Raw genomic sequence first — 57,671 nt, forward strand, 5'->3', positions numbered from 1 at the left:
AGCTGGTGATCGCGTACGAGCTGGAGCTGCGCGGCAGCCACGGCATGGCCGCGCACGCCTATCCCGAGCTGCTCCGGCTGGTCACCGCCGGGGTGCTGCGCCCCGGCGAGCTGATCACCCGCACGATCGGTCTCGACGAGGTGCCCGACGCGCTGACCACGATGGACCGGCCCGCTCCCGGCGGGATGTGCCTCATCGCCCCGCGCTGAGCCGGCCGCGGACCGGCCCGGCGTCCGGGTGGCGGTGCCACCCCGACGCGGACCGGTCCGCGGGCGTTTCGGCTCAGCTGACGGTCACCGAGACCGTCCGCGGCGGCTGCTGGAGCTGACCGTAGTTGTCGACGCCGCGGATCGAGACCGTGTAGGTGCCCGCCGGGATCACCGGCGAGGTGTACGCGAAGTTCGACCCCGGGGAGCCCGGGCTGGTCAGGAAGGACGCGATCCACGGGAAGTTGCCGGGGGTGCTGGGCGTGCTGAAGGTGCCGGCAGCGTTCATCCCCTGGCCCGCGCTGTTGGAGATCTGGATGTCCACGCGGAGCATCCCGATGTCGTCGACGGCCCGTCCGGTGACGACGATCCGGCCGCCGGTGTAGGCCTGGCCCTCCACCGGGGTGATGCTCGGCTCCAGCCGCGGATCGAGGTCACCCGGGTAGACGAGGTACCGCGCCGTGGCACCGGAGGTCGAGCCGTCCTGCTGGCCCGCCGTGTCGACGGCCCACGCCTCGACGCTGTACTCGCCCTTGGTCGGCAGGTCGATCGAGAGGGTGAACGCGGTGCTCGTCGCGCCCGGCGCGGCCAGCGTGGCGTTGACCGTGGCGAAGGCGGCGGCCATGGTGCCGTTCGGCTGCACGTACCGGCCGGTGTCCAGGTCGCGCAGCGCCACCCGGACGCTCTGCACGCCCTTGTCGTCGGTCGCCGTGCCGGCCAGGTTGAGGTGCAGCTGGTCCACGTTCTGGTCGACCCCGGTGAAGCTGAGCAGGCCGTTCGGGAACGCGTCGCCGGGCACCTGGGCGGTGACGCTGAGCCGGCCCATGTTCGTGCCCGAGGTCGTCAGTCCCAGGCTGTCGGTGGCCCGTACCCGGAAGTCGTACACGCCCGGGGTGAGCGGCACGGTGGTGAACGACCAGGCGTACGACGCGGCGTTGAGGTTGGTCGGCGAGATCCGGTAGTAGGCCGCGACCGAGTCGGCCCCCCAGGTGCCGTCGGCGGCCAGCGCCTCCCGGGTGGTGTTGTTGCGCAGGTAGATCTCGACCGACCTGACGGCGTCGTCGTCCTGGGCGGTGCCGGCGAAGGTGATGGTGCCGCCGGGCCCGACGGTGACCGGGGCGGCCGCGGTCGGCGGGGTCATCGGCACGGGCGCGCTGATGGCCACCGTCGGCGGGACACCGGTCGACGAGACGGTCCAGTCCCGGGTGTCGCCGCGCAGGTCGCTCTGGCCGGCGGTGTCGACCGAGGTGGCGGTCATCTTCCACTGGCCCTCGATCGGCAGGGCCACCTCGAACTGCCAGGTGGTGGACAGCGCGCCGATCACGTCCGGCTCGCCACGGAAGGTGTTGTAGACCGCGGCCACCGTCCCGTCGTCCTGGAGATACCGGTTGTCGGGGGTGCGGAACGAGTAGATCAGCGAGCTGACGCCCTTGTCGTCGGTGGCGGTGCCGGTGGCGACGAAGCTCTTCGTGGCGAGCAGGCCGCCGGGCGGCGAGTCGATCCGCGTCGACGGCGGCAGGTCGTCGAAGCGGAAGGCCTCGATCTTCTTGACGGCCTTGGTGGCGTCACCGACGCCGTCGCGGCCGAACGTCTTCGCCTGGATCTGGTAGACGCCGGAGGGCAGCGACACCGGCAGCGTCCACGTGGTCGAGGCGGTGTTCACCGCGGCGACCGTGGCGTTGATGCTGTTGGCGGCGCCCCAGGTCTTCAGGTCGTCCTGGAGGAACTGGCTGGTGTTCCGGTTCTGGATCTCGATCTGGACCCGGCTGACCCCGGCCGGGGCGAGCGCCTGGCCGCCGAGCGCGAAGGACTCGTTGGCCGGCTTCACCGCGCCCTCGATGGGCGTGACGATGGTGGTGTCCAGCGCCGCCGGCGCCGGCGCCCTGGACAGGTCGAAGAAGCCGACCCGGCCGACCGTCTTGCCGCCCTTGACGTTGCCGTCGCCGCCCACGATCAGACCGCGCGCGGTGGCCAGCATGGCCTTCTCACCCTCGTACGAGTTGGAGCCGGGGTTCCATTCGAGCGCGGTGCCGGTCTTCGGGTCGAGCGCGCCGAGATGGTCGCGGCGGACCACCTGGTCGCCGAGACCGTAGCCGCTCAGGCCCTGGCCGGTGCCGTAGCCGACGTTGTCCAGGCCGGGCCAGGGGACGTTGGAGGTCGGCGACTCCTGCCAGCTGAAGTGGCCGCCGACGTACACGGCGGTGGCCGTGATGGCCACCGAGTAGACGCTGTCGAAGTGCCGCGACACCCAGAGCGGCTGGACGTTGTCGGCGCCGGTGAGCGGGTACGCGATGGCGGTGTCGTTGATCGGCGGGCGGTCGCCGCCCGAGCCGCTGGTGACGACGAAGTAGGAGTCGTCCGGCGCGATGTCACCGGCGAACACCCGCTGGATGCCGCCGACGAAGGAGAGGTTGTCCTCCCAGAGCCGGGTACGCCACGGCAGCAGCGCCTTGGTGGCGGTGTTGACCAGGGCGACGCCGTAGCGGTCCTGGCCGGCGATCTGCCGTCCGGTGTGGACGACGAGCAGCTTGCTCCGGTCGTGGGTCAGCTTGAGCTGCTGCACGGTGAGCATGCCGCCGACGCCGATGCCGCCGGTGAGCGGCAGGTTGAAGCCGGTGTCCACGGCGCCCGTGGTCGGGTTGAGCGCGACCAGGCCGCTGCGGCTCACCCCGTTGACCGTGCTGAACTGGCCGCCCACGTAGACCGCCGTGCTGCTCACGGCCAGCGCGGTGGCGCGGGCGTTCGCGGTGGCGGTGAACGCGGCGATCGGCGCGCCGGTGGTCGGGTTGAGCCGCACGATCTTCCGCTTCGTGACGCCGCCGACCGTGTTGAAGGACCCCGCGACGTAGAGCGACGTCCCGTCGGGCGACGCCTCGACGGCCTCGACGGACCCGTCGAACGTCGGCTTGAAGCCGGTGTCGACCTTCCCGGTGTCCAGGTTGTACGAGGCCAGCGACTTCTGTGCGATGGTCGCCCCGCCGACGTTGGCGATCGAGGTGAAGGTGCCGGCGATGAAGACCCGGTTGCCGATCACCTCCAGGTCCTTGATCTCGCCGTTGGTGATCCGCGGCGTGTCGGTACGCGGGACGCTCGGCACCAGCCGGGTGTCCCCCGGCACCACCGCCGCCGCGGTGGCGACCGTGCGCGCCGCGCCGAGCGCCGTGCTGCTGCTCATCGCTTCCGCGCCGGTCCGTGCGGTGGCGCCGGCGTCCGTGGCGGTGAGCGTGGTCGCCACGGTGCCCGCGACCGCCGGCACGCCCAGCACCACGACGGCACCGGCGACCAGACCCGCGACGGTGCGACTCCAGACCTTCATCCATGACTCCCTGTGAACGCCCGAGACGGCACCACCGGGTCGGTTCCCGGCAACGTCCACCCGCCCGCGTGCCGGACGTCACCGTAGAAGGGAAGGTCTTCTCGCGGTACCGCGCCGCACCGGGTTTCCACCGCACGGCACCAATTCCGGCCGCACCGGCGGGCCGCACCACCGTCGGATCCAGACCCGCTCCTCCGATCGGATGGCGCGGCCCTGCTCACCGGGGCCTCGCACCTCTGATCGGCGGATCAGCCGGTGGGCCCGACGTGGTCGCGCCAGGAGTGCCGGGGCTCGTAGCCCAGCACCCGGCGGGCCTTGTCGATGCTGAGCAGGGTCTCGTGTTCGCCGAGGTCCCGGCGGACCTCGACGTCCGGGTAGACCTCGGCCATCAGGCTGGCGCTGGACCTGGTCATCACGGTGTCGGCGTTGGCGATGATGAAGACGTCGGCGCCGGGTCGGTCGTGGGCGAGCGCCCGCTCGACCGCCTGGGCGCCGTCCCGGGCGTCGATGTAGCCCCAGAGGTTCCAGCGGCGCAGCCGCGGGTCGGCGTCGAAGGCGGGGAAGGCCGCGTAGTCCTCGACGTCCATCACGTTGGAGAAGCGCAGGCCGACCATGACCAGCTCCGGGTCCCAGCGGCAGAAGTGCCGCGCCATCTCCTCCTCGAGGGCCTTGTTCAGCGAGTAGGTCGACTCCGGGCGCGGCGGATACTCCTCGTCGAGCGGCGCGTACGGCGGCGGGGTGTCGAACGGCAGCCCCAGCACCGTCTCGCTGGACGCCCAGACCACCCGCTTGATCCCGGCCGCCCGGGCCGCGGCGAAGACGTTGTACGTCGCGGCCGAGTTGTTCGCGAAGGTCACCGCGTTGGGCAGCAGCCCCGGCGCCGGGACCGCCGCCAGGTGCACCACCGCCCTGACGCCGCCGGCGTGCTCGTCGGCGCCGCCGGTGAACGCCTCCACCACCTGCCCGTAGTCGGTGAGGTCGACCAGGAGGAACTCGCCGTCGACGTCGCGCGGGTCGCGCCCGCCGGCGCGGTCCACCGCGAGCACGTCGACGCCCGCCGCGCGCAGGTGCGCGACCACGGCGCGACCGAGCTTTCCGGCGGCGCCGGTGACGACGACACGCCCAGGGAGGGAGGGCAGCAGAGGGTCGGTCATGCCGACATCCTTTCCTGCCGCGTCGCGCGCGTCGCGCGCGGCCCGGGACCTCGCGCTTCCGGTCGGGTGGAAACGGGGCCATGCGCACCATCCGCGCGCAATACAAAACGGCCTCCGAAATGGAGACAGGGGCGGCAACAGGTCACCGAGAAGAGGCCATCACCCATCGATCCGGCCAATCGTCAACCTCCGGACATTCACCGGCCGCCACCGCCTCGCGACCCGGTGGACGGACCTCCCGACGGTGCCGGTGGATCCCGTGAAGGCGCAGGTGAGGCACAATGCGACGGCCTGGCGGGGCAGACGGCGACGCGTTGCGCAGTCAGAAAGTTGCCACCAATCGAGAAATAGACGAGATCGCCACCGAGCCCCGGGGCAGCGCCTTCTACACCCGCTACGGGAACCCCAACCACGCGCAGGTGGCCGCCGTGGTCGCCGAACTGGAGGGGGCGGAGACGGGCCTGGTCACCGCGTCCGGCATGGGCGCGATCAGCACGATCGCCCTGGCCCTGCTCGCCGCCGGCGACCACGTGGTGGTGCAGCGCAGCACGTACGGCGGCACCACCTCGCTCGCCACCGGCCTGCTGCCACGCTTCGGGGTGTCCTGCACCCAGGTCGACCAGACCGACAGCGGGGCGTTCGAGCGGGCGCTGCGCCCGGAGACCCGCCTGGTGCTGGTCGAGACGCCGAGCAACCCGCTGCTGGAGCTGACCGACCTGGCGGCCGTGGTCGCCTCGGTCCACGCGGCGGGCGCGCTGGTGGTGGTCGACAACACCTTCGCCACGCCGGTCAACCAGCGCCCCCTGAGCGCCGGGGCGGACCTGGTCTGGCACAGCGGCACGAAGTTCCTCGGCGGCCACTCCGACGTGTCGGCCGGGGTGGTCGTCGGCCCCGCCGGGCTGGTCGAGCGGGTGTGGCAGACCGCGATCGTCACCGGCAGCACGCTCGGCCCGGTGGACGCCTGGCTGCTGCTGCGCGGCATCCGCACGCTGCCGCTGCGGGTTGAGCGGCACAACGCGAACGCGCTGGCCCTGGCCCGGGCCCTGGAGGGGCACCCGGCGGTCGCCCGGGTCCGCTACCCGGGGCTGCCGGCGCACCCCCAGCACGCCCTCGCGCGGCGGCAGATGACCGGCTTCGGCGGGGGTGCTCGGCGTGGAACTCACGGCGGGCCGGGCGGGGGCCGCTGCGCTGCTGGCCGGGCTGCGGCTGGCCAAGCGGGCGGCCAGCCTGGGCAGTGTCAGCACGCTGGTGGTGCATCCCCGGTCGATGTGGGCGGGGATCGTGGACGCCTGGCAACTGGCCGCCGCCGGCATCGGGGACGGGCTGGTCCGCGTCTCCACCGGCATCGAGGACACCGCCGACCTGGTGGACGACTTCCTGGCGGCGCTGGACACGGCGCCGACCTGACGCGCGGGGGCCGTCGGTGCATGGTCCCGGCCGCAACGGGAATCGGAGTGCGGCCAGCAGGACCGACGGACGGAGGAGCCACGCCATGACGGACCTCTCGCCCACCGGGTCGCCGCCGCAGGCCGGCAACGGCGGCTTCGCCGTCGTGGAGATGTTCACCTCGCAGGGCTGCGAGAGCTGCCCGCCCGCCGAGGAGGTGTTGAGCGAGATCGAGCGGGACGCCCGCAAGCGGGGCGAGCCCGTCTTCGCCCTCGGCTTCCACGTCGACTACTGGGACCACCTGGGCTGGCCCGACCCCTACGCGGCGGCGGCGTACACCGCGCGGCAGGAGGCGTACGCGCGGGCCTTCGGAACCGGACATCTCTACACCCCGCAGATGGTGGTCAACGGCACCGCCGAGTTCGTCGGCTCCGACCGCCGGCGGGCGGCCGACGCCATCGCGTCGGCGCTGTCGGCGGCGGCCACCACGCCGCTCACCCTGTCGGTCGGGGACGCGGGCGGCGGGCACGTGGCGGTCGACTACCGGGCCGAGCGGCCGCCGGCCCGGGGCATGTTGCACGTGGCCGTCGTGGAACGGGGTCTGGAGAACGACGTCCCCCGGGGCGAGAACGCCGGCCGCCATCTGCGGCAGGACAACGTGGTCCGGGCCTTCACCTCGGTGGCCCTGGCGGCCGAGGAGGGCCGGGTGGACCTGGCGGTGCCGCCGGACCTCGATCCCGCGCAGGCGTCGGTGGTCGGCTACGTGCAGCAGGAGGGTGAGCGGGCCGTCGTCGGCGCCGCGGCCGTGGACGTGTCCACCTGAGCGCGCCCGCGCGCCGCTCACCCGAGGAGCACCTCCGATGAGCATCGCCCAGCAGCAGAAGCGCCTCGCGCCGGGCGTCACCCTGTTCCTGCTCGCCTCGATCATCGTGTCGTTCGTGGCGGCGTCGGCGGCCCCGACCCCCCTGTACACGATCTACCAGTCGCGCTGGCACTTCTCGCCGGTCACCACCACCGCGGTGTTCGCCGTCTACGCCGTCGCGGTGCTGGCCTCCCTGCTCACCGTCGGCAAGCTCTCCGACCACGTCGGGCGGCGCCCGGTCCTGCTCGCCGCGATCGTGGTGCAGATCGTCTCGCTGGTCATCTTCGTCCTCGCCGGCGGCGTACCCGCGCTGGTGGCCGCCCGCATCGTGCAGGGCCTGGCGGCCGGCACCGCCACCGGCGCGGCGGCCGCCGCCATGCTCGACGTCGACCGCGCCCGGGGCACGCTCGCCAACTCGATCGCCCCGGGCATCGGCACCGGGGTCGGCGCCCTGCTCTCCGCGCTGCTCGTCCAGTTCCTGCCCGCGCCGACCCGACTCGTGTACGTCGTCCTGATCGTGGTCCTGCTCATCCAGGGTGTCGGGGTCGTGCTCATGGGGGAGACGGTCACGCCCTTGGCGGGGGCGCTGCGGAGCCTGCGGCCGGAGATCACACTCCCCCGCGTGGTACGCGGGCCGCTGCTGGTCGTCGCCCCGGTCGCCTTCGCCGTCTGGGCGCTGGCCGGCTTCTTCGGCGCGCTCGGCCCGGCGCTCGTCCGCGCCCTCATGGAATCCTCGATCGTGGCCGGGGGCCTGAGCATCTTCGTCTTCGCCGTCTTCGGGTCCGCCGCCATCCTCGTGCTGCGCGACGCACCCGCACGGCGGGTGATGCTCATCGGCATCGCCGCACTCGTCCTCGGCATGGTCATCACGTTGGTGTCGGTCCGGGCGGAGTCCGTCGCCGGCTTCTTCGTCGGCCTGGCGTTCGGGGGCGTCGGCTTCGGGGGCGGCTTCCAGGGCAGCCTCAAGACCGTCACGCCGCTGGTCGAGGCACACGAACGTGCCAGCGTCCTCTCCCTGCTCTACATCGTCTGCTACGTCGGCTTCGGCCTGCCCACCGTCGTCGCCGGGTTCCTCGTGGTCCACGGCGGCGGCCTGCGCCAGACCGCCGAGGAGTACGCCGTCGCCGTCATCGTGCTCGCCGTGGTCGCCCTGCTCGGGCTGCGCGGGACGGGCCGGACGACCCGGGTGAGCCCGCGATAGCGTCGGGGTGATGCACAACCCGTCCGGACCGGCCGCCCTGACCACGGCCGAACGTGCGATCGACGCCCGCTTCCGCGCGGTCCTGGCGCGGCTGCCCCGGCACGGGCCGGCCGGTTGGCTGACCGAGTTCGCGGTCTTCGGGCTCAAACAGGCCTGGGCGTGCGTCTTCGGCGGGGCGATGCTGGCGGTCATCTCCGCGGCCCATCTCTGGTACCCGCGGGACCCGGCGTTCGCCCGCAACGACTTCCTGACGCTCGCCGCGGTCGCCATCCAGATCGCCATGGTGGCCGGCCGCCTGGAGACCCTGCGCGAACTGCGCGTGGTGGTGCTGTTCCACCTCGTCGGCACGGCCATGGAGTTGTTCAAGACGCAGGTGGGCTCCTGGTCCTACGCCTCCGACGGCCTGCTGAGGATCGGCGCGGTGCCCCTGTTCAGCGGCTTCATGTACGCCGCGGTCGGCTCCTACCTGGTCCGGGTGAACCGGCTGTTCGACCTGCGTTTCACCCGCTACCCGAGGCGCTGGGTGACGGCCGTGCTGGCCACCGCGATCTACGCCAACTTCTTCACCAACCACTACGTCCTCGACGTGCGGTGGCTGCTCATCGCCGCCGTCGCGCTCGTGTTCGGGCGCTGCGTCATGCAGTTCCGCATCTTCCGGCTCCGGTGGCGCATGCCGCTGCTGCTGGCCTTCCTCCTCGTCGCCTTCTTCATCTGGCTCGCCGAGAACATCGCCACCTGGTCGAACGCCTGGCTCTACCCCAGCCAGCTGGGCGGTTGGCAGCCGGTCTCACCGGCGAAGCTCGCCTCGTGGTTCCTGCTCATGATCATCTCGGTGGTGCTGGTCACCTGGGTCTCGCCGCCGCAGCCGCCCGACGACGGGCCGCCGCCCACCGTGCGTCCCGACGCCGCTACCCGGCGGCGACGGACACCGGTGCGCTGAGCCGGCCCTCGTTCGCGCTGCGGTCCAGGCCGGCGACGCAGTAGGTGAGCGGCCGCCCGGCCGGGGCCGTGCGGTCCACCCAGTCCCCGCCGCGGGTGGTGCCGACGAGCCGGGCCGTGCCGCCGTCCACCCGGTAGACGGCGAAGCTCACGGCGTCGTCGCCACGCCAGGTCAGCGCCACCCCGCCGGCGTCCGCCCGGCGGGCCGCCGTGATCGCGGGCGCGGGCGGCGGCGCCGCGGGCAGCTGGGCCATCGTGGGCAGCAGCGCGGGAGCGGCGTAGTGCGCCTGGCTGTAGCGGCTGACCGCCCCGAGCTTGTCGGCGCGCACCTGCCGGGCGCTGAAGTGCACGCTCCCGGTCACCCCGTGCCGCCGGTTCAGCGCGAGCTGACGGGCCAGCTCGGCCGGATCGCGCCAGGCGCCGCGCTCACCCACCCGGTAGTCGGCCTGGCCGATGTAGAGCTGCACCCGGGTGCCCCGCACCGTGGCCGCCCACCAGGGCAGCAGCTTGGCGTAGTCGGCCTTGCCGAACCCGATGTGCCAGTAGAGCTGCGGCACCACGTAGTCCAGCCACTGCTGCCGTACCCAGAGCCGGGTGTCGGCGTAGATGTCGTCGTAGCTCTGCAGGCCGGCGGTGGCCGAGCCGGCCGGGTCGGTGCGCTTGTTGCGCCAGATGCCGAACGGGCTGATGCCGAACTTCACCCACGGCTTGACCGCCTTGATCCGTTCGCTCATCTCGCGGACGAGCGTGTTCACGTTGTCCCGCCGCCAGGCGTGCTTGTCGGCGAACCGACTGCCGTAGCGGGCGAACGCCGCGTCGTCCGGGAAGTCCTGTCCCGCCTCCGGGTACGGGTAGAAGAAGTCGTCGAAGTGCACCCCGTCGACGTCGTACCGCTGGACCGCTTCCAGCATGGCGTCCTCGACGAACCGGCGTGCCTCGGGGATGCCGGGGTTGAAGTAGAGGCGGCTGCCGGGCCGGTCGGCGCTGGGATAGGTCACCACCCAGTCGCGGTGCTGCCGCAGCGGGTGGGTGGGCGCGAGCTGGTCCAGGCGGGGGCCCGGGCCGCCCACCGTGGCCGGTTGGCCGCCCCGGTAGGGGTTGAACCAGGCGTGGAACTCCAGGTTGCGGGCGTGCGCCTCGGCGACCATGAACTCCATCGGGTCCCAGCCCGGGTCGCGGCCGTCGCGGCGCCCGGTCAGCCACTCCGACCACGGCGCGTAGCTCGACGGCCAGAGCGCGTCCCCGCTCGGCCGCACGTGCACGAAGACCGCGTTGTGGTTGCGCCGCACCGCCAGGTCCAACCAGCCGCGGAACTCGGCCCGCACGGCCTCGGCCGGCAACCCCCGGCGGCTCGGCCAGTCGATGTTGTTCACCGTCGTGATCCACATGCCGCGCAGTTCGCGCGTCGCCCGGGCCGACCGCGGCCGCCACGGCGAGCGCGACGGCCACCGCGACGAGCGCCCGGCTACGGCGGCGGGGAACGGGCGGAGCGGGCGTGTCGGCGGAGGGCATCGCCCCAGTCTGCCAGCGGCACCCGGCGGGTGAACCAGCCGGAACCGCTTCTTAACGGTCACCTAAGGCCCGGGCGGGTCGAGGCGGCGGCGTGGGCCGGTCCCGTGTGGACCGGCCCACGCTGTTCGGATCCGTGGTACGCCGACCGTCGCGGCCCGGCGCGGCCTCAGCCCTGGATGAGCGAGGCGCCGTAGTAGGTCAGCGACCCGATCTGCGCGTCACCCACGGGCCGCAGCAGGGGGGCGTACCAGACGGTGCTGGAGCCGTTGGCGACCACGCCGGGGCAGACCGCCGTGCCGGTCACCCCGGCGGAGACGGTGCCGCGGGCGTCGACCCGCCCGTCCGAGCGGTACGAGTACACCGGCCCGCCGCTGTCACCCGGCGCCCCGGCGCAGCCCCCGGCGACGATGTGGTTGGCCTGCGTCACCGGCCCGATCACGTAGCCGACGTTGACGAACTGGTTGACCACACTGACCCGCAGGCTGCAGTGCTCACCGCTCGAGGCGCCGCCGGTGCAGACGTAGTTGCCGACGTAGTCCGAGGCGGCGCCGCCGACCCCGATGCTGGTGGCGGCGTTGTAGGCGCCGGTGTAGATCCGGCCGCCGGCCGCGACCCTGATCATCAAGGTGTCCCGCGGGTTCCAGTCGTTGATGATCGGCCCCATGGTGTTGGTGGGGCCACCACCGTCGTACGCGACCTGGCCGTTCACGCCGCAGTGCCCGGCGCTGAGGATCTGGCGGGCGTCGTTCCAGTAGACCCCGAAGCCGGTGCTGCAGCCGCCGCCGGCGTAGTACCGCGCCCCGCCCCAGTACGGGGCGAAGTCGTTCTGGCGGTTGAGCAGCGTGGGGCTCGACGCGGTGCGCACGTCGAGCGGCAGCCGCGCGGTCCGCAGGACGTCCCGCTTGCCCGAGGCCAGCGCCTTGCCGGTGACGGTCACCGCGAGCCCGCTGCCGTCGACCTTGCCGGCCACCGAGACCGCCCGCGGGTCGGCGGCGAGCCGCTGCGCCTCGGCGACCATCTCGCGCTGGTGGAACCGGGCCGGCTTGAACTTCACCGGTACGGCGAGCCGCCTGGCCAGGTCGCGGACGGAGCCGGGCACCGCCCCCTTCCAGTAGACGGTGAGCTTGCGGTCCTCCGGCGCGGCGACCACACCGGCGAAGCCCTCGCCGCGGGCGGTTGTGATCTCGCCGGCGGCCGCGTTGAGCCGGTCCTGCGCCGAGAACAGCTCGCGCCAGCTGGCGAACCCGCCCGGCACGGCCTCGGCCGGCTGGGCGGACGGCGTGACGGGTTTGCCGTCGGCCACCGCCGGGGTTCCGATCGCGCCGGTGGCGACGATCGCGGCGGCCAACGCGAAAATGGTGCGGCGCACGACCGTACCCCCGCGTCCGCCCGATGTCATTCGGCTCATGGGGATTTACCTCCTGAGTGAGAGCCGCCGGGGCGACAATTTCCCCGGTCGAACTCGAATTCTGGTGCGGTGAATCCCATTCACCAGGCTCCTGCTGCCAAGCGGACTCAGCCATTTACCGGAGCCCGGCCGACGTGCGACCATTGCCGGTTCCCCTGGCCTTGACCTGCGAAGACACGTGACCGCGAGTACGTTTCTCCAATTCCGGAAAACCGCCGGAAAGAGCTGAGCAACCGAAGGGACCCTCGCCTTTCCGCGCGGATTTCACCGCCTCCGCCGCAGGGCCAAACCTGCGCCATTGGCGGCACCACCCCGGGGTCGGCCCCCTCGCTTTCCGCGTTCCTCGCCCTACTGGCCGGTGGTGAGCCATCCGCTGCCGTGCCGGGTGGCACGGCGGTCGGGGCTATGGTCGGGCGGTGGATGAGCTGTTCGAGGCGGCAGGGACGCTGCGCTCGGCGTACCGGGGGGTCGACTGGGCGTCGACGCCGCTGGGCGCGGCGTCCGGGTGGAGTCCGACGCTGCGCGCCGCCGTCGACCTCACCCTGCATTCCCGGTTCCCGGTGACGCTGTTCTGGGGTCCGGAGTTCGTCATGATCTACAACGAGGCCTACGTCGAGTTGATCGGGAACAAGCACCCCGCCGCGCTCGGCGCCCCGGCGGCGAAGGTCTTCGCGGAGATCTGGGACGTCATCGGGCCGATGCTCGATTCGGTGCGGTCGACCCGGCGCGCGACCTGGACGCGGGACATGCGGCTGCTGATGGACCGGCGCGGCTACCCCGAGGAGTGCTACTTCACGTTCTCCTACTCGGCCGTCCGTGGCCCCGGCGGACAGGTCGAGGGCGTGATCGACATCGCGACGGAGACGACCGCGCAGGTCCTGTCCCAGCGACGGCTGATCATGCTGGTCGGGCTCAGCGACGCCCTCAGCGGCCTCGAGGAGCCGACCGAGATCCTCGACCGGGCGGTGCGGGTGCTGCGCACCGATCCGCAGGACCTGCCGGACGTCGACATCCTCGCCCCGGACCCGGCGGGCGACGCCGGTCGTCCGCCGCTGCCCGCGGTGCGGTCGACGATCTTCGGCGACGGGGACTTCGTGGTGGAGATGATGGCGGACCTCCCCGTGATGCGGGTACGCCTGCCGGGCCCGCCACCGTCCGCGGAGACGGTGCTGGTGGCCCGCCTGAGCCAGCACCTGCCCCTCGACGACGGCTACGTGGGGTTCGTGCGGCTGGTGGGGGCGACGGTGGCGCAGGCGTTGCAGCGGGCCCAGACGCGCCAGGCCGAGCGCCGGGTCGCCGTCCTGGAGCGGGACCTGTCCGAGCAACTGCAACGCAGCCTGCTCACCCCACCCGCCCGGCCGCCCGGTCTGGAGGTGGCGGTCCGCTACCTGCCGGCAAGCGAGCGGGCGCGGATCGGCGGCGACTGGTACGACTCGTTCCTGCAGCCCGACGGCGGTCTCACGCTGGTCATCGGGGATGTGGCGGGCCACGACCAGCAGGCCGCCGCCGCCATGGCGCAGATCCGCAACCTGCTCCGCGGAGTCGCGTACGCCGCGGGGAAGACGCCGGCCGCGGTGCTGGAGGGCCTGGAGGCGACGATGCGCGGCCTGGGCGTGGACGCGCTGGCGACCGCCGTTCTGGCCCGGTTGGAACAGCCCGAGGAGCAGGCCCGGGACGGCGTACGCACCCTGTGGTGGTCCAACGCCGGGCACCTGCCACCGGTCCTCGTCACCCCCGACGGGACCGCGACCCTGCTGCGCACCCCGCCGGAGACGCTGCTGGGCGTCCGGGCCGGCGTCACGCGCGGCGACCACCGCGTCGCCCTCACGCCCGGCTGCGCCGTCGTCCTCTACACCGACGGCCTGATCGACCGACGCGACGCGATCATCGACGACGGGTTGGCGGACCTCACGCGAAGCCTCACCGGCCGGCAGGGATCGACCGCGGAGCAGCTCTGCGACCAACTGCTGGACCGGTACGCCGCCACCGGCGACGACGACATCGCCCTGGTCGTGCTGCGGATACCGCCGGAGCCCGCGGGCCTCCTCGGGCAGGGTGGCGGCGCCGAGGCGCCACCAGCGGATAAGAGGAACGCGGGTAACCTCTTTTCCATGGGCGGTTTCGGACCGCCGGCCGAGATCGACTCGACGGGGGCCGGGCACGTGCGACGCGAGTCGTCGTCGCTCCTGTCCCGGGAGTTCACCGCCGACACCATCACCGAGCTGCGGCATGCCGTCGCGGCACGGGTCACCGCAGCGGGGCTGACCGGCGAGCCGGCCGAGGGCTTCGTCCTGGCCGTCCACGAGTTGACCACCAACGCGGTGCGCCATGGCGGCGGCACGGGCCACCTGCACCTGCGGCGGCAGGGCGACATGCTGCGCTGCGACGTCGTCGATCACGGCGCGGGCGGCGACCTGCCGCCGATCCGGCAAGCCGCCGGGACCGCGGCCGGCGGCCGCGGCCTCTGGCTGGCGGAACATCTGGCCGACTCGCTGCGCCTCGACCGTCGCGCCGACGGCCTGACCGCCACCGTCACCATCGCGCTGCCCTGACCGCGCCGGCGGAGCGCGAGTTCGCGCATCCCCGGCCGCTACCCGGCGCGCCGGGCCGGCACCCACGCCGGGGTGGATGCCGGCCCGGCCGGGGCGGGCGTCGTGGCCGGGACGCTCAGGCGCAACCCAACGCCTGGTCGTAGCCGGCCGGAAGATCACCAGCGGCGACCTTGTCCGCGGTCTCCCAGAACACCTCCGGCCAGTCACCCTCGTCGTTCATCTGGTGCAACACCTGCCACCTGTGGCTGCTGCGCAGCGCGTCGGCGGCCCGCCGGAGGGCGGCGTCGTCGCCGGCCCGCTTCGCGCGTTGCCACTCGGCGATCCAGGCGCAGCCGACCCGGGACGTCACCCGGGCGCCGAACTGGTAGGGGTCGTTGGTGCCGAGGTCGCGCAGCGCCGCCTTGTCGAAGTTCGGCGGCAGGGGGATGTCGGCGAGCACGATCGTGGCCCGCTCGTCCACCCGGGCCGGCGTGACGATCTCCGGCGGGAGTGCGGCCAGCCAGGTGCGCACGTCGACGCGGACGACGTGGGTGAGGATCCGGTCGAACTCGGTCCGGTCTCCGCCGCCGGCGCGGAGTTCGACGAAGACGCCGTCGCGGGGGCGGAGCATGACCGCGAAGTCCTTGGCGCTGTAGCGGAACAGGTCGCCCGGCCAGCCGTCGACCTTCACCGCCTTTGGAGCGCTGACGTGGAGCCGGTCCGCGTGGTAGCCGTCGTACTGGTCCGCCGGGTACCAGTTCATGTCCAACTGCTGTCCGTCGTTGCGGAACGCGATCGTGCCCTGCTTCTCGGCGAACCCGTAGACCGTGGTCACCTTCCACCCGGGCTCGTCGATCAGCAGCCGCGGGTTCCGCTCCGCGGCCTGCAACGCCACCGGCGAGTAGACGACGGGCGTACCCGCGCCGGCGGTGCCCGGCGCGGCGGCGGTGTCGGCCGGAGCGGCCGGGCCGTCGTCCGGCTGCTCGCGGAACACGGTGGACACGGCGAGGATGCCGATGAGCGCGGCGGCCGCGGTCAGCGCGCCGGCGAAGCGGCGGACCAGGCCGTGCCTGCCCCGGGTACGCGGCTGCGGTGTTTCGGCGACGCGGTCGAGCGTCGGCTCGGACATGATCTCCTCCAGGAGAGCCTGCTTCGCCCCGTCGAGGTCTCCGATGACACCGGGTCGGTAGGGGTCGGCGTCGCGGACCAGCCGGTCGACGTGCTCCTCGGTCATCTGCCCTCCTTCGGGGCGGGTGCGGTCAGGACGTCGAGTACATGTCCGGGTGAGCCGAGGTCGTCACCGACGAGATCCCGCAGCCTGGCCCGCGCCCGCGACAGGCGGGTACGGACCGCGGCCGGACTCACCCCGAGGACCTCGGCCGCCTCGCGCGGCTCCAGGCCCTCCCAGACGGTGAGCAGCAGCACCTCCCGGTCCAGCTCGCCCAGCCGGGCCAGCGCGGCCCGCACGGCGAGCCGTTCGGGCACCGCACTGCCCGGGTCGGCGCCGACAGCCGAGGTGATCCGCTGGCGGAGCCGCTCGCCCAGCCGCTGCCGGCGGATGCCGCCGCGGTGGTGGTTGGCGAGCACGCGGCGGGCGACGCCGTACAGCCAGAGCCGGACTTCGGCGTCCGCCGGCAGGTCGCGTCTTCGGCGCCAGGCCACGAGGAAGGTCTCCGCCACGACGTCGGCCGCGTCCTCGGGCTGCGCGACGCGCCGCAGCGCGTACGCCAGCAGCGGCTCGAAGTCGGCGGCGTAGACGCGTCGGAAGCGGTCCTCGTGCTCGGTCCCGGAGCTCACGTTCCCCCATGTCCGGTCGGGCGCCGAACGTGACAGCCCGCTCCGGGGACATTGAACTACGGCGGTCGCGTCGCGGCCCGCATTCCGCCACCGGCCGCCGACGGCGGCGCTAGTCGGTGTCCTGGATCTTCGCCAGTTCGGCGGCGAACTCGATGTCGGTGAGCGCACCACGCTGGTGTTGCCGGGTGAGCGCGTGGATGTCGCGCCGCTGCTCAGCGGTCAGGGCATCGCGGGCCGCACGCGCCCGGCCGGCTCCGGCGGACGGGTTCATCGGCCGGGTGGCGGCGGGCGGCGGCGCCGGCAGGGCGGTGGATGCCGTCCGCCGGCGCTGCGCGTCGTGGTGGTGCGCCCGCAGCGTCGTCAGGATCTCGTCGTAGTGCTCCGGCCAGGTGGCGAGCCGGCCCAGTTCGGGCCGGAACGTGAACGGCCGGAACAGGTCGCCGCGCTGCAGCGGGGTCTGTATCGAGACCCCGTCGGTCCGCTCGATGACGATCGCCACGCGGCCCATGTCGAAGCCCGCCATGGTGGCCGTTCCGCTGTGGATCTCCGCAACCGACGCCCAGGGCACCGTGGCCGTGCGCAGGAGGCTGCGGGACCGGATGCCGCCGTCGCTGACGTAGACCCCGAGCATCGCGTGCCGCGCCGTCACAGCGACGGCACCGGCCAGCCACACCGCGAGGAGGATCGCCACCGGCGTCGGCAGCTGCCCGCGCACGTACATGATCGCGAAGAACGTGGCGAGACCAGCCACCGCGACCAGCCCCAGCACCGCGAATCCGGTCGCGACGTCGAGGGAGTACGGGCGCTGCCAGGTGCGCATGCCGTCATGGTGGGCAACGGCGTCAACCTCGTACGACCGGTCAGGCGGGACGCAGGTGGGTGTGCCGGGTCTTGCGCCCCGCCTCGTACGCGGCCCGGGCGGCCCGCCCCTCGGCGGTGGTGGAGACCTCGGCGACCGGCACGTCCCACCAGGCGCCGGCGTCCGGCCCGGCCTCGAACCGGTCGGTCCGCACGTGCACCACGGTGGTCCGGGTGGCCGCCTTCGCCGTCGCCAGGGCCGCGCGGAGCTGCGCCATGGTGGACACCCGGATCAGTTCGGCGCCGAGGCTGGCCGCGTTGGCGCCGAGGTCGACCGGCAGCGGCGCCCCGGCGCGGTCGGCGTAGGCGGTGCCGAGCCGGTGCGCGCCGACGCTCTCCGACAGCCGGCCGATCGAGGCGAAGCCGGAGTTGTCGACCAGCACCACGACCAGCTTGACGCCGTCGGCGACCGCGGTGGCCAGCTCGCTCGGCAGCATCAGGTAGGACCCGTCGCCGACCAGCACGAACACCTCGCGCTCCGGCGCGGCCAGCTTCACTCCGATCCCGCCGGCGATCTCGTAGCCCATGCAGGAGTAGCCGTACTCGACGTGGTAGCTCTTCGGGTCGCCGCTGCGCCACAGCCGGTGCAGGTCGCCGGGCATCGACCCGGCGGCGCACACCACCACGCCGCGCGGGCCGGCGGCGTCGTTGACCGCGCCGATCACCGCGGTCTGGGTGGGCGGCTCGTCCGGGTCGGCGTGCCGGGCGCGGTCCGCCACGGCCGTCCACCGCTCGCGCAGCCGCGCCACCGACTCCCGGTAGCCCGGTTCGGTGGCCCAGCCGGCGCAGGCCGCGTCGAGGGCGGACAGGCTCTCCCGCGCGTCGCCGACGACCTGCGTGCCGGACAGTTTCGCCGCGTCGAAGCCGGTGACGTTGAGGTTCACGAAGCGCGCCTCGGCGCCGAACAGGGTGCCCGAGGCGGTGGTGAAGTCGCTGTAGCGGGTGCCCACCCCGATCACCACGTCCGCGCCGGCCGCGATCTCGTTGGCCGCGGTGGTGCCGGTGACGCCGACCGCGCCGAGGGCGAGCGGGTGGTCGTGGGGCAGCGCGCCGGTGCCGGCCTGAGACTCGGCCACCGGCACCCCGTGCTCCTCGGCGAACCGGCGCAGCGCCTCGGTGGCCCCGCTGTAGATCACCCCGCCGCCGGCCACCACGAGCGGCCGGCGGGCCGCCCGCACGATCCCGGCCGCCCGGGCCAGCGCCGCCTCGTCGGGGCGGGGGCGCGGCACGTGCCAGACCCGTTCGGCGAACAGCTCGTCGGGCCAGTCCCACGCCTCGGCCTGCACGTCCTGCGGCAGGGCGAGGGTGACCGCGCCGGTCTCGACCGGGTCGGTGAGCACCCGCATCGCGGCCAGCAGCGCCGCCGGGAGCTGTTCCGGCCGGTTGATCCGGTCCCAGTAGCGGGAGACCGGCCGCAGCGCGTCGGTGACGCTGATGTCGTGCGAGCGCGGGTCCTCCAGCTCCTGCAGCACCGGGTTGGCCACCCGGGTGGCGAAGATGTCGCCGGGCAGCAGCAGCACCGGCAGCCGGTTGATGGTGGCGCCGGCGGCGCCGGTGACCAGGTTGGTCGCGCCGGGGCCGATCGAGGTGGTGCAGGCCAGGGTGCTGAGCCGGTCGGTCATCCGGGCGTACGCCGCCGCCGTGTGCACCATGCCCTGCTCGGTGCGGCAGAGGTGGTACGGCAGGTCGGCGCCGGCGGCGGCCAGGGCCTCCCCGAGCCCGGCGACATTGCCGTGGCCGAAGATGCCGAAGCAGGCCGGGACGAGCCGTTGCCGCCGCCCGTCGCGTTCGGAGAACTGCCGGGCCAGGAACGCCACCACCGCCTGCGCCACCGTCAACCTGGGCATCACGCCTCTTTCGTTCCGGGCCGGGTCAGCGGCAGCCGCGGGTCCACCGGTTGGCCGGCCCAGCTGCCCCGGATCCAGCCGTGGCGGGGATCGTCCACACAGGCCATGGTCCGGGCGGCGCCGGGGCCGGCCAGCACGTTCAGGTAGTACAGGTCGTAGCCCGGTGCAGCCATCGACGGCCCGTGGTAGCCGTAGGGGACGAGCACCACGTCACCGGTGCGCACCTCCGCGAGCACGTCGATCGGCCGGTCGGCGGTGCCGTAGACCCGCTGGTAGCCCACCGGGCCCTCGCCGGGCTCACCGCCGGCGACCTCGAAGTAGTAGACCTCCTCCAGCGCGGCCTCCACCCGCCCGTCCTCGTAGGCCCGGTCCTGCTCGTGCTTGTGCGGCGGATACGACGACCAGTTGCCACCGGGGGTGAGCACCTCCACGGCGACCAGCCGGTCGCAGTCGAACGCGTCCGGCGCGCAGAAGTTGTTGACCTGCCGGCTGGCCGGCCCGGCGCCGCGCAGTTCCACCGGCACGTCCCGGGCCGCGCCGTAGCGGGGCGACAGGCGGCGGGTGGCCCGCGCCGACGGCAGCGCGAAGCGTCCCGCGCCGCGGACCGTCACCTCGGCGTCCCGGGGCAGGTAGGCGAAGTCGGTGACCGCGGCGAACACCGACGGCCGTCCGGTCAGGGCCAGTCGCAGCCCGTCGCAGTGCACGGTGGCCGTGCCGGCCAGCGGCAGGACCAGCATCTCCTCGTCGCCGGTGGCGAAGCTGACCTCGCCGCCGGAAGGCAGGGTGAGCACCCGCAGCCCGGCGTAGGTCCAGCCGGCCCGCTCCGGGGTGACCTCCAGCGCCCACGGCGCGCGGGCGGTGCCGCCCCAGGGCAGGTGGGCGTCGCCGGTCCTCACGCGTCCTGCCCGGTGGGCAGCAGCGAGCCGGCCAGGTCCACCGCGGCGGCCACGTCGTCGTCGGGCGGGTAGAGCAGGGCCCGGCCGACCACCAGGCCGCGCACGCCGGGCAGCCGCAGCGCCCGCGCCCACCGGGCGTAGACCACGTCCGGCGCCTCCACCGGGTCGCCGCCGAGGAGCAGGACCGGCAGCGTGGTCGCGGCCATGACCCGCTCCATCTCGTCGACGGCCGGCAGCTTCAGCCAGGTGTACGCGCTGGTCGCGCCGAGCGCCTGCCCGACGCTGACGCCCTTGATGACCGCCTCCGGGCGCAGGTCGGCGCTCACCCGGCCGCCGTCGCGGGCCACCCAGAGCGGTTCGACCAGGGCCACCGTGCGGTGCGCGGCCAGGGCGGTGACCGCCTGGGCGCACGCCTGGAGGGTGGAGGCGGTGGCCGGGTCGTCCGGGTCGATCCGGCAGAGCATCTTGCCGCCGTCGTAGCGCATGGCGGCGATGCTGTCGGCGTCGTAGGCGGTGAACCGGTCGTCGAGCTCGAAGGTGGCGCCGGAGAGGCCGCCGCGGTTCATCGAGCCGATGGCCAGCCGGTTCTCCAGCGCCCCGAGCAGCAGCAGGTCCTCCAGGATGTCCGGGGTGCCGAGCACACCGTCGACGCCGGGCCGGGACAGCGCCACGCGCAGCCGGTCGAGCAGGTCCACCCGCCCGGCCATGGCCATCGGCCGGTCCCGCACCCCGAGGGCGCCACGGGCCGGGTGGTCGGCGGCGATGACGAACAGCGGCCGGCCGGGTTCGGGCCAGGGCCGACGGGTACGGCGGGCGGCGGCTTCGGCGATCGCCTGCGGCCGGTGCGCGCGGGTGCGGGTCAGCGCGTCGTACTCGGTGCTCACCGGTTTTCTCCTGTCAGGACGGCGGTCGACGACGCCGGGCGCGGTGCGGCGTCCCCGGCCAGCGCCGCGGTCTCGGCGTAGTCGGGCATGGCGGCGGAGCAGGCCAGGCGGGAGGCGACGATCGCGCCGGCGGCGTTGGCGAAGCGCAGCGTCCGCTCCAGCGGCCAGCCGCGCAGCAGCCCCAGGCAGAGCGCGCCGCCGAACGCGTCGCCGGCGCCCAGCCCGTTGACCACGTCCACCGGCACCGGCGGCACCCGTACGCTCTGCTCCGCGGTGCGGGCCAGCACGCCCGCCGGGCCGAGCTTGACCACGGCGAGCCGGGGCCCGCGTTCGAGCAGCAGCTCGGCGGCCCGGTCCGGGTCGCGGGTGCCGACCGCGATCTCCACCTCGTCGAGGTTGCCGACGGCGACGGTGACCTGGGGCAGCGCCTCGGCGACGGCGGCGGTCGCGGCCGCCGGGTCGGGCCAGAACATCGGCCGATAGTCCAGGTCCAGCACGGTGTGCGGGCGGCCGGCCCGGGCCGCGAGCGCGGCGGTGTGCGCATCGCGGCTGGGCTGCTGGCACAGGCCGGTGCCGGTGAGCCAGAAGACCCGGGCCGAGACGATCGCGTCCAGGTCCAGTTCCTCGGGGCGGATCTGCAGGTCGGGGGCGGTCGGGGTGCGGTAGAACCAGAGCGGGAAGTGGTCCGGCGGGAAGATCTCGCAGAAGGTGATCGGGGTGGGCAGCCCGTCGACCGGGCGGACCTGGCTGTCGTCCACACCGAACTCGCGCAGCGCCCGGTGCACGTAGCCGGCGAACGCGTCGGCGCCGGTGCGGGTGATCACCCCGGCGCGCAACCCCTGCCGGCTGGCCGCGACCGCCACGTTGGTGGGGCTGCCGCCGAGGAACCTGCCGAACGTCTCGACCTCGGCCAGCGGCGTGGCGACCTGCAACGGATAGATGTCCACCCCGACCCGGCCGATGGTGAGCACATCGAGCATGCGGCGCCCTCCGTCCCGGCCGGCGTCGGCGTGTCCGCCAGCTCGATCCCGTCCCTGATTGGTAACAGTGCTCCATGAGTTGTGTCAATGTGTTGTCATGACATCCGTGCTCTGCGCTCGGTGATCGCTTCGGTACAGTGGCGGCCATCAGCACGCCCGATCCCGCGCAGCCACAGCGAGGAGGCTCCGTGACCGGCCCCGAGATCGCGGTCGACCGCAGCAGCCCGGTCCCGCTCTACTTCCAGGTCGCGGAGCAGTTCGCCGCGGCGATCCAGCGCGGTGACCTGGCCCCGGGGGACCGCCTGGACAGCGAGTTGCAACTCGCCGACCGGCTCGGGCTGTCCCGGCCCACCGTGCGGCAGGCCATCCAGCACCTGGTCGACAAGGGACTGATCGTCCGCCGGCGCGGCGTGGGCACCCAGGTGGTCCGGGGCGAGGTCCGCCGGGCCGTGGAGCTGACCAGCCTGCACGACGACCTGGTCCGGGCCGGCCAGCGGCCGTCCACCTCGGTGCTGGAGCTGGCCACCGTGGCCTGCCCGCCTGCGGTCGCCGCGGCGCTCGGCGTGCCACCCGGCGGCGAGGTGCAGCACCTGCGCCGGCTGCGCTTCTCCGACGGGGAACCCCTCGCGCTGATGGAGAACTGGCTCCCGGTCGACCTGCCGCGGCTCACCATGGCGGCGCTGCAGGCCGACGGCCTCTACGCGATCCTGCGCGCCGGTGGACGGCGGATCCGGGGCGCCCACCAGCGGATCGGGGCGCGGGCCGCCACCGCCGCCGAGGCGCAGATGCTCGGCGAGCGGCGCGGCGCGCCGCTGCTCACCATGACCCGCACCGCGTACGACGACCAGGGCCGCTACGTCGAGCACGGCGCGCACATCTACCGGGCCAGCCGCTACTCCCTCGAGGTGACCGTCGCCGAGCGGTGACGGTGAATGTTTCGCGCTCATTTCAGTGACAGGTATTTACGTCGTCAGGCTGTCATGACATTGTGGCCGCAAGCACCGCCGGCGGCGGACCTGCGGCCGGCGGGGCGACCTCCCGAGTCTCTTCGAAGTCTCTCCTTGCGAAGGGAAACAGCCCATGTCAGCCAAGCCGAGACGCGCCGCGGGCGTGCTCGCCGCGCTCACCGCCGTCGCCCTCACCGCCACGGCCTGCGGCGGCTCGGACGAGCCCGCCGGCAAGGACGCCAAGAACATCACCCTCACCATCTCCGCCAACTCCATCGTCGGTGGCAAGAACTCCGCCGGCGCGGAGTGGATCGAGAAATGGGTCATCCCCAAGTTCGTCGAGGCGCAGAAGGCCAAGGGCGTCACCGCCAAGGTGACGTTCGTGCCGAGCGGTGTCGACGACGAGCAGTACAAGACGAAGCTGGCCCTGGACCTGCGCTCCAAGGGCGGCGCCGACGTGATCGCCGTGGACGGCATCTGGGTCGGCGAGTTCGCCCAGGCCGGGTACCTCAAGCCACTGTCCGAGGTGGCCGGGGGCCAGGTCGACTCCTGGGAGGGCTGGTCCCAGATCCCGGAGACCGTGCAGGGCCTCGGCTCGTTCGAGAACAAGCGCTACGGCATCCCGCTCGGCACCGACGGCCGGGTCCTCTACTACAACAAGAAGCTCTTCGCCCAGGCCGGCCTGCCCGCCGACTGGCAGCCCAAGAGCTGGCAGGAGATCCTCGACGCCGGCGCCAAGCTCAAGGCGCTGCCCGGGGTGACCCCGATCCAGATCAACGCCGGCACCGCGATGGGCGAGGCCACCTCCATGCAGGGCGCGCTGCCGCTGCTGGTCGGCGCCGGCGGCGAGATCTACAAGGACGGCAAGTGGTCCGGCGCCACCCAGCCGGTCAAGGACATGCTCGACTTCTACACCAAGGTCTACGGTGGCGGCCTGGGCGACCCCAAGCTCCAGCAGGAGGCCAAGGGGCGCGACAAGTCGTTCGCCGAGTTCGCCGCCGGCAAGATCGGCATCCTCGGCGAGGGTGACTACTTCTGGCGCAGCGTCGTCAACCCGAAGGACGGCATCGCCAAGATGGCCGACCGGGACACCACCGTCGGCTTTGCGATGATCCCCGCCAAGCAGCCCGGCGCCGGCATCCGCGGGCAGGACTTCGTCAGCATGTCCGGTGGCGGCGTCCGGGTGCTCAACCCCAACTCGAAGTTCCCCTCGCAGGCGTGGGAACTGCTGTCGTTCATGCACTCGGCGGAGGGCGTCAAGGCCGAACTCGCCGGCGAGAAGCGGATCACCGCGCGGTCCGACGTCAACAAGGAGGTCCTCGCGGGCGACCCGATGCTGAGCTTCATCACCGACAAGGTGCTGCCGGTGACCGCGTACCGGCCGCCGCTGGCGGTGTACCCGCAGGTGTCGGTGGCGCTCCAGGAGGCGACCGCCGCGGCCGCCGCGGGCAAGAGCGCCGACGAGGCGGCCACCGCGTACCAGAAGAAGGTGGAAGGGATCGTCGGTGGCCCAGGTAACGTCACCTCCTGATCAGGTGGTGGAGGGGAGGCGTCCGGCCACGGGCGCCTCCCCGGCCCCCGACGCCGCCGGCCTCGGCCGGGCCCGGGCCACCGGGTTCCTCGTCCCGGCCATGGTGCTCATCCTGGTCTTCCTGGTGGTGCCGGCGGCCTGGACGATCTACCTGGGCGTGACCAACTACCGGCTGACCGGCCTGGCCGCCGCCCATCCCGAGGTCGTCGGGCTGGACAACTACACGCGGGCGCTGGGCGACGAGCGGTTCACCAACTCGCTGCTGCTCACGCTGCAGTTCGTGCTCGGCTCGGCGGTGATCGGCCAGGCCGGGCTGGGCTTCGCCATCGCGTTCGCGCTGCGCGACCGCCGCGGCCCGCTGCGCCGGGTGGTCGAGGGTTTCGTCCTGCTCTCCTGGATCCTGCCCAGCTCGGTGGTCGCCTTCCTCTGGATCGCCCTGCTCGACCGGGACGGCGGCACGCTCAACGCGCTGCTCGGCATCCCCGGCACGGCCTGGCTGCTGGACCATCCCATGCTGTCGATCATCATCTTCAACACCTGGCGCGGCACCGCGTTCTCGATGATGCTCTACGCCGCCGCGCTGGAGAACGTCCCCCGCTCGCACCTGGAGACCGCCCGGCTGGCCGGCGCCTCGACCTGGCAGCAACTGCGCGACGTGGTCTTCCCCCGCATCCGCGGGCACGTGCTGACCAACCTGCTCCTGATCAGCCTCTGGACGTTCAACGACTTCGCGCCGTTCCTGATCACCGCGGGCGGGCCCGAGCAGCGCTCGGAGATCCTGCCGGTCTACGTCTACAAGGTGGCGCTCGCCGGCGGCGAACTCGGCTTCGGCGCCGCCATCTCGTTCATCATGCTGCTGATCAACCTGGTCATCGCGCTGGTCTACCTGCGCATGCTGGGCCGGCGGAAGGAGGCGGCGTGACCACCACCGCGGCGCCCGCGCCCACCACCGAACCGACCGGTGAGCGGTCCACCTTCGCGGTACGCCACCTGCTCGCCCAGATCGGCCGCTACACGTTCCTCTGCGCCGTGCTGGGCTTCTTCGCGCTGCCGCTGCTGTGGCTGGCCACCGCCCCGTTCGACGACACCCCGACCATCACCGCCTCGCTGCCGCGGTTCACCCTGGACAACTTCCGGGCCCTGCTGGACAACCCGTACGCGCTGAGCTCGCTGCTCAACTCGGTCTACCTGGCCGCCGGCACCGCGGCGCTGGTGGTGACCTTCGCCGCGCTCGCCGCGTACGCGCTGAGTCGGGTCCGGGTGCCCGGCCGCGACGCGCTGCTCTACGGCCTGCTGCTGCTGTCGTCGATCGTCACCGGCACCGCCACCATGGTGCCGCTTTTCGAGTTGGCCTTCCGGCTCAACCTGATCGACTCCCGGCTCGGCGTCATCCTGATCCTCAGCGGCGGGCTGCTGCCGGCGGCGATCTTCATCCTCAAGGACTTCATGGACTCCACGCCGACGTCCTACGAGGAGTCGGCCCGGGTCTTCGGCGCCAGCCCGTTGCAGATCATGCGGCACATCGTGGTGCCGCTGGTCCGTCCCGGCCTGGCCACCGTCGGGGTGTGGGCGGTGGCCAACGTCTGGGGCAACTTCCTGGTGCCGTTCCTGCTGCTGCGCGGGCCGGACAAGGCCCCCGCCGCGGTGATCATGTACACCCTCTACACCGAGGGCGGGCAGGCCGACCTGCGGCTGCTCTCCACCTTCTCGCTGCTCTACTCGCTGCCGGTGGCGCTCATGTTCGTCTTCGTCAGCAGCCGATACGGGTTCCGCTTCCACGGAGGGATCAAGCGCTGATGTCCGCCATCACCATGCGCGAGCTGACCAAGGTCTACCCCGGCGGGGTACGCGCCCTGGACGCCCTCGACCTGGAGATCGCCGACGGCGAGTTCTTCGCCCTGCTCGGCCCGTCCGGCTGCGGCAAGACCACCCTGCTGCGCACCATCGCCGGGCTGGAGGTCGCCTCCGGCGGCAGCGTGCGGATCGGCGAGCGCGACGTCACCAACCTGCCGCCGGGCAAGCGCGACGTGGCCATGGTCTTCCAGGACTACGCCCTCTTCCCGCACATGACCGTGCGGGACAACATCGCCTACCCGCTGCGGATCAAGAAGGTCGACCGGCGCAGCCGCGGCAGCAAGGCCGCCGACACCGCCGACGAACTCGGGCTCTCCGGGCTGCTGGAGCGCCGTCCGGGACAGCTCTCCGGCGGCCAGCAGCAACGCGTCGCCCTGGCCCGGGCGATGGCCTGCCACCCGCAGGTGTTCCTGCTCGACGAGCCGCTGTCCAACCTCGACGCCCGGCTGCGGCTGGAGGCCCGCACCTTCCTCAAGCGCCTGCAGCGGGAACTCGGCGTCACCACCGTCTTCGTCACCCACGACCAGGCCGAGGCGCTCGCCCTGGCCGACCGGATCGCGGTGATGGAGGGCGGCCGGATCCGCCAGGTCGGCACCCCCACCGAGGTGTTCCGCCGCCCCGCCAACACCTTCGTCGCCGGCTTCATCGGCTCCACCCCGATGAACCTGGTCGACACGCGGGTGCAGGGCGACGGGCTGGCCGTGGGCCCGGCCCGGCTGCCGCTGCCAAACGACGCGCACGGCCAGGTCACCGACGGCGAGCGGCTGGTCTACGGAATCCGTCCCGAATACCTCGACTACTCCCCCACCCCGGTCGCCAGCGCGCTGACCGGCGAGGTCGTCGTCGTGGAGAACCTGGGCAGCGTCTCCCTGGTCTCCCTGGACGTGGCCGCCGACGACACCGAGGCGGGCGACGACACCGGCGCGGGACGGACCAGCGTGCAGGTCGTCGTGGCCGAGGGCGGCGAGCCCGAACCCGGCGACACCGGCTGGGTGGTGCCCCGCCCCGGCCGGTCGCTGCTCTACCGCGACGGGAACCTGGTCACCGCCACAGCCCCGGCCGGCGTGCCGGCCCCCCGCGCCGACGCCGCGGCGCGGAGCTGAGCATGGCCGTGCACCGCGGCAGGTGGACCCTGCAGGACCGCGCCGACGACGTGCTGCGGACCCTGCCGGTCACCGTGGCGCCCGGCACCGCCGCGCTCACCGTCCGGCTGGACTACCCCCGCGAGGCCGGGGTGCTCGACCTGGGCTGCATCGGGCCGGACGGCTTCCGCGGCTGGTCGGGCGGCGCCCGCGACGGCTACACCGTCACCGCCGACTGGGCCACCCCCGGCTACCTGCCGGGCGAGCTGGAACCCGGCGAGTGGCAGGTGCTGCTGCGGCTGCACCGCATCCCACCCGACGGGCTGGACTACGAGGTCACCGCCACCACCGGCACCACACCGCCGCCCGCGCCGCCCGCCCCGGCGGCGCCACCCCGCCCCGACCGCCCACCCCGCCGCGACCTGCCCGGCGTCGACGGCCGGCGCTGGCTCGCCGGTGACCTGCACGCGCACACCGTGCACAGCGACGGCGCGCAGACCATCGACGAGCTGGCCGCGCTCGCCGCCGGCCGGGGCCTGGACTTCCTCGCCGTCACCGACCACAACACCGTCAGCCACCACCCGTGGCTGCCGGCCGCCTCCGCCCGCTACGGCGTCACCCTGCTGCCCGGCCAGGAGGTGACCACCGACCGAGGGCACGCCAACGTGTTCGGACCGGTGGGCTGGGTCGACTTCCGCTGCCCGCCGGACGAGTGGTTCGCCGCCGCCCGGCGCGACGGCGGGCTCATGTCGGTCAACCACCCCCTCGGCGGTGACTGCGCGTGGCGCCAGCCGCTGACCGAGCGCACCCCGCTGGTCGAGGTGTGGCACTCCGGCTGGTGGGACCGCACCTGGGGCGCCCCCCTCGCCTGGGCGCGGGCGTGGCGGCCCGACGTCGTGGCGGTCGGCGGCAGCGACTTCCACCGCCCCGGCGACGACGCGCCGCCCGGCTCCCCCACCACCTGGGTGCTCGCCGACCGCGACACGGCACCCGTCGACGCCGTGCTGGACGCGCTGCGCGGCGGCCGTACCGCCGTCTCCGCCGACCCCGACGGGCCGCTGCTGCTGCGCCTCGGTGACGAACTGCTGGCGCTCGACGCCGACGGCGCGCTGCTGGCCTACCCGGACGGTCGGCACCGGCTGGTCCGCGGTGACCGGTGCCTGCTGCCGGCCGGCGACGGACTGCACGTCCTGGAGTCCCACCGCATGGAGGTGATCGCACTGTGCAGCTGACCGGACGTACCCGGGTGGCCGGCGCCCCCGTCAACTACGGCATCTACCAGCCCACCGGCGCACCCGTCGGCCCCGACGACCTGCTCGCGGCGCTGGCCCGCGACGGCTACACCGGGGTGGACTCCGGCCCGATCGGCTACCTCGGCACCGGCGGGACGCTCGCCCGACGGCTGGCCGCGGCCGGTATCGGGCTCGCGGGCGGCTGGGTCGACCTGCGCTTCGCCGACGCGGCCGGCTTCGCCGCGGACCTGACCCAGCTCGACGCCGCGCTCGACGTGTTCACCGCCGCTCCGGCCGACGACGCCCGGTTCGCGCCCCGGCCGACCCTGGCCTGCCCCGGCAACCCGGCCCGGATGGCCCGACCCGGCGCCCCGACCGACCTGGCGTCGGCGCTGCCCGCCGCGGCCTGGCCCGACTTCGCCGCCCGGGTGCAGCAGGCCGCCGACCGGTGCCGCGAGCGCGGCCTGGAACCGGTCTTCCACTACCACCTCGGCACCGACGTGGAGACCGAGGCGGAGGCCGACCGGCTGCTCGAACTGACCGACATCGCCATCTGCCTGGACACCGGGCACCTGACGCTGGCCGGCGGTGACCCGGTGGCGGCGGTCCGCCGCTGGGCCGGGCGGATCGGCCAGGTACACCTGAAGGACGCCGACCTCGCCGCCCACGCCCGGGTCCGGGCGGCCGGTGGCGGCCTCATGGACGTGGTCGCCGCCGGCGGCTTCTGCGCGCTGGGCCGCGGCGACGTCGATCTCGCCGGGGTGCTCGCCGGTCTCGACGCCATCGGCTACACCGGCTGGCTCGTGGTCGAGCAGGACGCCCCCGAGGACGGCCGGGACCTGGACCGGATCCGCGCCGACCAGCACGCCAACCGGCGGTGGCTCGAGGAGGCGCTGGGATGACCGAGCCCGGCAAGCGGATCCGGATCGCGGTGGCCGGGCTGGGCATCATCGCCCGCACCGTGCACCTGCCGCTGCTGCAACGGCGCGCCGACCTGTTCGAGATCGTCGCGCTGGCCGACCTGTCGCCGTCCCGGGTGTCCGAGCTGGGCGAGCGCTACGGCGTCGAGCCCGCCCGGCGCTACACCGACGCGACGCGGATGGTGACCGACGGCGGCTGCGACGCGGTCCTGCTGGCCACCTCCGGCTCGCACGGTGAACTGGCCGCGCTGGCGCTACGGGCCGGCCTGCCGGTGCTCTGCGAGAAGCCGCTGGCCTACACGCTCGCCGAGACGGCCCGGCTGGCCGAGCTGGGCGCCGGCGGCGCGCCGCTGATGGTCGGCTACATGAAGCAGTACGACCCGGCGGTGGCCGAGGCCGCGCGGCTGCTGGCCGAACTCGGCGGCGCGGAGCGGGTGCACGCCGTCGAGGTGACCGTGCTGCACGCCGGCGGTGACCGTCAGCTGCGCTTCGCCAAGCTGCCCCCGACCCCCGGCGACGTCCCGGCCGAGGAGGTCGCCCGGCTGGCCGCCGCCGACCGCAGGCTGCTCGACGCGGCCGTCGGCGCCGACCCGGGCGCCCGCACCCTCTACCAGATCCTGATCAACAGCATCTCGCACGACCTGTCCCTGCTGCGGCTGTTCACCGGGGCGCCGGCCACCGTGGAGCAGGTGGCCACCTGGCCGCTCACCCCGGCCGGCCCGGCCGAGCCGTCGGTGGAGATCAGCGGGCGGCTGCCGGGCGGCGCCCGCTACGGCATCCGGTGGCTCAACCTGCCGGACTACCCCGCCTACCGGGAGACGGTCACCCTGCACCACGCCAGTGGCTCCCTGGAGCTGGTGTTCCCCTCGCCGTACCTGCTGAACGCGCCGACCACGCTGACCGTGGTGGACGAGCACGGCGGTGGCGAGCGGCGGGCCGCGTACCGGTCGGTGACCGAGGCGTTCGAGCAGGAACTCGTCGCGTTCCACGCGATGGTCACCGCGGGCGCCGCCCCGCTGACCGACATCGCCGAGGGCGCGGCCGACGTACGGACCAGCCAGCAGGTGGTACGCCGCTACGGTGCGCTGACCGGGACGGCGATCGGCGGAGAGGCGGCGAACTGATGACACGACCGACCGAGATCATCGCGGTGCCGCACACCCACTGGGACCGCGAGTGGTACGAGCCGTTCCAGCGGTTCCGGCTGCGGCTGGTGGCGCTGCTGGACGAGGTGTTCGACCGGATGGAGCGCGACCCGCGGCAGCGGTTCACCCTCGACGGGCAGCTCGCCGCGGTCGACGACTACCTGGAGGTCCGCCCGGAGCGGCGGGAGCAGGTGATCGACCTGGTCCGCGCCGGCCGGCTGTCGGTGGGCCCCTGGCAGATCCTGCTCGACGAGTTCCTCTGCTCCGGGGAGAACATCGTCCGCAACCTGGAACGCGGGCTGGCCCGCAGCGCCGACCTGGGCGGGGCCATGCCGGTCGGCTACCTGCCCGACATGTTCGGCCACATCGCCCAGATGCCGCAGATCCTGGCCGGCGCCGGGCTGGCCCACGCCTGCGTTTTCCGGGGCGTGCCCGAGCGGGTGCACCACCACGCCTTCGCCTGGCAGGCGCCCGACGGCACCACCGTCCGCACCCAGTACCTGCCCGGCGGCTACGGCAACGCCGCCGGGCTGATGGACGACGCCGCGCAGGTCACCCGGCGGGCCGGCGACCTCGCCGACCGGCTCGCCGGATGGCGCCCGGCCGGCGACGACACCCCGGTCCTGGCCATGTACGGCACCGACCACGCCGCCCCGGCGCCGGACGCCCCCGACCTGCTGGCCACCGCCGACGTCGCCGGCACCCGGCTGCGGCTGGGCACCCTCGCCGAGTACTTCGCCACCCAACCGGCCACGGTCGACGGCCTGCCGGTCGTCCGCGGCGAGCTGCGCTCGCACGCCCGGGCCAACATCCTGCCCGGCGTGATCTCCGTCCGCGCCCACCTCAAGCAGGCGATGAACCGCGCCGAGCGGCGCGTCGAACGGTACGCCGAACCGCTCGCCGCCTTGACCCACGACGCGTCGGTGCAGCGCTTCCTCGACATGGCCTGGACCCGGCTGATCGACGCCAGCTGCCACGACTCGGTGACCGGCTGCGGCTGCGACGAGACCGCCGAGCAGGTCGCCGCCCGCCTCGCCGAGGCCGACCAGCTCGGCCGTGCGGTCTGCGACCTGGTCGGCGCGCGGCTGTCGGCCACCGTGCCCCGGGACGGCTACCTGCTGTTCAATCCCACCCCGGCGGCCCGTACCGCCCTGGTGCGCCTGGACGTCGAGGCGCCGGCCGACGGCACCGTGGCGCTCGCCGACGCCGCCGGCCGCAGCTTGGCCGCCCAGGTCCTCGACCGGGCCCGCACGCTGCTCGCCGACGACGTGGTGCCGGCGGCCGACCTGCCGGCCGTGCTCACCCGGGTGCACGGCCGGGAGCTCTACGGCCAGGAGATCACCGCCTGGTCGGTCTCGCCCGACGACGCCACTCTCACCTTCGAGGTGGCCCGGCACGGCGACCCGGCCTTCGACGTGGCGGACGTCCGGCTGGCGCTGGCCGCCGCCGGGCAGCCCGACCGATGGCGGGTCCGGATCGTCGCCGCTCCCCGGGCCACCGTCGCCGCCCTGGTGGACGTGCCACCGCTCGGGCACGCCGCGGTCCGGCCGGTGCCGCTCCCGGCGACCGCGACTCCCGCGTCGGACCCGGTCACGGTGGCCGGCCGCAGCCTCGACAACGGCCTGCTGCGGGTCGACGTCGCCGAGGACGGCACGCTGGCCCTGTCCACCCCGGACGGGGTGACCGTGGACGGGGTCGGCCGGATCGTCGACGGCGGCGACGTGGGCGACAGCTACAACTACGCCCCGCCGGCCGCCGACGAACTGGTCGACAAGCCGCGGGCGGTGCGGGCCGTGGTGCGCCACGACGGGCCACTGGTGGCCGTCCTGGACGTCGTACGCGAGTACCGGTGGCCGGTGGCCGCGGACGTCGACGTCGGCTCCCGTGCCGTGGACCGCGAACCGATCACCGTGACCACCCGGGTCGAGCTGCGCCGCGGCGAACCCTTCGTCCGGCTGCGCGTCGAGTTCGACAACCGCTGCGACGACCACCGGGTCCGGCTGCACCTGCCGCTGCCGTCACCGGCCGACACCTCGTACGCCGAGGGCCAGTTCGCCGTCGTGGCGCGCGGCCTGACCGCGGAGGGCGGTGGCGGTGAGGTGCCGCTGCCCACCTTCCCGGCCAACGGGTTCGTCGCGGCGGGCGGTCCGGACGGCGCGCTGGCCGTGCTGCTGACCCAGCCCACCGAGTACGAGCTGACCGACTCCGGCCGCGAGCTGGCGGTCACCGTGCTGCGGTCGATCGGGATGCTGTCGCGCAACCGGCACGCCCTGCGCGACGAGCCCGCCGGTCCGCAGCTGCCGACGCCCGAGGCGCAGTGCCGCGGCACCCGCACCGTCGATCTGGCGGTGCTGCCGTACCGGGGCGCCTGGCATGAGGCGGGGGTGCTGGCGGCGGCCGAGGCGTACCGGCACGAACTGCTGGCCTTCCCCGGCACCGCCGACCCGGGCGCCGCGCTGCCCGCGCCGGCGACCGGGCTCGCCGTCGACGGCCCCGGTGTCGCGGTGACGAGCGTCCGGGACCGGGCCGGCCGCACCGAGGTGCGGCTGGTGGCGCAGACCCCGATCGACACCACCGCCGTGCTCGGCGGTGCGACGGTTCGCGGGGCGTGGCGGGCCGACCTGCTCGGCCGGGCCGGCGAGCCGATCGCGGTCGACGGTGACGGGCTGGTCCGGCTGCCGCTGCGGGCCTGGGAGATCGCCACGGTGCAACTCGACCTGACCTGACCGCGGGCGCCGCGCTGCCGCCCTCCACGAGTAGATCACCACGGCCGGGCGTACCGCCGATCGGCCGAGGTCAGTGGTCGTTCGGCGGGCACCTGAGCCGATCCGTGACTGCTACGCTCCCGCCCGGCCGACGATCAAGAACGGGGTGCCGGAAGTGAGTGCGGGGAACGCCACCGACGAGGTGCAGTCCGGGGACCGCTTTTCCGTGGACCCGAACTCGGCCACCGCGGAGATCCCGATGCCCTGGCGGGCGGCGCGGTCCGCCGGCTCGGCCGACTCCGGCAGCCCGGCCCGCGACGCCGCGGCCCACCCGCCGGTGGGCACGACGGAGACCCCGGCGCCGGTGGCCGCCGCGGAGCCGCGGGAACCGGTCGAGGCCGGCGGTTCGCCCGGCACGCGGGTGTGGTGGCGGGCCCCGGCGGTGCTGCCGCTGGTGTCCGGCGCGCTGGCCTTCGCCGTCGTGCTGATCGGGCTGGGCCGTCGCCAGATCTGGCGGGACGAGCTCGCGACCCTGGACGCCGCCCGGCTGCGGCTCGGCGAGCTCTACGACCTCGTGCAGCACCGTGACCTCGTGCTGCTGCCGTACTACCTGGGGATGCACTTCTGGGTGCGGCTCTTCGGCGACTCGGAGGTGGCGCTGCGACTGCCCTCGGCGATCGCGGTGGCCGTCGCGGCGGCGTTGACGACGGTGCAGGGCCGGATGCTGTACGGCCCGCGGGTGGGGCTGCTGGCCGGCGCGCTGGTCGGCCTCCTGCCGACGGTGACCCGGTACGGCCAGGAGGCCCGGCCGTACGGCCTGGTGATCGCGGCGGTGGCCCTGGCCGGGGTATTCGTGGTGCGGGGGACGCAGCGGCACTCCCGCGCGGTCTGGGCCTGGTACGCCGCGTCCCTGGCCCTGGCCGGCTACCTGCACCTGATCGCGCTGGTCGTCCTCGTCGCGCACGGCGTGCTGGTCGCGCTGCACGCGCGCGGCACGAGAAGGTGGCAGCCGGTCGCCTGGTGGCTGGGCGCCACGGCGGCGGGCCTCGCCGCACTGTCTCCGCTGGTGCTGCTCAGTGCCGGCCAGCGGGGCCAGATCGCCTGGATCAAGCCGGTCCCCCCGGCGGAGCTCAGCGACTGGGTGCTGGGCCTGCCGGGCTCGATCGGAGTCGGTGGCGTCCTGCTGGGGCTGGCCGCCCTGGGCTGCGCCGGCGGCGGCCGGCGGGTGGCGTACCTCGTCTGCTGGGCCCTCGGCCCGCTGGCCCTGTTGTGGGCGCTGACCCCGGTCATGTTGCTGTTCACCGAGCGCTACCTGCTGTTCGTGCTGCCCGCGTGGTGCCTGCTGGCCGCCGCCGGGGTGCAGGTGGTCGCCCGGCAGCTGACCACGCTGACCGTGGCGGTGCCGGTGTTCGTGCTGCTCGTCGGGCTCAGCACGCACGTTGCGGTGCGTGCCCCGGTCACCCAGTTCGAGCCCGACCTGCGGTCGGTGGCCGCCGTGATCGAGCGGCAGGCGCGGCCCGGTGACCTGTTGGCGTTCACCGGCCCGTTCCCGTGGTGGGCGAGCGACAGCGTCCGCTACTACCTGCCGGAGCACCCCCGGCTGGGAGAGGCGTTCCAGGCGGTGGAGGGTCAGGCGAAGCCGACCTACGGCTCCGCCTGCGCGGAGGGCCGGTGCCTCAACACCCGGGCCCGGATCTGGCTGGTCAACACGAAGCCCGCCTCCTACAAGATCTCCTCGTACGCCGGCATGAAGCCCGAGGTCGAGGAGATGCTGCGCGCCCGGTTCGTGGTGACGCACGTGGACCGGTTCTCCGACGTGAGCGTCTCGCTGCTCACGCCGCGGCCCCGCTGACCGACCGACCTGCCGGGCTCACGCGGAGCGGGAGGCCGGCAGGTCGGCGCGCGGCGGCACGGCGTTGTCGACGTTGAGCAGCCCGGCGTCGACCACGGCCCGGCTCATCGGCCGGGTCAACTCGGCGAGACGGGCGCACCCGTCGACGCCGAGCACCGCGTACGCGGGCGTGGCGAGCCGGTCGGTGGCCGCCTCGAGCCACGCGCGCTGCGCCCGTCCGGCGTCGGTCAGGGCCGGCTCGGCGCCCTCGATCAGCCCGCGCCCACGCAGCCGCTCGACCGCGGCGGCCCACTGGTCGCCGGTCCAGCCCCGGGTGCGGCGCAGGAAGCGGACCGGCACCTCGCCGGACGCGGCGTGCAGCACCAGCGCCTCCAACCCGGTCAGGCCGGCGAGCACCAGGGCGGCGACGTGCCCGTCGCCGCGGAACTCCCGTAGGACCGTCTGGGCCTGCCAGAGGATCAGGTGCGGCTGCTCCGGCCAGGGCAGCGCGGCGTGGGCGGCGGACAGCGGCCGCCCCTCCGGGTGGGCGGCGGCGGACTCGGCGGCGCGACGGGCCAGCCCGGCGGCCTCGACCATCTCCGGGCCGTGCACCGCGTCGCCGAGCGCCCGGGTCAGGGCCGCGTCGGCGGCCTCCAGCCGGGCGGCCAGCACGGCGGCCGGCGTGGCCCGCTGCCAGGCGGCCGGCAGCACCCGGGCGACGAGGTCCGGGTTGAAGTTGAAGAAGGTGGCGACCACCGGGCCGGGGCCGACGGGCCCCAGGGCGGCCGCGCGGGAGGCGAAGTAGCCGGCCGGCTCCGGGAGGCCGAGGGCGGCATACCGCTCGTGCGCCTCCGGCACGAAGTAGATCATCCCGTGCAGGGGCTCGGTCACCCGCCAGGCGCGGCGCACCACGGCCGGATCGAGCGCCGCCGGCCGCTGCCAGCCGGGATCCGTCACGTCCATGATGTCCGCCATGTCGCTGCCTTCCGTCGAGGAGGTTACCGACGGGTAGGCTCCCATGCCGGAAGGCGGCCTGTCACCCGCCGGGGGCCGGCGTCGTGTCGGAGGTCTGGCCCAACCCTGCCTGTTAAGTCCTGTTGCTCAGGTCAACGACGTGTTCTCATACCGGGACGACCATGTCACCGGCCTGCTGGCGGCAACCCCGTCCATCACGCTCGGTGATCCATCCCCCGGCGAAAGGTGCAAGGATGCACAGAAGACCGACGTTCCAACTGGCGGTCCTGACCGCCACCGCCGCGACGTTCCTGGCGGCCGGTGGAGCCTCGGCGGCGGCCGTCACGGCGGCGCCCGTGACCTCCTCCGCGGGCGTGACGGCGTGTGAGCCGGGTGCCGGCGGGCACAGCGCGGCGCGGGTGAGCGAGGGCGCCACCGCGAAGGAGCCGGAGCTCTACTCCAAGAACGAGGCGAACGCCTACGGCGTGATCAAGGACTCGCCGCGCCTGCCCAACGGCAGCGTCACCATCCCCACCGTCTTCCACATGGTCTCCGACCACGCCCTCAGCGCGGCCGAGACGACCAGGTGGAACACCCTCATCGCAGCCCAGATGAAGGTGCTCAACGACTCGTTCGCGGGTCAGACGGCGGCGAACGCCTCCGACACGCCGTTCCGGTTCTCCCTCGTGAACACGACGTGGACCGTGAACAGCGACTGGTACACGGTCGTGCCCGGCAAGAACGAGCGGGACATGAAGCAGGCGCTCTACACCGGCGACGCCCGCACCCTCAACGTGTACGCGGCCAACATCGGCGGTGGGCTCCTCGGCTGGGCCTACTTCCCGAAGGGCTACAACAACGGCCGGGACTACATCGACGGCGTGGTGATGCTGGACGAGTCGATGCCGGGCGGCACGGCGGGCAAGTACGCCCTGGGTGACACGCTGACGCACGAGGTCGGGCACTGGCTGATGCTGGAGCACACCTTCGCGCACGGCTGCTCCGCTTCCGGCGACTACGTCGCGGACACCCCGCGGGAGGCGGCGCCGCAGTTCAACTGCCCGGTGGGTGCGGACACCTGCACGGCGCCCGGGCTGGACCCGATCCACAACTTCATGGACTACACGCAGGACTCCTGCATGGACATGTTCACCGCCGGACAGGCGGACCGGATGAGCGACGCCTGGGTCGCGTTCCGGTCCGGTGGCGGGAAGCAGTAAGAGCTAGGACGGCACCAGTCGGGGTTGGCGGGCCGCGTCAGCGACTCGTCAACCCCGGCGCCGGTCAGCCAGTGAAGGACCCGGGGCCGAAGCGGCCCCACGCCACAAAGGCGGCCAAGGCGAGATAGACCAGGTCTGGCGCGATCGTCACCCGCTCGCCACGGCGGAGGCGCATGGCCGCCGCGCCGACGAACAGCACCGCCACACAGGTGGCGGTCACGGGCACCACAACCGGAGCGATGTCCAGTACGCCGGGCAGGATCAGGCCCGCCGCGGCCAGCAGCTCGAGGGCTCCGATGACCCGGAGGGCGGCGGGGCTGAAATCCAGGACCCATTCCGCCGCGTGGCCCACGGCGGCCATCTTCTCCCTGGGTACGAACATCTTCGAGGTGCTGACCAGGAGGACGGCGGCCAGCACTCCGGCGACGATCCACAGCGTGAGGTTCAGCGCGGGGTTCATGAGGATCTCCTTGCAGCGTTGACGATCCGCGCCGCCGGCGACCGTCCCGGCAGCGGAGCATGGCGGCGGTCACCGCGATGACGCGGCCTTCTGACTGACATGGAGATGCCGGCCAACCGTTTCCTGTGACAGCGCGGCTGTGTGGCCTGCGCCACCGATCGAGGACTTCACAGGGCGCGGATCGGCGTCCGCGCTCTGGTGTCCGTCACCGGTCCGGAAGTTGCCCCTTGCCAGCCCGGTCCACAATCCAGCCCGTGGTACCTTCGCGCTCTCCGGGCGGCATCACGCGTCGCCACCGGCTCTGGTTGATCGCGTGCTTCACGGCGCCCGGCGGGGTGGCCGCGCTCGCCGATCTGTTCGCCTGGTCGGAGTGGCTGCCGGTCCTCGCGACAGTGGCAGCCGTGCTGGTGGCCAGCCGGCTCGTGTTGAGCGAAGAGGTGTGGACAACCGCGTCGCTCGTGGTGAAGGCCGTCGTGATGGCCGCGTTCGTCGCGTCCCTCCTGTGGATGATCGCGATGATGTTCGCCCCGCGGCTCACCGTGCTGGACCTGCGAGGGGAACCGGTGGTGGCGACGGTCGTGGACCACGACGCCGGGCGCTATCTCAACCGCGGGAGCAGCGACGACCAGCACTGCTACCGGCTGCAGCGCACCGACGGCAGCCCCCTCTTCGGCGAGTTGTGCCGGGGCTGGGAGGAATTCGCCGTCGGCGAGACGATGACGGTGCTGGTGGACCCCGGCGACGTCATCGCACCCGAAACCCCGGAAAAGGTTGCGGAAGCCCGCTTCTGGCAGGTGGGTCTCGCCGGGCTCGTGGGCCTCCTCGCAACGGTCGCCCTGTGCTGGCTGGCAGGAGGACTTACCGGGCGCCTGGACAGTGGCCGGCCTGCGACGCGATGGCGTCCCCGTCTCGTACGCGCCAGACATCGCAACAGCTCCCCCGGACCGCTCGATCCCGCATGACAGTGACCCAGGTCACACCTGATGAACTTTCACCCGCCGGTCACGTCGGGAGCACCTGGATACCTCTCGCGTTCATCCAGGGAGAATCATGCGTTCAGTTCGCAAGTTATCGGCGCTGGCACTGGTGGTGCTGGGCGTCTCGGCGGTGGCTCCGGGCGGTACGCCCGCCGCGGCGCAGCCCCGGGCCGCGAAGCCGGCGACCCCACCCGCGGTCGCGTCCAAGCCCCGGACGGTCACTCTGCTCACCGGCGACACCGTCCACCTCGGCACCGTGAACGGCCGGACGACCGTCGACGTCGTGCCGGGCAAGGGACGGGAACGGATCCCGTTCATCACCCACAGCGCCGGCAAGGACGTGCGGGTCATCCCCGCCGACGCCGTCGGCCTGCTCAACCGGGGCAAGCTCGACGAGCGGCTCTTCGACGTCTCGATGCTGGTCGACTTCGGCTACGACGACACCCGGGCCACCCTGCCGCTCATCGTGCAGCACCGCGGCGCCGCCCCCGCCGGTCTCGCCGGCGCCCGGACCACCCGGGAGCTCTCCGGGGCGCGCGCCGTCGCGGAGAGCCGGGCCGACGCGGTGTCCTTCTGGAACACCGTCACCTCCGCCGCCCCCGGCACCGAGCGGCAGCTGCGGGCCGGGTTCGACAAGATCTGGCTCGACGGGCTGCGCCACCCCACCCTCGACGTCAGCGTCCCGATGACCGGGGCGCCGCAGGCCTGGCAGGCCGGCTGGACCGGGACGGGGGTGAAGGTCGGCGTGATCGACACCGGCGTCGACCAGACCCACCCCGACCTGGCCGGCCACGTCGCCGCCGCGGAGAACTTCTCCGCCGACCCGGACGCCCTCGACCGGGTCGGCCACGGCACCCACGTCGCCTCCACGATCGTCGGCAGCGGGGCCGCGTCGCAGGGCCGCTTCAAGGGCATGGCGCCCGGCGCGACCCTCTACAGCGCCAAGGTCTGCATGGCGGAGGGCTGCCCGGAGTCGGCGATCCTGGCCGGCATGACCTGGGCGGCGCAGCAGGGCGTCAAGGTCGCCAACATGAGCCTCGGCGGCCCGGACAGCCCGGAGACCGACCCCATCGAGGCGGCCCTGGCCGACCTCACCCACCGCTACGGCGTGCTCTTCGTCGTCGCCGCGGGCAACAGCGGCGAGGCCGGCGAGTCGACGGTGAACTCGCCCGGCAGCGTGTCCGAGGCGCTGACCGTGGGCGCCGTGACCAAGACGGGCGAGCTGGCCGAATTCTCGAGCCGGGGTCCGCGCGCGGGCGACGCCGGCATCAAGCCGGACGTCACCGCGCCCGGCGTCGGCATCGTCGCCGCCCGCAGCTCGACCTCCGACCTGTGGCCGAACGGCGAGAACCCGCAGTACGCCAGCCTCAACGGCACCTCGATGGCGACTCCGCACGTGGCCGGCGCGGCGGCGATCCTGACGCAGCAGCACCCGGACTGGGCGCCGGAGCGGATCAAGTCCACCCTGATGGCGGCCGCGCAGCCGAGCGCCACCATCGGTGTCTACGAGCAGGGCGCCGGATTCCTCGACGTCGCCCGGGCGACCCGGCAGACCGTCACGGCGAGCCCGGTCAGCGTCGCCTTCGAGCGGACCACCACCGCGCAGCAGCGCACGATCACGTACGCGAACGGCGGCTCGTCCGCCCTCACCCTGGCGGTCTCCCTCGACGCCAAGGATGCCGACGGCGCCCCGGCGCCGGCCGGCCTGTTCGGCCTCAGCGCCTCCTCGGTGACGGTCCCGGCGGGTGGCACGGCCAGCGTGACCGTCACCGTCCAGGCCGGCGCCGACCTGCCCGACCGCTACTTCGGCGGTGAGGTGACCGCCACCGGCGGCGGCGCGCAGGTGCAGACCCCGGTCGCGCTCGACGTCGCCCGCCACCGGCTGAGCCTCAAGCTCGTCGGGCCGGACGGCGGAGCGCCCACCCCCGACCAGGGGTGGGTGACCCTCCTGACCGACCTGGACCGGCAGACCGTCATGGTGTTCGACGACCCCGCGACCACCACCTACCAGGTCCGCGCGGGCCGCTACCTGGTCGAGACCTACCTGTTGACCGGCGACCCGTTCCTCCCGCACATCACGTCGCTGATGCGCCCGGGCCTCGACCTGACCACGGACCAGGCGCTCACCATGGACGCCCGCCTGGCGAAGCCGGTCGCGGTGTCGGTGCCGAACCCGAAGGCCACCGCGGTCCACCAGGAGTTCGGCTGGACGATCCGGACCGAGCAGCCGCAGATCTGGGGCAGCAACGACCCGTTCGGCGTGCTGATGGGCCTTCCCTTCGATCACCTGCGGACCGCGCAGATCGGGGCCGGCAGGACGCCCGGCTTCGTCTCCTACGTCAACGGGATGTGGGGGCAGGTGGCCGAGGACGGCAGCCTGCACAACAGCCCGTACGCCTATCGGGTCTACCTCTACGAGCCGGAGAAGATGATGACCGGGCTGACCCGCAAGCTGCGCGCGGGCGACTTCGCCACGGTCCGCTCCCGGGTCAGCGCGGACGTGGCCGGCGTGCCGGTGTCGCGGACCGCCGTCGCGCACGCACCGGGCAACTCGCCGGTCTACCGGGACGAGCGCAACATCCCGCCGAGCTTCACCTACGACGTGCCGAGCACCGTCACCGAGTACTACAACCAGGACAAGCAGGCGGTGTGGCAGTCGACCTCGTCCCAGCTGAGGTACACCTACTACGAGTCGGCGTGGACCAGTTTCAAGCCCGGGCGGACGTACGACGTGAAATGGGCCAACGGGGTCGCCGGGCCGGTCTTCCCGGAGCCGAACTTCGGCCAGCAGTTCGCCACCCGCTACTGGGGCGACACGCTGGGCGGGCCGGGGCCGCTGCACGGCGACGGCACCGGGCACATGGGCTTCCGGCATGTTCGCGGCGGCAGCGTGGAGATCAGCCTCTACCGCGACGGGGTCAAGATCGGCGACGCGAACCAGGCGCCCTGGGTGTGGGACGTGCCCGCCGAGAAGGGTGACTACCGGCTGGCCGCGACCTTCCGCAGCGACCCGGAGTTCACCCTGTCGACGGTGGTCGACGCGGAGTGGACCTTCACGTCCGCGCACGTGGGCGACGGCGAGCTGGTGAAGCTGCCGATGACGGCGATCCGGTACAGCCCGGAGCTCGACATCGACAACCGGGCGCCGGCGGGCCGGCTGTTCGCGATCCCGGTCTCGCTCGACCGTCAGATCGGGGCGGCGCCGGGCCGGACCAGGGCCCTGACCGTCGAGGCGTCCTTCGACGACGGCAAGACCTGGCAGCGGCTGACCGTGCAGCGGTCCGGCGAGAAGGCGGTGGCCTGGGTGCGCAACCCGGCCGGCGCCGGTTTCGTCTCGCTGCGGGCCGCCGCGACGGACACCAGCGGCAACACGGTCAAGCAGACCGTCATCCGCGCCTACCGGTACTGACGATGGGCCCCGGACGCGGCGCCCGCCGGCGCCGCGTCCGGGTCACCGGTGCCGGAGCAACCGGTAGTGGTCGACGACCCGTTCGACGGCGGCGTCCCGCTCGGCCGCGTCGTCGTGCTCCTCACCCAGCTCCGCGGCATAGGCGCGCAGCAGCTCGTGCATCCGCCACCGGCCGTCGCGGGGCTGGACCAGCAACTGCGCCCCGAGCTCGGCGAGCAGCCCGCGGGCCGAGCGCAGGGACAGGCCGCCGAGGGCCGCCGCCGCCTCGGTGCTCAGCTCCCCGGCCGGATGCAGCGGCAGCAGCCGGAAGAGCCGGGCCGCCTCGGGAGTCAGGGCCCGGTAGGACCAGGAGAAGATCTTCTCCAGATCGGCGTGCGCGTCACCGAAGCCGGCCAGCCGGCCGTCGGCCTCGGCCAGCTCACCGGCCACCGCGGGCAGGCCGAGCCCGGGCCGGCCGACGCTGCGGGTGGCGACCAGCGCCAGGGCCAGCGGCAACCGGCCGCACCGCGCGACGATCTCGTCGACGGCGGCCGGGTCGGCGGCCGCCGCGTCGCCGAGCCAGCGGGTGAGCAGCTCGCGGGCCTCGGCGTCGGTCAGCAGGTCCAGGTGCAGCGCGTGGGCGCCCGCCGGCCCGGCCACGCCGGTGATCCGGCGGCGGCTGGTGGCGATGACGAGACTGCCGCCGGCGCCGGGCAGCAGGTGCCGGATCTGGTCCCAGTCGCGGCAGTTGTCGAGCAGGATCAACACCCGACGTTCGGCCAGGATGGTGCGGTAGAGACCGGCCTGGGCGTGCAGCTCGGCCGGGATGGCGGCCGGCGCGACCCCGAGGGAACGCAGGAAGCCGCGCAGCGCCTCCGCCGGTGTCATCACCGGGTCGCCGGAGCCGAAACCGCGCAGGTCCGCGTGCAACTGGCCAGCGGGGTAGCGGGCGGCCAGCCGGTGGGCCAGGTGCACGGCGAGGGTGGTCTTTCCGACGCCCGGCATCCCGTCGATGACCAGCGCGGTGGTCGGCCGATCCCCGGCCAGCAGCTCCTCGGCGGCGGCCACGACGGCGTGGCGGCCGGTGAAGTAGGGGTGGTCGGCCGGCAACTGCGCCGGCGCCTCGGCCCGGGTCGGCTGCGACGCCGCCGGCTCGGCGGGCCGCGACCGGGAGCCGTCGACCGGGGCGTCGTGGTCGAGCAGGCTGTCCCGCGCCGCGCGCAGGTCGGCGCCCGGCTGGATGCCGAGCTCGTCGGCGAGCCGGTGCTCGATGTCGGCATACGCCGCGAGGGCCTCGGCCCGCCGGTCGTCCGCGGCGAGGGCGAGCAGCAGCCGCGCCTGCAGTGCCTCGTCCAGCGGCTCGCACTCGGCGGCCAGCCGGAGCGCGGGCAGCACCGCGGGGACGCACCCGGCCCGCAGGGCGGCGTCGGTCGCCGCCCGGACGGCCGCGAACCGCTCGCCGTCGACGGCGACGAACTCCGGATGGTCCCGGCCGCCGGCCCGCAGGCCCGCGGCACACCGGTCGCGCCACAGTGCCAGCGCCTCCCGGTAGAGCTCGACGGCCGGCTCGCCGGAGCTGCCACCGGCCTGGGCCACCAGGCGCCGGAAACGGAGCAGGTCGAGCGACTCCCCGTCGATCCGCAGCCGGTACTCGGCGCCGTCGCGGATCAGCACCGAGCCCGCCGCCCGGGTCGGCAGGCCCGGCTCGAAGCGCCGCCGGAGCATCCCGACGTGCCGGTGCACCACGTTGACCGCGCTGGGTGGCGGGTCGGACTCCCAGAGCAGGTCGACGAGCTCGGCGACGCTGACCGCACCGCCGGCCCGGGCGAGCAGCAACGCCAGGATCAGCCGCTGCTGCCGGGTGCCCAGATCGATTTCGGACCGGCCGCGCCAGGCCCGCACCGGGCCGAGAACGGCGAAGGAGAGCGGGCTGGTCATCCTGATGCGATCCATGCAGCGCTGGTTGCCACGACCGCCACAGCATGGCAGGGACGGACCCCTGTCGCGGCTGTGAGCTTCGACTCAGCGCCCGGATCGCCGGCCGGCGGAGTCGTCCCTGCTCAGGCGGCTTCGAGGCCGGTGCGCAGGGCGCGCAGCGCATGGTGGGTCCGGGACTTCACCGTGCCGATCGGCACTCCCAGCCGGCCCGCGACATCTGCCGGCGACCGCCCGACCAGATAGACCTCGGAGAGCAGGCTGCGCTGCGCCGGGCTCAGCCGACCGAGCGCGTGCCGGATCGCGTGCCCCGCCAGCGCCGTGCCGGTGGTGTCGTCACCAGCGGGAATCCAGGTCATGTCGACGAGGTGGACCTCGGCCGGGCGGCCCCGCCGCCGCCGGACGCCGTCGATGACCAGCCGCCGGGCGACGGTGCAGAGCCACCGGCGGGCGGCGTCGGGCTCGGGCGGCACCGAGTCGAGGTGCCGCCAGGCCCGCAGCATCGTCTCCTGGAGCAGATCCTCGGCGGTCTGCCGCTGGTCCCGGGTCAGCACGAGCAGGAGACGCAGCAGGGCACGGGCGTGGTCCGCGTGCAGCGCGGTCATGCGCTCGGCCCGGCCGGCCGGTGATCCGTCGGGTACCCGCAGCACGGCATCTCCCCATCGGCAGCAGCAACGATGAATGAGGCAGGAGCCTAGGGACGGCGGAGGTGAATGGACTGACGCGGAAGTGCGGATCGAGTGCCGTCGCCGTTCGCGATCGGTCACGGACGCGACGTGACCGCCGCGAGCAGGCCGGCCAGCCGCCGGCCGGTCGGGGTCTGCGCGGACGGGATCAGGGCCAGCGCCTCCCGCCACGCCCCTACCGCGGCGTCCTGGTCGCCGGCGGCGGCGAGTGCGTCGCCGAGCATTGCCAGCACCTCCGCGGCCGGCGCCGACGCCGAGGCTTCCTGGTACGCGACGGCCGCCTCGCGCCAGCAGTCGACCGCCCTGCCGAGCTCCCGGCGGGCGGAATGCACCCGGCCGAACACCTCCCACGCCTCGGCGACGCCCAGCCTGTACCGTGCTCCACGCGACAGCGCCATCGCCTGCTCGGCGCAGCGCACGGCGTCTTCCTCCCGGCGCAGTTCGGCATAGCTCGTGGCCATGATCACCAGGACGTCCGCCAGCAGTTTGTGGTCTCCGGCCCGCCATGGCCCCACCGTCGCGGAGAGCGCCCGCACGACCTCGTCGTGCCGCCCCTGGGCGCTCAGGATCATCGCCCGGTTGATCCCGGCCCGGGTCATCTCGTCGTACAGGCCGAGCCGGGCGAGCAGCTCGACCGCCCGGTCGAGATGCCCGATCGCGGTCTCCTGCTCGTGCCGGAAGTAGGCCGCGCCGGCCAGGCTGCGGTGCATCCGGGCCTGCCCGACCAGGTCGCCGCCCGCCCGGGCGGCCTCGAGGGCCACCTCGCCGGTCGTCGTCCAGTCGACCCACCGGCCGCTGCGTTCGAAGAAGTGCTGCATGCCCAGGGCGAGCTGCCACGCCTCGGTGTGCCGGCCCTGGCGGGCGGCCCGGCCGACCAGCGCGGTCAGGACCTGCCGCTCGGCGGTGAACCAGCGCATGGCGTCGCCGTGCCCGGCGAAGCGCAGCGGAGTCTCGCCCGGCCCCGGCTCGATCATCGGTTGGTACTCGGAGGTCAGCAGCCACCGGTGCGCCTGATAGCCGCTGGCCCGGTAGAACCGCAGGCAGCGCAGCTCCGCGGCGGCGCGCTCGGCCGGGCCGTCGTGCTCCTCACCGAGTTCCGTGGCGTAGGCCAGCAGCAGGTCGTGGACGCGGTATCGGCCCGGCGGGTCTTCGCCGACCAGGTGCGCGCGGCTCAGCTCGCCGAGCAGTGCCCGCGCGGTCCGCAGCGGAACGCCGGCCAGGCCCGCCGCTCCGGCGATCGACATGTCGGGGCCGGGATGGATCGGCAGCAGCCGGAAGAGCCGGGCGGCCGGGGCCGAGAGCGCCTGGTAGGACCAGGAGAAGACGGCACGCAGGTCGGTCTGCGGGTCGTCGCCGTCGAAGCCGTCCAGACTTTCGGGCGCTCGGGCCAGCTCCGCGGCGATCTGCGCCGGTGGCGTCCCCGGCATGCTGGCCGCGCGGGCGGCCACCACGGCCAGCGCGAGCGGCAGCCGCCCGCAGCTGGCGATGATGGCGTCGATCGCGGCCGGGTCCGCCGCGACGCGGCCGGCCCCGAGCGGCCGCAGCAACGCCGCGCGGGCCTCCTCGACGCTCGGCAGGCCGACCGGCAACGGGTGGGCGCCGGCCGTGGTCAGCAGGGTGCTGAGCCGGCTGCGGCTGGTGACGATCACCAGACAGCCGGGGCTGCCCGGCAGCAGGTGTCGGATCTGCTCGACGTCCCGGCAGTTGTCGAGCACGATCAGCATGCGCCGGCCGACCAGGCTGCTGCGGTACATGCCCGCCTGGGCGTGCAGCTCGGCGGGAATGCCCTCCTGCGGCACCCCGAGCGAGCCGAGGAAGCCACGCAGCGCCTCGGCCGGGCTCATGGCCGGCTCCCGCCCGTCGTATCCGCGCAGGTCGACATAGAGCTGCCCGTCGGGGTAGCCGGCGGCGAACCCGTGGGCGAGGTGGACGGCCAGGGCGGTCTTGCCGATCCCGGGCATGCCGTCGATCGCGAGCACCGCCGGCCCGCCCGGGCGCTCGACCGCCGCGCGGGCCTCGGCGATGAGGTCGTCCCGGCCGCTGAAGAAGGGCAGGTCCGGCGGCAGCTGCGCGGGCCGCGGGAGTGGCGCCGGCGACCCGGTACGCGCCGGCTGGGTGCGTTGGTGCAGCAGCCGGTCGTACGCCTCCCGCAGTTCCTCGCCCGGGTCGATGCCCAGGTCGTCGGCGAGCAGGCGGCGCACCACCCGGTACCTCTCGACGGCTTCCGCCTGGCGGCCGTCGGCGGCGAGCGCCAGCAGCAACCGGCTCTGCAGCGACTCGTCGAGCGGGTGCTGCTCGGCGGCCTGCCGCAACGGCGCCAGCACCGCGCTCAGCCGCCCGCAACGCTCGGCGGCGTCGGCGGCCTCGCGCACGGCCTGGGCGCGTTCGGCCTCCACGGCGAGGAACGCCGGATGCAGGCGGGTGGCCGGTTCCAGGCCGGCGGCGCACCGGCCGCGCCACAGCCGAAGCCCGTCGAGAGCATGCCGCAGCGCCGACTCCGGGTCGCCGCCCTGCATGCTCCGGGCCGCCAGCCGGCTCAGCGACCGGAACTTCAGCAGGTCGAGGGACTCCTCGTCGGCGCGCAGCCGGTAGCCGGAGAGCTCCCGGAGGATGTGCCGGCCCGCCGACCGGGTGGGCAGGCCGGGCTCGAGCAGCCGCCGGAGCACCCCGACGTGCCGGTGCACGACGTTCGCGGCGCTGGCCGGGGGCTCCTCGTCCCAGAGCAGGTCGACCACCTCGGCCAGGGAGACCGGTGAACCGGCCCGGACCAGCAGCAACGCGAGCACCAGGCGCTGCTGGCGGGCGCCCAGCGGCAGCTCGGCGCCGGCCCGGACGACCCTGATCGAGCCGAGCACCGAGAAGCCGATCGTCTCGCCCGCCTCCGCCCGCACGCCGGCAACCGTAACCGGCCGCTCCGCCGCCCGGGACGCCGCACGGGGTACGGCCGGACGGCCCCGGCCGACCTCCGGCGCGTCATGGGCCGCCCCACGTGCGACGACGACCCGCCGTCGCGGCGCCATCGGGCCAACGCGCGAAAACGGCAGTTCGCGCGGGTGGTGTGGCCTAGGCTGCAACCGGGCGGGGGCTGGGTATGAGCGATGAGATCGAGGCATTCTTCGTGGCGCTGCCGTCGCGAGGGCGCGCGATGTTGCCGCCGCGAGTCCGGGGAACGCTCCGCGTGGACCTCGTCACCCACGGCTCCAGCGACCATTGGTACGTCGACCTGACCGCGACGGATCAGGTGGTGGTGAACCGGGACGCCCGGGCGGCGGACGCGGTGCTGACGACGACGCCCGCGGTGTTCGCCCGGCTGGTGCGGGGCGAGTCCCCCGCCACGGCCGTGCTGCTGCGCAACGAGGCCAGCGGCGTCGGTGACGCCCGCCTGATCCTCGCGTTCCGGCGGTACTTCCCGTCGCAAGGGGAAACCAGCGATCCGCGGGAGAGCGCGCGGCGGCGGTCACCCCACGGGCAGGCGTGGCGCGAGCGCCTGCGCGCCGGGCTGGGGTGACGGCATGGCGATCCGGAAATCGATCAGCATCCTGGACGGCAACACCTTCCTGGTCTGCGACGGCCGCGGCGACGTGGATCCTTCGCCCAGCGTGCCGACGGGACTGTTCTCCTACGACACCCGGTTCCTGTCCACCTGGCGGTTGAGCCTGAACGGAGAACGGCTGCACGCGCTGTCGGTGGATGACATCCGCTACTACGAGAGCCGGTTCTTCCTCGTGCCCGGCGAACCGACCCACTACGTCGATGCGACGGTGTCGGTGATCCGCGACCGCAGCATCGGCGGCAGCTTCATCGAGGATCTCGCGGTGCTCAACCACACCGACGCCGAGACGACCCTGACCGTCCGCGTCGACATGGGTTCCGACTTCGCCGACATCTTCGAAATCAAGAACCCGCAGGCCAAGAAGGCGCCGGTGCAGGCCATCGTGGAGGAGGGGCGGTTGCGGCTGCGCTACCGCCGGGACCGCTTCCACCGCGAGACGGTGATCTCCAGCTCCGCGCCCGCCCGCGTCGACACGGAGGGCATGACATTCGAGGTGTGCGTACCCCCGCAGTCGGAGTGGCAGACCCGGTTGCACGTACGCACGCTCGTGCTGGGCGCACACGAGCGCGACTTCCGCGAGAGCGTCGAGCTGCGCCGGGCCCGGTCCCCGGAGGAGCTCGACGAGCAGCTGCGGCGATGGACGGCGACCGCCCCCCGGCTCAGCTGCGACAACTCGTCCATGGCCACCGCCTACCGGCAGAGCCTGGTGGACCTGGCCGCGCTGCGCTACACCTCCATCACCATGGCGGAGGAACTGGTGGCCGCCGGGCTGCCGTGGTTCATGACCGTGTTCGGCCGGGACAGCATCTTCACCTGCCTCCAGGCCCTGCCGTTCACCCCGCAGCTCGTGCCCACCACCCTCGGCACGCTCGCCTACGGCCAGGGCAGCCGCGTCGACGACTTCCGGGACGAGGAGCCCGGCAAGATCCTGCACGAGCTGCGCTACGGGGAGTCCGCCGGATTCGAGGAACAACCCCACTCGCCGTACTACGGCGCCGCCGACACGACCCCCCTGTTCGTCATCCTGCTCGACGAGTACGAACGCTGGACCGGCGACGACGCCGTGGTGCGCGCCTACGAGTTCGAGGCCCGCGCCGCCCTGGACTGGATCGACACCTACGGCGACCTGCTCGGCACCGGCTACCTCTGGTACGAGACCCGCAACCGCGACAGCGGCCTGGTCAACCAGTGCTGGAAGGACTCCCCGGACTCGATCTCCTACCGTGACGGGCGCCTGCCACCGTTCCCCCGCGCGACCTGCGAGCAACAGGGCTACGCCTACGACGCCAAGATCCGCGGTGCCCGCCTGGCCCGGCTGTTCTGGAACGATCCCGCCTACGCCGACCGGCTCGAACGCGAGGCCGCCGAGCTGAAGGCCCGGTTCAACGAGGAGTTCTGGATCGCCGACCGTGGGTACTACGCCCTCGCGCTGGACGCGGAGGGCGGCCAGGTCGACGCGCTGTCGTCCAACATCGGGCATCTGCTGTGGAGCGGCATCGTGGACGAGTCCCGCGCGGGCCGGATCGCGGAGCTGCTGCTCAGCGAACGGCTCTTCTCCGGCTGGGGTGTGCGCACCCTGGCGACCGACTGCGCCCGCTACAACCCGCTCGGCTACCACGTGGGCACCGTGTGGCCGTTCGACAACTCGATCATCGCCTGGGGTCTCTGGCGCTACGGCTACCGCCGCGAGGCGGCCACCATCTGCCAGGCCGTCTTCGACGCCGCCGACTACTTCGACGGCCGGCTGCCCGAAGCCTTCGCCGGCTATCCCCGGGCCCGCACCACCTACCCCGTGGAGTACCCGACCGCCTGCAGCCCCCAGGCCTGGTCGGCCGGCACGCCGCTGCTCCTGCTGCGGGTGATCCTCGGCCTGCAGCCCCACGACGAGCACCTCATCATCGACCCGGAGCTCCCGCCCGGGCTGGGCCGGCTGGAGCTGCTCGACATACCCGGGCGCTGGGGCAGGGTCGACGCCCTGGGACGCAGCCGCACCCCGGCCGACGGCCCGCCGGGAGGGGAATGACCCGGCTCCTCGCCCCGTCCCAGCGTGCCGGGCGCGCAAGCTGCCGGGAGCGACCTCAGGTCGACGGCTCCTGCGGGTTGGGCTCGTGCCAGCGGGCGCGCCAGTCCGCCTCGTGCTTCTCGTGGCTGGTCCGCTCTGCGAAGACCGTCTCGTGCAGGGCCTGCCGGGCTTCCGACATCAGCATCACCTCGACCGCCACCAGCCCCACGCAGATCGCGGTCAGCAGGGCGAGGGCGACGAGTGCCGGCAGGTGCGAGGCGACCGGGATGCCGGCGGCGAGGACCAGCACCGCGGCGACCCGGGTCCAGGACAGGGTCCGGAGGGTGCGCAGTTGGAACAGCATGTCGCCGCACAGATAGCAGATCACCCCGCCGAAGAACAGCGGCACTCCCGGGCCGTGCGCGGGCTCGGCGAGGCCGATCCTCGGGTCGGCGATCTCCCGTACGATCTCCTCGGCGCCCAGCGCGAACAGGATGATCCCGGCGATCATCACGAGATGGAAGTAGGCGTAGGCGTCCCGGGCCATGGCCACGCGGGCGCGGCCCTGCGCCACGTGCTGCGCGATGCGGCCGGCGGGCCCGATCACGTCGAAGTGCAGCCACCACAGGGCTGCGGTGAAGATGACGCCGAGCATGGCTGCGGCGACCGCCGGCCAGGTGACCGGATTGCCCAGCAGGTTGCCGCCGACGCCCACCGAGATGATCGACTCGCCCAAGGCGATGATGAGGATCAGGTCGTAGCGCTCGGTCCAGTGCTCGGCGGAGGTCACCACCCAGCCCCAGGCACCGGCGACCAGACCCGAGCTGTACTGGAGCACCACGAGGCTGATCCACAGCGCGTCCCGGGTCAACGCGGCCCGGTCCGGATCGTCGATCCGCGGTGGGATCAGCGCCGCGCCCAGCAGCAGGACGGTGCTCAACACGACCTCCGGGGAATACCTGAGCAGCAGCCGCCGCTCTCCCGGTTTCTCCCTGGCGACGTGCCAGTACAGGAGCAGGTGCACGGCCCGGATCACCAGGTAGCTGAGCGCCACCACCATCGGGCCCGCCGACGCCTGCTTCGGCTCGGCGAACGCCTGCGGGAGGGACAGCGCGAAGGCGAACAGGGCGCTCATCCCGGCCACCATCAACACCGGGACGAAACCCACGCCGAGCCGGACCCGGGTCGCGACCACGGTGTGCACCACCCAGCACCACCAGAGCACCGCGAGCACCAGCATGGCGTGCAGCAACTGCCGGCCGGAGATGCTCGCGGCGGTGGCTCGGGTGATGATGAAGAACGAGAAGACGAAGACGAGGTCGAAGAACACCTCGAACTTGTCCACCCGGGCGCCCGGACCGATCGCGACCGCGGGTCCCAACCGCCCACGCCACCGGAAGCCTGCCATCAACCCACTGTCCCAGCCGGCAGGGAGCGCGGGGCGCGTTCTGATCAACCGCCCCAGGCACGACCGCCAGGTGCCGTGGCCCTGCGCGCGGAGCGGCAAGGGGCGGAACGCCGTCGGCGTTCCGCCCCTTGTTCCTGCGCTGGAGCTAGCGTGCCGCCCGCCGATGGAACGCGCGCTTGGCCCACAGGTACGACATCAGCGAGATCACCGCGCACCAGGCCAGTGCGAGCAGGGCGCTGTTCCCGATCCCGGAGCCGAGCAACAGCCCGCGCAGAGTCTCGATCACCGGCGTGAACGGCTGGTAGTCGGCGAACCACCGCAGGCCGGCCGGCATCGTGTCGGTGGGCACGAAACCGCTGCCCAGGAAGGGCAGGAGCGTCAGGAACATGGGCAGGTTGCTGGCGGTCTCGACGCTGTCGCTGACCAGGCCGAGCGCGACGGACAGCCAGATCAGCGCGAACGCGATCGCGGCGAGCACGCCGGCGACGGCGAGCCACTCGAGCGGGGTGGCGCTGGGACGGAAGCCGATGGCCAGCGAGATGGCGAGCACGACGGCGATGCAGAGCATGGTCTGCACCAGGCTGCCGAGGACGTGTCCGGTCAGGAGGGAGGCGCGGGAGATGGCCATGGTGCGGAAGCGGTCGACGATGCCTTCGGTCATGTCCATGGCGACGGAGATGGCGGTTCCCTGCGCGGCGCCGGTCACGCTGAACAGCAGCATGCCGGGCACCAGGTAGTTGAGGTAGGCGCCGCGGTCGCCGCCTCCGCCGGGGAGTCCGGCGCCGAGCGTCGCGCCGAAGACGTAGACGAACAGCAGCATGAGGACGACGGGGAGGCCGATCAGCATCGCGGTCAGCGAGGGGTAGCGCTGGATGTGGCGGATCTGTCGGCGGAGCATGGTCGCCGAGTCGGTCAGGGTGTAGGCGAGGCTGGTCATCGGTGCTCCCCAGTGATGGCGGCGGACGCGGGCGTGCCGGTGAAGGCGAAGAAGACGTCGTCGAGGTCGGGAGTGTGGATCGAGAGGTGGTCGACCTCGACCTGCGCGTCGTCGAGCCGGTCCAGCAGGGCGCGCAGGGAACGGACGTCGCCGCCGCTGGCAACCTGCAGGGTGAGGGCGTCGTCGTCGCGCTGGGCGACGGCGAGCGTGCGGGCGGCGGCGTGCAGCGCGGTGGTGTCGGCGAAGCGCAGCAGGATGTGTCCGCCGGGGATGCGGCGCTTGAGTTCGTCGGGGGTGCCCTCGACGACGATGCGGCCGTGGTCGAGCACGGCGATGCGGTCGGCGAGCTGGTCGGCCTCGTCGAGGTACTGGGTGGTCAGGAACACGGTGACGCCCTCGGCGACGAGTCCGCGGATGATCTGCCACATGGCGTGCCGGCTGCGCGGGTCGAGGCCGGTGGTGGGCTCGTCGAGGAAGATCAGCCGCGGCTCGCCGACCAGGGTCATCGCCAGGTCGAGGCGGCGGCGCATTCCGCCGGAGTAGACGGAGGCGGGCTTGCGGGCCATCTCGCCGAGGTCGAAGCGCTCGGTGAGCCGGGCGATGCGGCGCCTGCCCTCGGTGCGGCCGAGGTGGTGCAGGTCGGCCATCAGCTTGAGGTTCTCCTCCCCGGTGAGGAGGTTGTCGACGGCCGAGAACTGGCCCGTCACGCCGATCGCCGCCCGTACCCCGTCGGGCTCCCTGGCGAGGTCGTGCCCGGCGACGCGGATCGACCCGTCGTCGGCGGGCACCAGGGTCGACAGGATCCGCACCATGGTGGTCTTGCCGGCGCCGTTGGGCCCGAGCAGCGAGAAGACCGTTCCCTCGCTGACCATGAGATCGATGCCGTCGAGGACGACCTTGTCCCCGAACGTCTTGCGTAGGCCGGACACCGAGATGGCCGGCCGCGTCGCGGTGGTTACCGCCATTGCTCCTCCAAGAAGGGCTTGCACGAGTACGGAGGCGCGCGCCATCGCCGGTCAGGCCGGAAGAGCAGGACCGGTGGTACGAAGGCGTGCGTCATCCCCGGTCCGGGCGGTTCGCCCGGACCGGGCGGTGGGTGGGACGCGTCAGGAGCGGTGGATCACGATGTCGCCGAATCCGGTGCGGGCTCGCACCTCGGCCTTCTCGTCGGTCTCGGCGGGGCCGGTGGCGGCGTCCAGGTCGTTACGAACCTTGCCGAAGTGGGTGTGCAGGTCGAGCCGGGCCGCGGTGCCGCGCCGGACGCCGACCTCGACCCGCCCGGCTGCCGTGCGCAACGTCGCCGACCCGCGCACCAGCTCGGCGATGCGGATGTCGCCGTTGGCGGTGTTCGCCGTGACCGACGCGGCGGCGTGTTCGGCGGCGACGTGCCCGTTGGCCGAATGGACCCGGAGCTCCCCGCCGGCCTCGCCGATCCAGGTGTCGCCGTTGCCGTTCTTGAGCACGGCGTGCCCGGCGACGGTGCGGAGGCTGAGCTTGCCGGAGCCGGTGGTGACCTCGGCGTCGCCTGCCACGTTCTCGGCGATGGCCGCGCCGTAGCCGGTGTGGAGGCTGAGTTTGCCGGTGTCCTCGACCCGCAGGTCACCGGCGCCGGTCTTGAGACGGCAGTCCGCCAGCGGTCCGGTGCAGCTGATCGCGCCGGCGCCCAGCTTCCCGTCCACGCCAGAGCCGGCCGGCAGGTCGATGGTCACCTCGACCGAACCGGTCTTGCCGAAGATGCCGAAGCCCGGTTGCTTGGGACCTCGGACGACGAGGCGGCCGGATGCGCACTCCACTCGCGTCTCCGCGGCCGCGCGCACGTCGCGGTCGTCTGTTTCGTCGGCCGGCCGCACCTGCACGACGGTGTCGGCCCGCGGGCCGGCGGTGATCCGTACGTCGCCCGCGACGAGTTCGACCGACGCCGAGATCGGTCCGGGGGTGTCGAAGGATGGCATGTGGCTCCCCTTTCGGGTGGTCGATGGGGCTGGTGCCGCTAGCGCACCCAGCCGGTGTAGCGCTGGCCCCCGGTCGCGGCGCCGGACCGCCGGGGGGTGTCTGCCGGGTGGTGCTGGTTGGCGCCATCGACGGCAGCGGCTGCCGCCCGGATCAGCCAGGTGTTGATCGACACGCCGGCGCTGGCGGCCGCGTGCTCGACGCGCGCCTTGAGGTGCTCGGGCAGGCGCAGGCTGATCCGTACGGTCGTCTCGTCCTCGCCGTCCGCGGGTGGCTGCGGCAGCGGGTTCGGTGCGGCCGCGGCCGGCGCCTCCGTCTCGTCGGCCCACTGCTCGGCCGGCGGTGGCGTCACCACGAAGCTCGGCTCCCGGTTGCGCAGGCGCAGGTCGACGGAGCCGGGCGCGAGATCGCGAGTGATCTCGGTGGCCGCCTCGGAGAGCGCATCCAGCAGGGCGAGCCGGATCGCCGACTCCAACGGTGCGGTGAGCCGCTCGGCCAGTTCCCGGGCGTCGTCACCGCCGGTCGCGGCGGCCAGCGCGAGCTGATGCCGGATGGCGTCGACATGAGCGCGAAGTTCCATGACGCCATCATGGCATCACGGTGATGCCATGCGCAAGGGAGATGATGCCAGCCTCGACGAGCCGGCCCGGTCGTAGGCTGGCATCTCCCCCGTGATGGACAGGAGGCTGAGGTGACCGGGACGACGGTGGCCGAGGTGATGGCCGAGTTGGCCGAGCTCGAGGACCCGAGGGCACGCCAGGTCAACGAGAAACACGGTGACGATCACGGCGTGAACCTCAGCAGGCTGCGCGCGCTCGCGAAGCGACTGAAGACGCAGCAGGAACTCGCGTGCCAGCTCTGGGCGACGGAGGACACCGCGGCGAGACTGCTAGCGCTCCTCATCTGCCGTCCGAAGGCGTTCGAGCGCGACGAGCTGGACGTCATGTTGCGGGGGGCCCGCACCCCCAAGGTCCACGACTGGCTCGTGAGCTACGTGGTGAGGAAGAGCCCGCACTCCGAAGAGCTGCGCCTGGCCTGGTCCGCCGATCCGGATCCGGTGGTCGCGAGTGCCGGTTGGGCGCTGACCACCGAACGCGTGGCGAAGAAGCCCGCCGGCCTCGACCTCACCGGACTGCTCGACGTCATCGAGGCGGAGATGAAGGACGCCCCGGATCGCCTGCAGTGGGCGATGAACCACTGCCTGGCGCAGATCGGGATCGAGCACGCCGAGCACCGCGCCCGGGCGATCGACATCGGCCGGCGCCTGGAGGTCCTCAAGGACTATCCGACGTCCCCGGGCTGCACGTCTCCGTTCGCGCCCATCTGGATCAGCGAGATGGTGCGCCGACAGCACGAGAAGTAGGTGTGTGTCGGCGGGCGGGGGCGAGGCCGCGGCGGTATGCGCGTGGCGAGAGGCCGGTGGTGCGCTTGAACGCCACGCTGAGCGCGCTCTCGGAGCCGTACCCGACGGCCCGGGCGATGCTGGACAGGGTGTCGTCGCTCCGGCGGATCCGGTCGGCGGCGAGTTCGATCCGCCAGCCGGTGAGATACTCCAGCGGGCCCCGGCCGACGACCTCCTTGAACCGGGCGGCCAGCGTGGACCGGGAGACCGCGGCGACCCGGGCCAGCTCGGCCACGGTCCAGGGCTGGGCCGGGCGGGCGTGCATCGCCCGCAGCGCGGGGGCGAGCACCGGATCGGCCACGGCGGCCAGCCAACCGGTGCCGCCGGCCCGGGCGAGGTGCAGGCGCAGGGTCCGGATCAGCATGACCAGGGCGAGGTGCTCGGCGACCAGCGTGCCGCCCAGCGGCGCCGCCCGCAGCTCGTTGTCGATCTCCCCCATCGCCCAGCGCACGGTCGCGGCCTCGGGCGTCGCGGCGGGCACGTGGATGACCGGTGGCAGGGCGTCGAGGAGCAGGGCACGGGCGCGCTCGGTGAAGGAGAACGCGCCGCCGATGAGGAGCACGTCGTCACCGACGCCGGCACGGGCGACGCCGTCGACGGCCTCGGCGAAGAGCGGCCCGGCCGGTTCGGGAGGGATGCCGGGGTCGCTTGCCAGCGTGAACCCCAGGGGCCTGGTCAGCAGGAAACAGTCGCCCTCGACCAGGTTCACCGGCTCGGGCACGCCGTCGACCCACAGGAGGCAACTGCCGCGCCGGACCGAGTTGAACTTGACGCCGGCCGGCGGGTCGAAGCGCACCGCCCAGCGCCCGCCACCGGCGAGCGCTGCGGATATGTGGCTGGTCGCGCCGACCAGCGCGAGCACGTTCACCGCCCGCACCACCGCCGCCGAGATCCTCGACGGCGTCGACCTCACCGGTCGCCGGATGATCGTCACCGGCGGCGCCTCCGGCATCGGCAGCGAGACCGTCCGCGCCCTGGCCGGGGCCGGGGCGGAGGTCACCGTCGCCACCCGCAACCCGGCGAGCGCCGACGAGCTGGTGGCCGAGTTCGCCGGGCCCGGCCCGGGCGTCGTGCGGGCGGCCGCCCTCGACCTAGCCGACCTGGCCTCGGTCGACGCCTTCGTCGCGGCCTGGGAGGGTCCGCTGCACGCGCTCGTCGCCAACGCCGGGATCATGGCGATCCCGACCCGCCGGCTCGCCCGGCAGGGCTGGGAACTTCAGCTCGGCACCAACTACCTCGGCCACTTCGCGCTGGTCCGCGGCCTGCACGACAACCTGCGCGCCGCCGGCTCGGCCCGGGTGGTGATCGTCAGCTCCGGGGCGCACCTGTGGGGCGCCTTCGACTTCGCGGACCCGCAGTTCGAGCAGCAGCCGTACGAGCCGTGGACGGCGTACGCCCGGTCGAAGACCGCGGGCGTCCTGCTCGCCGTGGGTATCGCCCAGCGTTGGGCCGCCGACGGCATCACCGCCACCGCGCTCAACCCCGGCTACATCAACACCAACCTGCAGCGCCACCTGGACGACGAGACCCTGCGGGCGCACGGGGTGTTGGACGAGGCGGGCAACCGGATCGACCTGCCGTACTACAAGACGCCCGCCCAGGGCGCGGCGACCTCGGTGCTGCTGGCGGCGTCGCCGCTGGTCGAGGGGGTCACCGGCCGGTACTTCGAGGACAACCAGGAGGTCGAGGTGGTGGCCGGCGGCCGGGAGGCCACGGGAGGGGTGGCGGCGCACGCCATGGACGACGCCGCAGCCGGTCCCACCCTTGCCGGACGG

General features: G+C 73.5%; 44 protein-coding genes and 2 pseudogenes (1 of these 46 running past the window's edge). 24 read left to right on the plus strand and 22 right to left on the minus strand.

Annotation, left to right across the window (positions count from 1 at the left end):
- Positions 1-209 (plus strand): annotated as a pseudogene (locus ABZV78_RS05920) (alcohol dehydrogenase); the annotation flags it as partial.
- A 73-nt stretch (positions 210-282) separates the two neighbouring features.
- On the opposite strand, the gene ABZV78_RS05925 reads toward ABZV78_RS05920, so the two are convergent.
- Together ABZV78_RS05925 and ABZV78_RS05930 are read right to left on the minus strand one after the other, a co-directional pair.
- Positions 283-3,522: a hypothetical protein gene (locus ABZV78_RS05925; protein WP_355635708.1), complete on the minus strand. Its 3,240-nt coding sequence runs from the start codon at positions 3,520-3,522 to the stop codon at positions 283-285.
- A 248-nt stretch (positions 3,523-3,770) separates the two neighbouring features.
- Complete coding sequence (locus ABZV78_RS05930) at positions 3,771-4,676, minus strand: NAD(P)-dependent oxidoreductase (RefSeq protein ID WP_355635710.1); 906 nt, start codon at positions 4,674-4,676, stop codon at positions 3,771-3,773.
- Positions 4,677-4,957: 281 nt separating this feature from the next.
- Between ABZV78_RS05930 and ABZV78_RS05935 the strand changes: the two are divergent.
- The 5 genes and pseudogenes from ABZV78_RS05935 to ABZV78_RS05955 all read left to right on the plus strand — a co-directional run.
- Positions 4,958-5,800: pseudogene (locus ABZV78_RS05935) on the plus strand (aminotransferase class I/II-fold pyridoxal phosphate-dependent enzyme); the annotation flags it as partial.
- A 28-nt stretch (positions 5,801-5,828) separates the two neighbouring features.
- Positions 5,829-6,083, plus strand: coding sequence for a PLP-dependent transferase (locus tag ABZV78_RS05940; protein ID WP_355635867.1), 255 nt, complete (start codon positions 5,829-5,831; stop codon positions 6,081-6,083).
- A gap of 85 nt (positions 6,084-6,168) precedes the next feature.
- The gene (locus tag ABZV78_RS05945) at positions 6,169-6,885 is read left to right on the plus strand and encodes a DUF1223 domain-containing protein (RefSeq protein ID WP_355635712.1); all 717 of its coding nucleotides are present in this window, start codon (positions 6,169-6,171) and stop codon (positions 6,883-6,885) included.
- Positions 6,886-6,922: 37 nt separating this feature from the next.
- Positions 6,923-8,125 carry an MFS transporter gene (locus ABZV78_RS05950; protein WP_355635714.1) on the plus strand — a complete coding sequence of 401 codons (1,203 nt, stop codon included), beginning with the start codon at positions 6,923-6,925 and terminating at the stop codon, positions 8,123-8,125.
- Between the two features lie 10 nt (positions 8,126-8,135).
- Entirely contained in the window at positions 8,136-9,065 is a 930-nt protein-coding gene (locus tag ABZV78_RS05955; protein ID WP_355635716.1) for a DUF817 domain-containing protein, read from the plus strand.
- On the opposite strand, the gene ABZV78_RS05960 is transcribed toward ABZV78_RS05955, so the two are convergent.
- A complete protein-coding gene (locus ABZV78_RS05960) occupies positions 9,034-10,452 on the minus strand; it encodes a family 10 glycosylhydrolase (protein WP_355635718.1) in 1,419 nt (472 codons plus the stop codon). The two genes, ABZV78_RS05955 and ABZV78_RS05960, sit on opposite strands and share 32 nt — an antisense overlap.
- A 290-nt stretch (positions 10,453-10,742) precedes the next feature.
- Positions 10,743-11,945, minus strand: coding sequence for a hypothetical protein (locus ABZV78_RS05965; protein ID WP_355635720.1), 1,203 nt, complete (start codon positions 11,943-11,945; stop codon positions 10,743-10,745).
- A 455-nt stretch (positions 11,946-12,400) separates the two neighbouring features.
- On the opposite strand from ABZV78_RS05965, the gene ABZV78_RS05970 reads away from it, so the two are divergent.
- Complete coding sequence (locus ABZV78_RS05970; protein WP_355635722.1) at positions 12,401-14,536, plus strand: SpoIIE family protein phosphatase; 2,136 nt, start codon at positions 12,401-12,403, stop codon at positions 14,534-14,536.
- A 115-nt stretch (positions 14,537-14,651) separates the two neighbouring features.
- Here ABZV78_RS05970 and ABZV78_RS05975 read toward each other — a convergent pair whose 3' ends face one another.
- The 7 genes from ABZV78_RS05975 to iolC form a co-directional block, all read right to left on the minus strand.
- Positions 14,652-15,749, minus strand: coding sequence for a hypothetical protein (locus ABZV78_RS05975; protein ID WP_355635724.1), 1,098 nt, complete (start codon positions 15,747-15,749; stop codon positions 14,652-14,654).
- Positions 15,746-16,312 carry an RNA polymerase sigma factor gene (locus ABZV78_RS05980; RefSeq protein WP_355635726.1) on the minus strand — a complete coding sequence of 189 codons (567 nt, stop codon included), beginning with the start codon at positions 16,310-16,312 and terminating at the stop codon, positions 15,746-15,748. Before ABZV78_RS05980 ends, ABZV78_RS05975 begins: the two co-directional genes overlap by 4 nt.
- A gap of 109 nt (positions 16,313-16,421) precedes the next feature.
- Positions 16,422-17,132 (minus strand): PH domain-containing protein, encoded by a 711-nt coding sequence (locus ABZV78_RS05985; RefSeq protein ID WP_355635728.1) that lies wholly within the window; start codon positions 17,130-17,132, stop codon positions 16,422-16,424.
- A 40-nt stretch (positions 17,133-17,172) separates the two neighbouring features.
- Positions 17,173-19,017, minus strand: a complete 1,845-nt coding sequence (iolD, locus tag ABZV78_RS05990) for a 3D-(3,5/4)-trihydroxycyclohexane-1,2-dione acylhydrolase (decyclizing) (protein ID WP_355635730.1) — start codon at positions 19,015-19,017, stop codon at positions 17,173-17,175.
- Positions 19,017-19,913 (minus strand): 5-deoxy-glucuronate isomerase, encoded by an 897-nt coding sequence (iolB, locus tag ABZV78_RS05995; protein ID WP_355635732.1) that lies wholly within the window; start codon positions 19,911-19,913, stop codon positions 19,017-19,019. Before iolB ends, iolD begins: the two co-directional genes overlap by 1 nt.
- Positions 19,910-20,797 (minus strand): aldolase, encoded by an 888-nt coding sequence (locus tag ABZV78_RS06000; RefSeq protein ID WP_355635734.1) that lies wholly within the window; start codon positions 20,795-20,797, stop codon positions 19,910-19,912. Before ABZV78_RS06000 ends, iolB begins: the two co-directional genes overlap by 4 nt.
- Complete coding sequence (gene iolC / locus ABZV78_RS06005) at positions 20,794-21,777, minus strand: 5-dehydro-2-deoxygluconokinase (RefSeq protein ID WP_355635735.1); 984 nt, start codon at positions 21,775-21,777, stop codon at positions 20,794-20,796. Before iolC ends, ABZV78_RS06000 begins: the two co-directional genes overlap by 4 nt.
- 188 nt (positions 21,778-21,965) lie before the next feature.
- Here iolC and ABZV78_RS06010 point away from each other — a divergent pair, with 188 nt between their 5' ends.
- From ABZV78_RS06010 to ABZV78_RS06055, 10 genes are all read left to right on the plus strand, one after another.
- The gene (locus tag ABZV78_RS06010; RefSeq protein WP_355635737.1) at positions 21,966-22,703 is read left to right on the plus strand and encodes a GntR family transcriptional regulator; all 738 of its coding nucleotides are present in this window, start codon (positions 21,966-21,968) and stop codon (positions 22,701-22,703) included.
- A 154-nt stretch (positions 22,704-22,857) separates the two neighbouring features.
- Complete coding sequence (locus ABZV78_RS06015) at positions 22,858-24,255, plus strand: extracellular solute-binding protein (RefSeq protein WP_355635739.1); 1,398 nt, start codon at positions 22,858-22,860, stop codon at positions 24,253-24,255.
- A 7-nt stretch (positions 24,256-24,262) separates the two neighbouring features.
- On the plus strand, positions 24,263-25,177 hold the full coding sequence (locus ABZV78_RS06020; protein WP_355635741.1) for a sugar ABC transporter permease: 915 nt from the start codon (positions 24,263-24,265) through the stop codon (positions 25,175-25,177).
- Entirely contained in the window at positions 25,174-26,052 is an 879-nt protein-coding gene (locus ABZV78_RS06025; RefSeq protein WP_355635742.1) for a carbohydrate ABC transporter permease, read from the plus strand. Before ABZV78_RS06020 ends, ABZV78_RS06025 begins: the two co-directional genes overlap by 4 nt.
- Positions 26,052-27,212 (plus strand): ABC transporter ATP-binding protein, encoded by a 1,161-nt coding sequence (locus tag ABZV78_RS06030; protein WP_355635744.1) that lies wholly within the window; start codon positions 26,052-26,054, stop codon positions 27,210-27,212. The genes ABZV78_RS06025 and ABZV78_RS06030 overlap by 1 nt, the downstream gene beginning before the upstream one ends.
- A gap of 2 nt (positions 27,213-27,214) precedes the next feature.
- Positions 27,215-28,423 (plus strand): CehA/McbA family metallohydrolase, encoded by a 1,209-nt coding sequence (locus ABZV78_RS06035; protein ID WP_355635746.1) that lies wholly within the window; start codon positions 27,215-27,217, stop codon positions 28,421-28,423.
- The gene (locus ABZV78_RS06040; protein ID WP_355635748.1) at positions 28,414-29,325 is read left to right on the plus strand and encodes a sugar phosphate isomerase/epimerase; all 912 of its coding nucleotides are present in this window, start codon (positions 28,414-28,416) and stop codon (positions 29,323-29,325) included. Before ABZV78_RS06035 ends, ABZV78_RS06040 begins: the two co-directional genes overlap by 10 nt.
- Positions 29,322-30,467, plus strand: a complete 1,146-nt coding sequence (locus ABZV78_RS06045; protein WP_355635750.1) for a Gfo/Idh/MocA family oxidoreductase — start codon at positions 29,322-29,324, stop codon at positions 30,465-30,467. Before ABZV78_RS06040 ends, ABZV78_RS06045 begins: the two co-directional genes overlap by 4 nt.
- A complete protein-coding gene (locus ABZV78_RS06050; RefSeq protein ID WP_355635752.1) occupies positions 30,467-33,214 on the plus strand; it encodes a hypothetical protein in 2,748 nt (915 codons plus the stop codon). Before ABZV78_RS06045 ends, ABZV78_RS06050 begins: the two co-directional genes overlap by 1 nt.
- A 154-nt stretch (positions 33,215-33,368) precedes the next feature.
- Positions 33,369-35,045 (plus strand): glycosyltransferase family 39 protein, encoded by a 1,677-nt coding sequence (locus ABZV78_RS06055; protein WP_355635753.1) that lies wholly within the window; start codon positions 33,369-33,371, stop codon positions 35,043-35,045.
- Between the two features lie 18 nt (positions 35,046-35,063).
- Here the strand turns inward: ABZV78_RS06055 and ABZV78_RS06060 are convergent, their stop codons facing one another.
- Positions 35,064-35,999: a hypothetical protein gene (locus ABZV78_RS06060; RefSeq protein ID WP_355635755.1), complete on the minus strand. Its 936-nt coding sequence runs from the start codon at positions 35,997-35,999 to the stop codon at positions 35,064-35,066.
- 233 nt (positions 36,000-36,232) lie between these two features.
- Between ABZV78_RS06060 and ABZV78_RS06065 the strand changes: the two genes are divergently transcribed.
- Positions 36,233-37,198 (plus strand): zinc metalloprotease, encoded by a 966-nt coding sequence (locus ABZV78_RS06065; protein ID WP_355635757.1) that lies wholly within the window; start codon positions 36,233-36,235, stop codon positions 37,196-37,198.
- 64 nt (positions 37,199-37,262) lie between these two features.
- Here ABZV78_RS06065 and ABZV78_RS06070 read toward each other — a convergent pair whose 3' ends face one another.
- Entirely contained in the window at positions 37,263-37,658 is a 396-nt protein-coding gene (locus tag ABZV78_RS06070) for a DoxX family protein (RefSeq protein ID WP_355635759.1), read from the minus strand.
- Between the two features lie 254 nt (positions 37,659-37,912).
- On the opposite strand from ABZV78_RS06070, the gene ABZV78_RS06075 reads away from it, so the two are divergent.
- A complete protein-coding gene (locus ABZV78_RS06075; protein WP_355635761.1) occupies positions 37,913-38,620 on the plus strand; it encodes a hypothetical protein in 708 nt (235 codons plus the stop codon).
- Between the two features lie 88 nt (positions 38,621-38,708).
- The gene (locus ABZV78_RS06080; protein WP_355635763.1) at positions 38,709-42,044 is read left to right on the plus strand and encodes a S8 family serine peptidase; all 3,336 of its coding nucleotides are present in this window, start codon (positions 38,709-38,711) and stop codon (positions 42,042-42,044) included.
- 42 nt (positions 42,045-42,086) lie between these two features.
- On the opposite strand, the gene ABZV78_RS06085 is transcribed toward ABZV78_RS06080, so the two are convergent.
- The 3 genes from ABZV78_RS06085 to ABZV78_RS06095 form a co-directional block, all read right to left on the minus strand.
- On the minus strand, positions 42,087-43,976 hold the full coding sequence (locus ABZV78_RS06085) for a BTAD domain-containing putative transcriptional regulator (RefSeq protein ID WP_355635765.1): 1,890 nt from the start codon (positions 43,974-43,976) through the stop codon (positions 42,087-42,089).
- 107 nt (positions 43,977-44,083) lie between these two features.
- Positions 44,084-44,608, minus strand: coding sequence for a sigma-70 family RNA polymerase sigma factor (locus tag ABZV78_RS06090; protein ID WP_355635767.1), 525 nt, complete (start codon positions 44,606-44,608; stop codon positions 44,084-44,086).
- A 113-nt stretch (positions 44,609-44,721) separates the two neighbouring features.
- Positions 44,722-47,535: a BTAD domain-containing putative transcriptional regulator gene (locus ABZV78_RS06095; protein ID WP_355635769.1), complete on the minus strand. Its 2,814-nt coding sequence runs from the start codon at positions 47,533-47,535 to the stop codon at positions 44,722-44,724.
- Between the two features lie 200 nt (positions 47,536-47,735).
- On the opposite strand from ABZV78_RS06095, the gene ABZV78_RS06100 reads away from it, so the two are divergent.
- Entirely contained in the window at positions 47,736-48,152 is a 417-nt protein-coding gene (locus tag ABZV78_RS06100; protein WP_355635771.1) for an SCP2 sterol-binding domain-containing protein, read from the plus strand.
- Positions 48,153-48,156: 4 nt separating this feature from the next.
- The gene (locus ABZV78_RS06105) at positions 48,157-50,220 is read left to right on the plus strand and encodes a glycogen debranching N-terminal domain-containing protein (protein WP_355635773.1); all 2,064 of its coding nucleotides are present in this window, start codon (positions 48,157-48,159) and stop codon (positions 50,218-50,220) included.
- A gap of 55 nt (positions 50,221-50,275) precedes the next feature.
- Here ABZV78_RS06105 and ABZV78_RS06110 read toward each other — a convergent pair whose 3' ends face one another.
- From ABZV78_RS06110 to ABZV78_RS06130, 5 genes are all read right to left on the minus strand, one after another.
- Positions 50,276-51,607 carry a low temperature requirement protein A gene (locus ABZV78_RS06110; protein WP_355635775.1) on the minus strand — a complete coding sequence of 444 codons (1,332 nt, stop codon included), beginning with the start codon at positions 51,605-51,607 and terminating at the stop codon, positions 50,276-50,278.
- A 145-nt stretch (positions 51,608-51,752) separates the two neighbouring features.
- Positions 51,753-52,544, minus strand: coding sequence for an ABC transporter permease (locus ABZV78_RS06115; protein WP_355635777.1), 792 nt, complete (start codon positions 52,542-52,544; stop codon positions 51,753-51,755).
- Positions 52,541-53,509, minus strand: coding sequence for an ATP-binding cassette domain-containing protein (locus ABZV78_RS06120; RefSeq protein ID WP_355635779.1), 969 nt, complete (start codon positions 53,507-53,509; stop codon positions 52,541-52,543). The genes ABZV78_RS06115 and ABZV78_RS06120 overlap by 4 nt, the downstream gene beginning before the upstream one ends.
- A gap of 141 nt (positions 53,510-53,650) precedes the next feature.
- Positions 53,651-54,496, minus strand: coding sequence for a DUF4097 family beta strand repeat-containing protein (locus tag ABZV78_RS06125; RefSeq protein WP_355635781.1), 846 nt, complete (start codon positions 54,494-54,496; stop codon positions 53,651-53,653).
- Between the two features lie 38 nt (positions 54,497-54,534).
- Entirely contained in the window at positions 54,535-55,074 is a 540-nt protein-coding gene (locus tag ABZV78_RS06130) for a toxin-antitoxin system HicB family antitoxin (protein WP_355635783.1), read from the minus strand.
- A 111-nt stretch (positions 55,075-55,185) separates the two neighbouring features.
- Between ABZV78_RS06130 and ABZV78_RS06135 the strand changes: the two genes are divergently transcribed.
- The gene (locus ABZV78_RS06135; protein WP_355635785.1) at positions 55,186-55,857 is read left to right on the plus strand and encodes a DNA alkylation repair protein; all 672 of its coding nucleotides are present in this window, start codon (positions 55,186-55,188) and stop codon (positions 55,855-55,857) included.
- Here ABZV78_RS06135 and ABZV78_RS06140 read toward each other — a convergent pair.
- Positions 55,823-56,764: an AraC family transcriptional regulator gene (locus tag ABZV78_RS06140; RefSeq protein ID WP_355635787.1), complete on the minus strand. Its 942-nt coding sequence runs from the start codon at positions 56,762-56,764 to the stop codon at positions 55,823-55,825. The two genes, ABZV78_RS06135 and ABZV78_RS06140, sit on opposite strands and share 35 nt — an antisense overlap.
- On the opposite strand from ABZV78_RS06140, the gene ABZV78_RS06145 reads away from it, so the two are divergent.
- Positions 56,727-57,671 carry the 5' portion of an SDR family NAD(P)-dependent oxidoreductase gene (locus ABZV78_RS06145; RefSeq protein WP_355635789.1) on the plus strand. The gene runs 684 nt beyond the window's last position, so the window shows 945 of its 1,629 coding nt (coding positions 1-945); its start codon is at positions 56,727-56,729; the stop codon falls past the right edge of the window. The two genes, ABZV78_RS06140 and ABZV78_RS06145, sit on opposite strands and share 38 nt — an antisense overlap.

The sequence above is a fragment of the Micromonospora sp. NPDC004540 genome, from assembly GCF_040610095.1.
Taxonomy (GTDB): Bacteria; Actinomycetota; Actinomycetes; order Mycobacteriales; family Micromonosporaceae; genus Micromonospora.

Coding starts and splice junctions, on each gene's coding strand:
- ABZV78_RS06050 (WP_355635752.1), top strand. CDS start 30,467: ATGACACGACCGACCGAGATCATCGCGGTGCCGCACACCCACTGGGAC.
- ABZV78_RS06105 (WP_355635773.1), top strand. CDS start 48,157: ATGGCGATCCGGAAATCGATCAGCATCCTGGACGGCAACACCTTCCTG.
- ABZV78_RS06060 (WP_355635755.1), bottom strand. CDS start 35,999: ATGGCGGACATCATGGACGTGACGGATCCCGGCTGGCAGCGGCCGGCG.
- ABZV78_RS06125 (WP_355635781.1), bottom strand. CDS start 54,496: ATGCCATCCTTCGACACCCCCGGACCGATCTCGGCGTCGGTCGAACTC.
- ABZV78_RS06030 (WP_355635744.1), top strand. CDS start 26,052: ATGTCCGCCATCACCATGCGCGAGCTGACCAAGGTCTACCCCGGCGGG.
- ABZV78_RS06100 (WP_355635771.1), top strand. CDS start 47,736: ATGAGCGATGAGATCGAGGCATTCTTCGTGGCGCTGCCGTCGCGAGGG.
- ABZV78_RS06045 (WP_355635750.1), top strand. CDS start 29,322: ATGACCGAGCCCGGCAAGCGGATCCGGATCGCGGTGGCCGGGCTGGGC.
- ABZV78_RS06120 (WP_355635779.1), bottom strand. CDS start 53,509: ATGGCGGTAACCACCGCGACGCGGCCGGCCATCTCGGTGTCCGGCCTA.
- ABZV78_RS06130 (WP_355635783.1), bottom strand. CDS start 55,074: ATGGAACTTCGCGCTCATGTCGACGCCATCCGGCATCAGCTCGCGCTG.
- ABZV78_RS06110 (WP_355635775.1), bottom strand. CDS start 51,607: ATGGCAGGCTTCCGGTGGCGTGGGCGGTTGGGACCCGCGGTCGCGATC.
- ABZV78_RS05975 (WP_355635724.1), bottom strand. CDS start 15,749: ATGACCGAGGAGCACGTCGACCGGCTGGTCCGCGACGCCGACCCCTAC.
- ABZV78_RS06070 (WP_355635759.1), bottom strand. CDS start 37,658: ATGAACCCCGCGCTGAACCTCACGCTGTGGATCGTCGCCGGAGTGCTG.
- ABZV78_RS05945 (WP_355635712.1), top strand. CDS start 6,169: ATGACGGACCTCTCGCCCACCGGGTCGCCGCCGCAGGCCGGCAACGGC.
- ABZV78_RS05960 (WP_355635718.1), bottom strand. CDS start 10,452: ATGTGGATCACGACGGTGAACAACATCGACTGGCCGAGCCGCCGGGGG.
- ABZV78_RS06065 (WP_355635757.1), top strand. CDS start 36,233: ATGCACAGAAGACCGACGTTCCAACTGGCGGTCCTGACCGCCACCGCC.
- ABZV78_RS06080 (WP_355635763.1), top strand. CDS start 38,709: ATGCGTTCAGTTCGCAAGTTATCGGCGCTGGCACTGGTGGTGCTGGGC.
- ABZV78_RS05930 (WP_355635710.1), bottom strand. CDS start 4,676: ATGACCGACCCTCTGCTGCCCTCCCTCCCTGGGCGTGTCGTCGTCACC.
- ABZV78_RS05950 (WP_355635714.1), top strand. CDS start 6,923: ATGAGCATCGCCCAGCAGCAGAAGCGCCTCGCGCCGGGCGTCACCCTG.
- ABZV78_RS05925 (WP_355635708.1), bottom strand. CDS start 3,522: ATGAAGGTCTGGAGTCGCACCGTCGCGGGTCTGGTCGCCGGTGCCGTC.
- ABZV78_RS06035 (WP_355635746.1), top strand. CDS start 27,215: ATGGCCGTGCACCGCGGCAGGTGGACCCTGCAGGACCGCGCCGACGAC.
- ABZV78_RS06085 (WP_355635765.1), bottom strand. CDS start 43,976: ATGGATCGCATCAGGATGACCAGCCCGCTCTCCTTCGCCGTTCTCGGC.
- ABZV78_RS06015 (WP_355635739.1), top strand. CDS start 22,858: ATGTCAGCCAAGCCGAGACGCGCCGCGGGCGTGCTCGCCGCGCTCACC.
- ABZV78_RS05985 (WP_355635728.1), bottom strand. CDS start 17,132: ATGCGCACCTGGCAGCGCCCGTACTCCCTCGACGTCGCGACCGGATTC.
- iolD (WP_355635730.1), bottom strand. CDS start 19,017: ATGCCCAGGTTGACGGTGGCGCAGGCGGTGGTGGCGTTCCTGGCCCGG.
- ABZV78_RS05955 (WP_355635716.1), top strand. CDS start 8,136: ATGCACAACCCGTCCGGACCGGCCGCCCTGACCACGGCCGAACGTGCG.
- ABZV78_RS06115 (WP_355635777.1), bottom strand. CDS start 52,544: ATGACCAGCCTCGCCTACACCCTGACCGACTCGGCGACCATGCTCCGC.
- iolC (WP_355635735.1), bottom strand. CDS start 21,777: ATGCTCGATGTGCTCACCATCGGCCGGGTCGGGGTGGACATCTATCCG.